The sequence below is a fragment of the Pseudomonas sp. P1_F1_2 genome (assembly GCF_056405815.1).
Genome location: NZ_JBFUBK010000008.1, coordinates 1 through 57,671, shown reverse-complemented (window position 1 = coordinate 57,671; position 57,671 = coordinate 1). Strand labels below are relative to the sequence as shown.

General features: G+C 59.7%; 49 protein-coding genes (1 of these 49 running past the window's edge). 27 read left to right on the top strand and 22 right to left on the bottom strand.

The window, feature by feature from the left end; all coding sequences use genetic code 11:
* The 7 genes from pqqF to AC1D2P_RS04010 all read left to right on the top strand — a co-directional run.
* Nucleotides 1–1,816, top strand: partial view of a pyrroloquinoline quinone biosynthesis protein PqqF gene (gene pqqF, locus AC1D2P_RS04040; protein ID WP_477757410.1) — the 3' portion only. It extends 611 nt beyond the left edge of the window; 1,816 of the gene's 2,427 nt are visible here — the last part of the coding sequence; its start codon lies beyond the left edge, outside the window; it ends in the stop codon at nucleotides 1,814–1,816.
* 155 nt (nucleotides 1,817–1,971) lie between these two features.
* Nucleotides 1,972–2,046 carry a pyrroloquinoline quinone precursor peptide PqqA gene (pqqA, locus tag AC1D2P_RS04035; RefSeq protein WP_009045898.1) on the top strand — a complete coding sequence of 25 codons (75 nt, stop codon included), beginning with the start codon at nucleotides 1,972–1,974 and terminating at the stop codon, nucleotides 2,044–2,046.
* 75 nt (nucleotides 2,047–2,121) lie between these two features.
* Complete coding sequence (pqqB, locus tag AC1D2P_RS04030; protein ID WP_046029950.1) at nucleotides 2,122–3,033, top strand: pyrroloquinoline quinone biosynthesis protein PqqB; 912 nt, start codon at nucleotides 2,122–2,124, stop codon at nucleotides 3,031–3,033.
* Between the two features lie 136 nt (nucleotides 3,034–3,169).
* A complete protein-coding gene (gene pqqC / locus AC1D2P_RS04025) occupies nucleotides 3,170–3,922 on the top strand; it encodes a pyrroloquinoline-quinone synthase PqqC (protein ID WP_109785560.1) in 753 nt (250 codons plus the stop codon).
* Nucleotides 3,919–4,194: a pyrroloquinoline quinone biosynthesis peptide chaperone PqqD gene (pqqD, locus tag AC1D2P_RS04020; protein WP_077431161.1), complete on the top strand. Its 276-nt coding sequence runs from the start codon at nucleotides 3,919–3,921 to the stop codon at nucleotides 4,192–4,194. The genes pqqC and pqqD overlap by 4 nt, the downstream gene beginning before the upstream one ends.
* Before the next feature lie 7 nt (nucleotides 4,195–4,201).
* Nucleotides 4,202–5,338, top strand: a complete 1,137-nt coding sequence (gene pqqE, locus AC1D2P_RS04015; protein WP_408981008.1) for a pyrroloquinoline quinone biosynthesis protein PqqE — start codon at nucleotides 4,202–4,204, stop codon at nucleotides 5,336–5,338.
* Entirely contained in the window at nucleotides 5,304–7,130 is a 1,827-nt protein-coding gene (locus tag AC1D2P_RS04010) for a S9 family peptidase (RefSeq protein WP_109785562.1), read from the top strand. Before pqqE ends, AC1D2P_RS04010 begins: the two co-directional genes overlap by 35 nt.
* Nucleotides 7,131–7,138: 8 nt before the next feature.
* Here the strand turns inward: AC1D2P_RS04010 and AC1D2P_RS04005 are convergent, their stop codons facing one another.
* Both AC1D2P_RS04005 and AC1D2P_RS04000 read right to left on the bottom strand, forming a co-directional pair.
* Entirely contained in the window at nucleotides 7,139–7,297 is a 159-nt protein-coding gene (locus tag AC1D2P_RS04005) for a YqaE/Pmp3 family membrane protein (protein ID WP_003228885.1), read from the bottom strand.
* Nucleotides 7,298–7,503: 206 nt separating this feature from the next.
* On the bottom strand, nucleotides 7,504–8,745 hold the full coding sequence (locus tag AC1D2P_RS04000; protein WP_477757411.1) for an aspartate aminotransferase family protein: 1,242 nt from the start codon (nucleotides 8,743–8,745) through the stop codon (nucleotides 7,504–7,506).
* A 169-nt stretch (nucleotides 8,746–8,914) separates the two neighbouring features.
* Here AC1D2P_RS04000 and AC1D2P_RS03995 point away from each other — a divergent pair, with 169 nt between their 5' ends.
* Nucleotides 8,915–9,844, top strand: a complete 930-nt coding sequence (locus AC1D2P_RS03995; RefSeq protein WP_109785564.1) for a LysR family transcriptional regulator — start codon at nucleotides 8,915–8,917, stop codon at nucleotides 9,842–9,844.
* 227 nt (nucleotides 9,845–10,071) lie between these two features.
* Here the strand turns inward: AC1D2P_RS03995 and AC1D2P_RS03990 are convergent, their stop codons facing one another.
* The 4 genes from AC1D2P_RS03990 to AC1D2P_RS03975 form a co-directional block, all read right to left on the bottom strand.
* Nucleotides 10,072–11,850 carry an acyl-CoA dehydrogenase C-terminal domain-containing protein gene (locus AC1D2P_RS03990; RefSeq protein WP_109785565.1) on the bottom strand — a complete coding sequence of 593 codons (1,779 nt, stop codon included), beginning with the start codon at nucleotides 11,848–11,850 and terminating at the stop codon, nucleotides 10,072–10,074.
* A 187-nt stretch (nucleotides 11,851–12,037) separates the two neighbouring features.
* Nucleotides 12,038–13,834, bottom strand: a complete 1,797-nt coding sequence (locus AC1D2P_RS03985; RefSeq protein ID WP_477757412.1) for an acyl-CoA dehydrogenase C-terminal domain-containing protein — start codon at nucleotides 13,832–13,834, stop codon at nucleotides 12,038–12,040.
* 90 nt (nucleotides 13,835–13,924) lie between these two features.
* A complete protein-coding gene (locus AC1D2P_RS03980) occupies nucleotides 13,925–15,214 on the bottom strand; it encodes a GGDEF domain-containing protein (RefSeq protein ID WP_109785567.1) in 1,290 nt (429 codons plus the stop codon).
* A gap of 152 nt (nucleotides 15,215–15,366) precedes the next feature.
* A complete protein-coding gene (locus AC1D2P_RS03975) occupies nucleotides 15,367–17,460 on the bottom strand; it encodes a cytochrome-c peroxidase (protein ID WP_046030063.1) in 2,094 nt (697 codons plus the stop codon).
* Nucleotides 17,461–18,649: 1,189 nt separating this feature from the next.
* On the opposite strand from AC1D2P_RS03975, the gene AC1D2P_RS03970 reads away from it, so the two are divergent.
* Entirely contained in the window at nucleotides 18,650–20,437 is a 1,788-nt protein-coding gene (locus AC1D2P_RS03970; protein WP_109785568.1) for a hypothetical protein, read from the top strand.
* A gap of 77 nt (nucleotides 20,438–20,514) precedes the next feature.
* Here AC1D2P_RS03970 and AC1D2P_RS03965 read toward each other — a convergent pair whose 3' ends face one another.
* The 7 genes from AC1D2P_RS03965 to bioB all read right to left on the bottom strand — a co-directional run bounded on the left by AC1D2P_RS03965 (nucleotide 20,515) and on the right by bioB (nucleotide 27,575).
* The gene (locus AC1D2P_RS03965; protein WP_046029935.1) at nucleotides 20,515–22,320 is read right to left on the bottom strand and encodes a phenylacyl-CoA dehydrogenase; all 1,806 of its coding nucleotides are present in this window, start codon (nucleotides 22,318–22,320) and stop codon (nucleotides 20,515–20,517) included.
* 277 nt (nucleotides 22,321–22,597) lie between these two features.
* Nucleotides 22,598–22,894 (bottom strand): hypothetical protein, encoded by a 297-nt coding sequence (locus tag AC1D2P_RS03960; RefSeq protein WP_046029934.1) that lies wholly within the window; start codon nucleotides 22,892–22,894, stop codon nucleotides 22,598–22,600.
* 106 nt (nucleotides 22,895–23,000) lie between these two features.
* Entirely contained in the window at nucleotides 23,001–23,681 is a 681-nt protein-coding gene (bioD, locus tag AC1D2P_RS03955) for a dethiobiotin synthase (RefSeq protein WP_046029933.1), read from the bottom strand.
* Nucleotides 23,678–24,490 carry a malonyl-ACP O-methyltransferase BioC gene (gene bioC, locus AC1D2P_RS03950; RefSeq protein WP_077431159.1) on the bottom strand — a complete coding sequence of 271 codons (813 nt, stop codon included), beginning with the start codon at nucleotides 24,488–24,490 and terminating at the stop codon, nucleotides 23,678–23,680. The genes bioD and bioC overlap by 4 nt, the downstream gene beginning before the upstream one ends.
* On the bottom strand, nucleotides 24,483–25,214 hold the full coding sequence (locus AC1D2P_RS03945) for an alpha/beta fold hydrolase (RefSeq protein ID WP_109785569.1): 732 nt from the start codon (nucleotides 25,212–25,214) through the stop codon (nucleotides 24,483–24,485). Before AC1D2P_RS03945 ends, bioC begins: the two co-directional genes overlap by 8 nt.
* Nucleotides 25,207–26,385, bottom strand: a complete 1,179-nt coding sequence (bioF, locus tag AC1D2P_RS03940; protein ID WP_077431158.1) for an 8-amino-7-oxononanoate synthase — start codon at nucleotides 26,383–26,385, stop codon at nucleotides 25,207–25,209. Before bioF ends, AC1D2P_RS03945 begins: the two co-directional genes overlap by 8 nt.
* Before the next feature lie 134 nt (nucleotides 26,386–26,519).
* A complete protein-coding gene (bioB, locus tag AC1D2P_RS03935) occupies nucleotides 26,520–27,575 on the bottom strand; it encodes a biotin synthase BioB (RefSeq protein WP_109785570.1) in 1,056 nt (351 codons plus the stop codon).
* A 91-nt stretch (nucleotides 27,576–27,666) separates the two neighbouring features.
* Between bioB and AC1D2P_RS03930 the strand changes: the two genes are divergently transcribed.
* The 5 genes from AC1D2P_RS03930 to rarD all read left to right on the top strand — a co-directional run bounded on the left by AC1D2P_RS03930 (nucleotide 27,667) and on the right by rarD (nucleotide 33,454).
* Nucleotides 27,667–28,407 (top strand): ComF family protein, encoded by a 741-nt coding sequence (locus AC1D2P_RS03930; protein ID WP_109785571.1) that lies wholly within the window; start codon nucleotides 27,667–27,669, stop codon nucleotides 28,405–28,407.
* 63 nt (nucleotides 28,408–28,470) lie between these two features.
* Nucleotides 28,471–29,235, top strand: a complete 765-nt coding sequence (locus AC1D2P_RS03925; protein WP_046029923.1) for a TOBE domain-containing protein — start codon at nucleotides 28,471–28,473, stop codon at nucleotides 29,233–29,235.
* 58 nt (nucleotides 29,236–29,293) lie between these two features.
* Nucleotides 29,294–31,195 carry a PhoX family protein gene (locus AC1D2P_RS03920; RefSeq protein ID WP_109785572.1) on the top strand — a complete coding sequence of 634 codons (1,902 nt, stop codon included), beginning with the start codon at nucleotides 29,294–29,296 and terminating at the stop codon, nucleotides 31,193–31,195.
* A gap of 196 nt (nucleotides 31,196–31,391) precedes the next feature.
* Nucleotides 31,392–32,366: a serine/threonine protein kinase gene (locus AC1D2P_RS03915; protein WP_109785573.1), complete on the top strand. Its 975-nt coding sequence runs from the start codon at nucleotides 31,392–31,394 to the stop codon at nucleotides 32,364–32,366.
* Nucleotides 32,367–32,566: 200 nt separating this feature from the next.
* Nucleotides 32,567–33,454 (top strand): EamA family transporter RarD, encoded by an 888-nt coding sequence (gene rarD, locus AC1D2P_RS03910; protein WP_046029920.1) that lies wholly within the window; start codon nucleotides 32,567–32,569, stop codon nucleotides 33,452–33,454.
* A gap of 228 nt (nucleotides 33,455–33,682) precedes the next feature.
* Here rarD and AC1D2P_RS03905 read toward each other — a convergent pair whose 3' ends face one another.
* Nucleotides 33,683–34,201 carry a glycine cleavage system transcriptional repressor gene (locus AC1D2P_RS03905; RefSeq protein ID WP_046029919.1) on the bottom strand — a complete coding sequence of 173 codons (519 nt, stop codon included), beginning with the start codon at nucleotides 34,199–34,201 and terminating at the stop codon, nucleotides 33,683–33,685.
* Between the two features lie 558 nt (nucleotides 34,202–34,759).
* On the opposite strand from AC1D2P_RS03905, the gene AC1D2P_RS03900 reads away from it, so the two are divergent.
* A complete protein-coding gene (locus tag AC1D2P_RS03900; RefSeq protein WP_109785574.1) occupies nucleotides 34,760–36,937 on the top strand; it encodes a malate synthase G in 2,178 nt (725 codons plus the stop codon).
* Between the two features lie 67 nt (nucleotides 36,938–37,004).
* Here AC1D2P_RS03900 and AC1D2P_RS03895 read toward each other — a convergent pair whose 3' ends face one another.
* Nucleotides 37,005–37,451: a response regulator gene (locus tag AC1D2P_RS03895; protein WP_046029917.1), complete on the bottom strand. Its 447-nt coding sequence runs from the start codon at nucleotides 37,449–37,451 to the stop codon at nucleotides 37,005–37,007.
* A gap of 253 nt (nucleotides 37,452–37,704) precedes the next feature.
* Between AC1D2P_RS03895 and AC1D2P_RS03890 the strand changes: the two genes are divergently transcribed.
* From AC1D2P_RS03890 to AC1D2P_RS03855, 8 genes are all read left to right on the top strand, one after another.
* Nucleotides 37,705–39,645, top strand: a complete 1,941-nt coding sequence (locus AC1D2P_RS03890; RefSeq protein WP_046029916.1) for a putative nucleotidyltransferase substrate binding domain-containing protein — start codon at nucleotides 37,705–37,707, stop codon at nucleotides 39,643–39,645.
* Nucleotides 39,642–40,349, top strand: coding sequence for a 3'-5' exonuclease (locus AC1D2P_RS03885; RefSeq protein WP_046029915.1), 708 nt, complete (start codon nucleotides 39,642–39,644; stop codon nucleotides 40,347–40,349). The genes AC1D2P_RS03890 and AC1D2P_RS03885 overlap by 4 nt, the downstream gene beginning before the upstream one ends.
* Nucleotides 40,350–40,620: 271 nt before the next feature.
* On the top strand, nucleotides 40,621–41,139 hold the full coding sequence (locus AC1D2P_RS03880) for an RNA polymerase sigma factor (protein ID WP_046029913.1): 519 nt from the start codon (nucleotides 40,621–40,623) through the stop codon (nucleotides 41,137–41,139).
* Entirely contained in the window at nucleotides 41,136–42,107 is a 972-nt protein-coding gene (locus AC1D2P_RS03875) for a FecR domain-containing protein (RefSeq protein ID WP_109785575.1), read from the top strand. Before AC1D2P_RS03880 ends, AC1D2P_RS03875 begins: the two co-directional genes overlap by 4 nt.
* Nucleotides 42,108–42,325: 218 nt before the next feature.
* Complete coding sequence (locus AC1D2P_RS03870; protein ID WP_109785576.1) at nucleotides 42,326–44,752, top strand: TonB-dependent siderophore receptor; 2,427 nt, start codon at nucleotides 42,326–42,328, stop codon at nucleotides 44,750–44,752.
* 73 nt (nucleotides 44,753–44,825) lie between these two features.
* Nucleotides 44,826–45,956: a PepSY-associated TM helix domain-containing protein gene (locus AC1D2P_RS03865; protein WP_046029907.1), complete on the top strand. Its 1,131-nt coding sequence runs from the start codon at nucleotides 44,826–44,828 to the stop codon at nucleotides 45,954–45,956.
* Nucleotides 45,953–46,132: a hypothetical protein gene (locus AC1D2P_RS03860; RefSeq protein WP_046029906.1), complete on the top strand. Its 180-nt coding sequence runs from the start codon at nucleotides 45,953–45,955 to the stop codon at nucleotides 46,130–46,132. The genes AC1D2P_RS03865 and AC1D2P_RS03860 overlap by 4 nt, the downstream gene beginning before the upstream one ends.
* A gap of 88 nt (nucleotides 46,133–46,220) precedes the next feature.
* Nucleotides 46,221–46,850, top strand: a complete 630-nt coding sequence (locus AC1D2P_RS03855) for a glutathione S-transferase family protein (protein ID WP_109785577.1) — start codon at nucleotides 46,221–46,223, stop codon at nucleotides 46,848–46,850.
* 222 nt (nucleotides 46,851–47,072) lie between these two features.
* Here AC1D2P_RS03855 and creD read toward each other — a convergent pair whose 3' ends face one another.
* The 4 genes from creD to rloA2 all read right to left on the bottom strand — a co-directional run bounded on the left by creD (nucleotide 47,073) and on the right by rloA2 (nucleotide 51,210).
* Nucleotides 47,073–48,440 carry a cell envelope integrity protein CreD gene (creD, locus tag AC1D2P_RS03850; RefSeq protein WP_109785578.1) on the bottom strand — a complete coding sequence of 456 codons (1,368 nt, stop codon included), beginning with the start codon at nucleotides 48,438–48,440 and terminating at the stop codon, nucleotides 47,073–47,075.
* A 93-nt stretch (nucleotides 48,441–48,533) separates the two neighbouring features.
* On the bottom strand, nucleotides 48,534–49,952 hold the full coding sequence (gene creC, locus AC1D2P_RS03845; RefSeq protein WP_046029902.1) for a two-component system sensor histidine kinase CreC: 1,419 nt from the start codon (nucleotides 49,950–49,952) through the stop codon (nucleotides 48,534–48,536).
* Complete coding sequence (creB, locus tag AC1D2P_RS03840) at nucleotides 49,952–50,632, bottom strand: two-component system response regulator CreB (protein ID WP_109785579.1); 681 nt, start codon at nucleotides 50,630–50,632, stop codon at nucleotides 49,952–49,954. Before creB ends, creC begins: the two co-directional genes overlap by 1 nt.
* Before the next feature lie 74 nt (nucleotides 50,633–50,706).
* Nucleotides 50,707–51,210, bottom strand: coding sequence for a retropepsin-like aspartic peptidase RloA2 (rloA2, locus tag AC1D2P_RS03835; protein WP_046029899.1), 504 nt, complete (start codon nucleotides 51,208–51,210; stop codon nucleotides 50,707–50,709).
* A gap of 299 nt (nucleotides 51,211–51,509) precedes the next feature.
* Here rloA2 and AC1D2P_RS03830 point away from each other — a divergent pair, with 299 nt between their 5' ends.
* On the top strand, nucleotides 51,510–52,397 hold the full coding sequence (locus tag AC1D2P_RS03830) for an acyltransferase (RefSeq protein WP_223522871.1): 888 nt from the start codon (nucleotides 51,510–51,512) through the stop codon (nucleotides 52,395–52,397).
* 1 nt (nucleotide 52,398) lies between these two features.
* On the opposite strand, the gene AC1D2P_RS03825 is transcribed toward AC1D2P_RS03830, so the two are convergent.
* A complete protein-coding gene (locus tag AC1D2P_RS03825) occupies nucleotides 52,399–52,959 on the bottom strand; it encodes a DUF2780 domain-containing protein (protein WP_046029896.1) in 561 nt (186 codons plus the stop codon).
* Between the two features lie 215 nt (nucleotides 52,960–53,174).
* Here AC1D2P_RS03825 and AC1D2P_RS03820 point away from each other — a divergent pair, with 215 nt between their 5' ends.
* From AC1D2P_RS03820 to AC1D2P_RS03810, 3 genes are read left to right on the top strand one after another with little or no spacing between them, the layout of a single operon-like run.
* A complete protein-coding gene (locus tag AC1D2P_RS03820) occupies nucleotides 53,175–53,765 on the top strand; it encodes a fasciclin domain-containing protein (protein WP_109785581.1) in 591 nt (196 codons plus the stop codon).
* A 56-nt stretch (nucleotides 53,766–53,821) separates the two neighbouring features.
* Nucleotides 53,822–54,466, top strand: a complete 645-nt coding sequence (locus AC1D2P_RS03815) for an RNA polymerase sigma factor (protein ID WP_077431148.1) — start codon at nucleotides 53,822–53,824, stop codon at nucleotides 54,464–54,466.
* Nucleotides 54,463–55,137, top strand: a complete 675-nt coding sequence (locus AC1D2P_RS03810; RefSeq protein ID WP_046029892.1) for an anti-sigma factor — start codon at nucleotides 54,463–54,465, stop codon at nucleotides 55,135–55,137. The genes AC1D2P_RS03815 and AC1D2P_RS03810 overlap by 4 nt, the downstream gene beginning before the upstream one ends.
* Nucleotides 55,138–55,279: 142 nt before the next feature.
* Here AC1D2P_RS03810 and fdhA read toward each other — a convergent pair whose 3' ends face one another.
* Together fdhA and purU are read right to left on the bottom strand one after the other, a co-directional pair.
* On the bottom strand, nucleotides 55,280–56,479 hold the full coding sequence (fdhA, locus tag AC1D2P_RS03805; RefSeq protein WP_007947729.1) for a formaldehyde dehydrogenase, glutathione-independent: 1,200 nt from the start codon (nucleotides 56,477–56,479) through the stop codon (nucleotides 55,280–55,282).
* A 204-nt stretch (nucleotides 56,480–56,683) separates the two neighbouring features.
* Nucleotides 56,684–57,541, bottom strand: a complete 858-nt coding sequence (purU, locus tag AC1D2P_RS03800) for a formyltetrahydrofolate deformylase (protein ID WP_077431146.1) — start codon at nucleotides 57,539–57,541, stop codon at nucleotides 56,684–56,686.
* Nucleotides 57,542–57,671: the final 130 nt, after the last annotated feature.

Sequence of the window (57,671 nt, the reverse complement as noted above, 5' to 3'; positions counted from 1 at the left end):
TCTCGATGAATTACGCGAGATGGCTCAGCGTTTTGGCGCCGAGATTCCCGTCGGGGACAAGGTCGCACAACAAACGCCCGGCGCGCTGATGAACGCATCGCAGAACACTTATCAACAGGCTGGCGAGCGTCGCCTGGATCTTCTGTTCGCGTTCGAAGCATTGCCCGACTCATCGCGTGAAGCGCTGGCCTTTCTGTGTCACTGGCTGAATGCCGCGAAACCTGGCGGTCTGATGTCGACGCTGCAAGAGCAGGGGCTGGCGGACAGCCTGAAAGCCGCGCCGCTGTATCAGTTCGCGGGGCAAGCGTTGCTGCACATTGAACTCGCTACGGCGCAATCGGCGAGTGTGATTCGCCAGAAGCTTCTCGACTGGCTGGGCTTTTTTGCCGCCCATCAAGACTGGACCGACTTGCGCGAAGAATACGCCGCCTTGCTGCAACGCCAGCAGCAAGTCGGCGCTGCCTTGCCATTGGCCCAACGGGACAGCGAGCAGCTCGAAACCGGGCTGTCCGAGCAGGGGGTTGCAGCGCTTAAAGACCTCCTGAAAAAAATCGGCGCTGTGGATAACTTCAGCGGCGCTTGGCAATTGCCGACGCCAAATCCGTTTTTGCGCGACGAAGCACCCACCGCCAATGCCGGGTTGATTCGCGGTCAGACCAGCAAACACCGAGGCCTGCGCACGTTTGCCCAGGACCGTTCGCGCAGTCGTCGTGAAAACTCGCCGATGCAATTCAGTCAGGCCTTGGCGGACAACAGCGATGAAGGGGCGATATTTCTGCGCTGGCGCCTCGATTTCAAACCGCTGCCCAGCCTTCAATCGAGCCTGGAAAATCGCCTGCAGCCATTACGCGAGGATGCGCGCCAGGCCGGCGTCGACTTTTCCTTCACTGCATCGGGCAATGAATGGCTGCTGAAAATGACCGGACTCCAGGAGCCGATGCCGACTGTCCTCGAACACGCGCTGAAAGTGCTGACCGAACCTGAGGTCGTTGCCCCACAAGAACAACCGGCAAGCGCTGCGCTGATACCGATTCGGCAGTTGCTGAAGGCGCTGCCCGACGAGTGTCTTGAGCGCACCGACGACTCAGACGACCTCCAGCAACTCTGGTCGAGCGCGCGCTGGGACGGCCTGGCGGTTGGCCTGTCCACCCAGACACAAGCCGCGATGGGCCTGGCCTTGAGCCGTATTCCCGGCACCGCGGACAATCAACTGACACTGCCGCCCTCGATCAGCGCCCGGCATCTGTGGACGACCGTCGATACCGGCGCCAGCGAGCACGCGTTGCTGCTCTTCTGTCCGACGCCGACTCAGGACATCGCCGATGAAGCGGCCTGGCGTTTACTCGCGCATCTGGCTCAGACACCGTTCTACCAGCGCCTGCGGGTGGAGTTGCAACTCGGCTATGCGGTGTTCAGCGCCCTGCGACAGATTCATGGGCAAACCGGGATCCTGTTCGGCGTGCAATCGCCCAGCGTTGCGCCGGTGGACTTGCTGGATCATATCCAGGCGTTTCTGAACGGCTTCACTTCGATGATTCAAAGCCTCGACGACGCCACTTTCATCGCTCAGCGCCAGGCCTTGGCCGATCAGTTTGATAGCGCCGCACTGCCCACCGTCCAGGCAACGGAACTACTCTGGCAGAGCAAATTAGCCGGCCATTCGTCGGATTATCTGAAGCAACTGGCCCAGGCCATTTTGACGATTGACCACCGTTCATTGCTGGCTGCGGCACAGCGGCTGAATCAGGCGCAGGGTGGCTGGCGCGCCCTGGCCAGCGCGCCTTGCCCGAACCCGCTTTGGCAAGCGACAAAATGATCATTACCAAGGCTGCAATTAGCTTTCTCACACATTGGCAGCCAATTACTTTGAAATTTTAAGTAACATAGCTACCTAACTATCTGAACATCTCCGACTGGAGGTGGACTATATGTATAGATCTGAACTGTCCCATCACCTGAAGGAATGCTCCCATGTCCTGGTCCAAACCTGCTTACACCGACCTGCGTATCGGCTTTGAAGTCACCATGTACTTCGCAAGCCGCTAATCTTTTTGTAGCGCAGTGCAACGCCTCGGCTCGCCGAGGCGTTTTTATTTTCAGTTTTCGAATGATGGAGCGGCCATGTTTGTCCAGATTCTAGGTTCCGCCGCGGGGGGTGGTTTTCCCCAGTGGAATTGCAATTGCGTGAACTGCGCCGGTTTTCGCAATGGCAGCCTGAACGCCAAGGCGCGAACCCAGTCGTCTATCGCAATTTCCGATGATGGCGTGAACTGGGTGTTGTGCAACGCGTCACCGGACATCCGCGCTCAGCTTCAAAGCTTCGCCCCGTTGCAACCGGGCCGCGCCCTGCGTGATACCGGCATCAGCGCCATCATCCTGATGGACAGCCAGATCGACCACACCACCGGCCTGCTCAGCCTGCGCGAAGGTTGCCCGCATCAGGTCTGGTGTACTGACATGGTCCATGAAGATTTGAGCAGCGGATTCCCGCTGTTTACCATGCTGACCCACTGGAATGGCGGACTGGACTGGAACCCGATCGAACTGGACCGCAGCTTCACCATCGCGGCCTGCCCAAACCTGCGATTCACCCCGTTGCCGCTACGCAGCGCCGCGCCGCCGTATTCGCCGCACCGCTTCGACCCGCACCCCGGCGACAACATCGGTCTGATCGTCGAAGACCTGAACACCGGCGGCAAGCTGTTCTATGCGCCGGGGCTGGGCAAGGTCGACGCGCCGCTGCTGAAGATCATGGCCAGCAGTGATTGCTTGTTGGTGGACGGCACGATGTGGGACGACGACGAAATGCAGCGTCGCGGCGTCGGCACGCGCACCGGACGGGAAATGGGCCACCTGGCGCAGAGCGGCCCCGGCGGCATGCTGGAGGTGCTGAAGCAACTGCCCAAGCAGCGCAAGGTGCTTATTCACATCAACAACACCAACCCGATTCTTGATGAAGACTCGCCGGAGCGTGCCGAGCTGGTTCGTCGGGATGTTGAAGTGGCTTATGACGGCATGAGTATTGTGTTGTAGCGGAGGGCCCCATCGCGGGCAAGCCCGCTCCCACACGGGTTCTGTGGCGTACAAAACCCCCTGTGGGAGCGGGCTTGCCCGCGAAGACGTCCGACCTGACACCAAAGATTTCACGGCTGCTCCCCGGAGAACCGCAATGACTGACACCGCAATGACCCCCGCCGAATTCGAGGCCGCCCTGCGCGCCAAAGGCGCCTATTACCATATCCATCACCCCTATCACGTGGCGATGTATGAAGGCCGGGCGACTCGCGAGCAGATCCAGGGCTGGGTTGCCAACCGCTTTTACTATCAGGTGAACATTCCCCTGAAAGACGCCGCGATCCTCGCCAACTGCCCGGATCGCGAGATCCGTCGCGAGTGGATTCAGCGCCTGCTCGACCACGATGGCGCCCCCGGCGAAGACGGTGGCATCGAAGCCTGGCTGCGTCTGGGCCAGGCTGTGGGCCTCGACCCGGATCAACTGCGCTCTCATGAACTGGTGCTGCCCGGCGTACGTTTTGCCGTCGACGCCTACGTCAACTTTGCCCGCAGGGCCAGTTGGCAGGAAGCCGCGAGCAGCTCGCTGACTGAACTGTTCGCGCCGCAGATCCATCAATCGCGCCTGGACAGTTGGCCACAGCATTACCCATGGATCGACCCGGCCGGGTACGAGTATTTCCGCACTCGCCTGGGCCAGGCCCGCCGCGATGTGGAACACGGTCTGGCGATCACCTTGCAGCACTACACCACCCGGGCCGGTCAGGAGCGCATGCTGGAAATTCTCCAGTTCAAACTGGACATCCTTTGGAGCATGCTCGATGCCATGAGCATGGCCTACGAACTGAACCGCCCGCCGTATCACAGCGTGACCGAACAACGGGTCTGGCATAAAGGAATCACCTTATGAGTTTCGATCGCAGCAAGACCCCGACCTGGCGTCCCGGCTACCGTTTCCAGTACGAACCGGCGCAAAAAGGCCATGTGCTGCTGTACCCGGAAGGCATGATCAAGCTCAATGAAAGCGCCGCGCTGATTGGCGGTTTGATCGATGGCGAGCGTGATGTTGCGGCAATCATTGCCGAGCTCGACCTGCAGTTCCCCGGCGTGCCGGAGCTCGGTGACGACATCGAGCAATTCATGGAGGTTGCCCGTGCGCAGCACTGGATCGAACTTGCCTGAGTCGTCGGTGCAAGTACCGCCCACACCCGAAATCGGCCTGCCGCTGTGGCTGCTGGCCGAACTGACCTACCGCTGCCCGTTGCAATGCCCCTACTGCTCCAACCCGCTGGACTTCGCCGAACAAGGCAAGGAGCTGAGCACCGAGCAGTGGATCAAGGTCTTTCGCGAAGCGCGGGAGATGGGTGCGGCGCAGTTGGGCTTTTCCGGTGGCGAACCGCTGGTGCGCCAGGACCTCGCCGAGCTGATCGCCGAGGCACGCAAGTTGGGCTTCTACACCAACCTGATCACCTCCGGCATCGGCCTGACCGAGCAGAAAATCAGCGATTTCAAGAAGGCCGGCCTGGACCATATCCAGATCAGTTTCCAGGCCAGCGATGAGCAAGTGAACAACTTGCTGGCCGGCTCGAAAAAAGCCTTTGCGCAGAAGCTGGAAATGGCCCGCGCGGTGAAAGCCCACGGCTACCCGATGGTGCTGAATTTCGTGACCCATCGGCACAACATCGACAAGATCGACCGGATCATCGAGCTGTGCATCGCCCTGGAGGCGGACTTCGTCGAACTCGCCACCTGCCAGTTTTACGGCTGGGCGCAGCTCAATCGCGTCGGGTTGTTGCCGACCCGGGAACAGCTGGTCCGCGCCGAGCGCATCACCAACGAATACCGCGCCAAGCTGGAAGCCGAAGGGCATCCGTGCAAGCTGATTTTCGTTACGCCGGACTATTACGAAGAACGCCCGAAAGCCTGCATGAATGGCTGGGGCAGCATCTTCCTGACCGTTACCCCGGACGGCACCGCCCTGCCCTGTCACGGCGCCCGACAGCTGCCGGTGCAATTTCCAAACGTGCGCGACCACAGCATGCAACACATCTGGTACGACTCCTTCGGCTTCAACCGCTTTCGCGGTTACAACTGGATGCCCGAGCCGTGCCGTTCCTGCGATGAAAAAGAAAAGGACTTCGGCGGCTGCCGTTGCCAGGCGTTCATGCTCACCGGTGACGCGAGCAACGCCGACCCAGTGTGCAGCAAGTCTCAACATCATGGCGTGATTCTCAAGGCCCGCGAAGAAGCCGAGCACGCGACTCAGACCATCGAACAATTGGCCTTTCGCAATGAACGAAACTCCCGCCTTATCGCAAAAAGCTGAGCCTTTCAGCGCCTCCAGGGCCGTCGCGGCCGCGATCGACTTTGCCGAACTGCAGGTCGGCCAGCACGGTCTGTTCTGGAACGAATACCGGCCCGAAGAAGCCGCTTGCCGGATCTGGCATTGGCGTGACGGCCAGGCGCATTGCCTGACGCCGTCGGGTTTTAGTGTGCGCAGTCGAGTGTACGAATATGGCGGCGGCGGGTTTTGTCTGACCGATGACGGCATCGTTTTCGTCAACGAGGCGGACCAACAGCTGTATCGGCAATCGCTGCAGGGCGAAACACCCGAAGCGTTGACCGCGAGTAAATGCCGCTATGGCGACCTGCAATTCGCCAATGGACAGGTTCTGGCCGTCGAAGAGCACCACGATCAACATCGTCTGGTCGCGATCGATGTGGCTGATGGCGCCCGTCACTTGCTGGCCGAAGGCGCGGACTTCTACGCTGCGCCGACGTTGAGTCCCGACGCTCAGCGGTTGGCGTGGATCGAGTGGAGTCGGCCGGACCAGCCTTGGACTGCAACGCGTCTGATGGTGGCCGAACGTCAGAGCGATGGTGGCTTTGCGCTGCCGCATTGCGTGGCCGGCGACGCCGCTCAGGAGTCGTTGCAACAGCCGCGATTCGATACCAGCGGCCGGCTGTTTTGTCTGACCGACCGTGGCGGATATTGGCAGCCATGGGTCGAGTCTTCAGACGGGTTGAATCCGCTGCCGAGCGCCGCGGCCGATCATGGGCCAGCGCCGTGGCAATTGGGGGGGTGCACTTGGCTCCCGCTGCGCGACAACACTTTTTTGGCGAGCTGGACCGAAGGCGGTTTTGGCCGACTGGGCCTTTGCGGTGACACCCGTGAAGATTTCACCGGTGACTACAGCCGCTTCCGCCATCTCGCACTGGATGAGCAATTCATCTACTGCATCGCCGCCTCACCGATCAGTTCGGCAGCGGTGATCGCCATCGATCGCAGCACCCGGCGTGTCAAGGTACTGGCCGGTGGTGTCACACCCATGCCGGTCGAGCAGATCAGCGTGCCACAAACCCTGCGCTACCCGAGCGGTTCGGGCGAGGCGCACGGGTTCTTCTACCCGGCCACGACCGGGGAGGCGAAACCACCGCTGGTGGTGTTCATCCACGGCGGCCCGACCTCGGCGTGCTACCCGATGCTCGATCCGCGCATCCAGTATTGGGCGCAACGCGGCTTTGCCGTGGCCGACCTCAACTATCGGGGCAGCAGCGGTTACGGCCGGGCATATCGCCAGGCGCTGCATTTGAGTTGGGGCGAGGTGGACGTCGAGGACGCCTGCGCAGTCGTCGCCCACCTCGCCGAACGCGGGTTGATCGACGGCGACAACGCGTTCATTCGCGGTGGCAGCGCTGGCGGTTACACCACCCTGTGTGCCCTGGCGTTCAAGAACGTTTTCCGCGCTGGCGCCAGTCTGTACGGCGTCAGCGATCCCGTGGCATTGGGACGGGCGACTCATAAATTCGAAGGTGATTATCTGGACTGGCTGATCGGTGATCCGGTGCAGGATGCCAAACGCTACGCCGCACGAACGCCGTTGCTGCATGCGAGCAACATCCGTGTACCGATGATTTTCTTTCAGGGTGAACTGGACGCCGTGGTTGTGCCGCAACAGACCCGGGACATGGTCGAGGCACTACAGGACAACGGCATCCTGGTGGAAGCGCATTACTACGCCGACGAGCGCCACGGCTTCCGCAAGGCTGGCAATCAGGCCCATGCCCTGGAACAGGAGTGGTTGTTTTATCGCAGGGTAATCGATCAGGGCGTTTGAGGCCTGGCTCAGCGCTTGGCGATGATGTACACCGCGTGCACAATCCCGGGAATATAACCGCACAAGGTCAGCAGAATGTTCAACCAGAACGCCCCGCCAAATCCGACCTGCAGAAACACACCCAATGGCGGCAACAGAATGGCGATGATGATTCGAATAAAGTCCATGGGGTAGCTCCTGATTTGAATGGGCTCACGCGAGCCATACACCTAATCGACCTGTGTCGTGCGTCAGGGTTCAGTGCACTGATTACCGAGCGCCGACACTTCGCCAGGTTTTGCAGACAAAAAAACGCCCCACGCGAAAGGATCAAACGTGGGGCGATGCGTTATTACCGCGAGACGGTTCTGGTGTTTGTGTGGGACGAGTCTGATCAGACCGCAATCCCTTTTCGGCACTGCAACTGTGCAGTGCGCACCCGGGAGAAGGCGCGGGTCAGGCGCAGGAGCATTTCGTCGATGTTGGCGTTGCTGACGGTGAGGGCCGGGGTGAAGCGCAAACAATCGGGTTGTGGGGCGTCAAGCAGCAAACCTTCGTACAACGCGGCTTTGACGACAGCGTCAGCCGAATCGTCGGACAACGTCAGCCCCCAGAACAGCCCTTGCCCGCGCAATTCGCCGTGGCCATAGCGATGGGACAAAAGCCGCAGTCCTTCGCGCAGATGCTGGCCGGTCTGCGCGACATGCTCGAGAAAACCTTTGTCCTGCACACTGTCGAGCACCGCCAGGCCGGCAGCGGTCATCAGGGCATTGCCATGATGGCTGCCGCTCAGGTCGCCGACGTCAACACAGCACGCCTTGCCCCGTGCCAGCAGCGCCGCCAGTGGCACACCACCACCGAGTCCTTTGCCGAGAACGATGACATCGGCCCGAACGCCGTAGGACTGTTCGGCGAGCAGAGTGCCGCAACGCCCGATGCCCGTTTGTACTTCATCGAGGATCAACAGAATGCCCAGTTCGCGACACAGCCGTTCCACACTCTTGAGGTAATGCTCAGTGGCCGGGATCACGCCCGCATCGTTCTGGATCGGTTCAAGCATGATTGCCACGGTCCGGGCGTCGACCGCCGCGTGCATGGCCGCCAGATCATTGAAGGGAACGTGGTGCACGTCCGACGCCGACATCGTTGCCAGATGACGGCCATGGCAACTGTTGCTGGCAACGATAATGCGCGAGGCACCACCGCGATAACGCTCGCCCCATTTACACGCCAAGGAGATTGCCGCGTCACAGGCTTCGCTGCCACTGTTGAGCAGGTACGCCTGATCGCTGCCAGTCGCGGTGCACACACGCCCCGCAAGGTTGAGCCGGCCGCGGTTGTGCAGCGCAAAACCGGGGTTGATCAGTGATTGAGCCTGTTGCGAAATCGCCTGAACCAATACCGAAGGACTGTGCCCCAGGCTATTGGTCCCACCACCTTGAGTGAAATCCAGGTAAGCACGATCCTCACTGTCCCATAACCAGGAACCCTGACCACGGACGAAAATCTGTTTCGGCCGCTCGACGCTGGGCATCATGTACTCGCTGGAAGGGTTGTGGTGGTGGGTGGGCTGGAAGGTGTCGACCGCCAAATCATCAAGACTGGGCGGACAACGCCGCAAACTGAACAAATTCATCCGAAAAAACCTCGCTTGAGGTTTTTTGCCTTACCTATGTAAACAGTCTCGCTGCAAACAGAATTCATGGTGCTTTGCGGCCCTGTAAGCCTTGTGAATGCGGTTAGACTAGGCGCAGGCACGGCCTTGAGCCATTTCGATTTTCCAGCATTTTCAATAAGCGTTACTTATGGATTTCAAGCAACTGCGTTATTTCGTCGCGGTCTACGAAGAAGGCCATGTCGGCCGGGCCGCCGAGCGGCTTTCAATCTCCCAGCCGGCGTTATCCCAGCAAATCCGCCACCTCGAGCAGAACCTCGATGTGAGCCTGTTTGAACGCAGCAGCAAACGCCTGCTGCCAACCCTGGCCGCCCACACGTTGTACAACCACGCATTGCCCTTGCTCGACGGCATGCAACGCGCGCGTGAAGCGTTGGGCAATTTCAAGGGACAGGCGCTGCGCACACTGGCGATTGGCGTGTTGCAGACGGTCCACACCAGCCTGGTGCCGCAAATGCTCGAACGGGTGCGCAAAGCCCAACCGCATCTGGTGGTGCAGATCTACGAACTGACCGGGCTGGAAATCGAGCGACGCCTGCTTAATGGTTCACTGGACATTGGCATCAGCTACCTGCCACCCAGGCAGCCAGGGTTGCATGGGGTGATGCTGTACGAAGATGAACTGACTCTTGTCATTCCCGCTGACCACCCGTTGCGCGAATTCAAGAAAGTCTCCATGAGCCAGGCCGCCGAGTTGCCGATGCTGCTACTGGGAGAAGAGTTTCAGGTGCGACAGATCTGGCAGACGCAACTGGCCGCCCTCGGCAGGCGCCCGCAAGTGCAGGCCGAACTGAACAACATGGCGGGGATTCTCGACAGCCTGCCACACACCCGACTGGCGACGGTGCTGCCGGGGCGTTCGCAAAAGGCACTCGGTAATAACGAGCTGCTGTGGAAACCACTGACCGAGCCACGTGTGCCGCTGAAAGTCGGATTGGTGTGTCGCGATGTACAGCGGCAACAGACCTCACTGGCCTTGTTACGCACGCTGCTGGAAGAAGTGATGAACGGTCCGGATCAGCGCTTGAATAGCTCGACGACCTTGGACGGACTGAGCTGAGCACTTTTCTGCAGGCAAAAGAAAACCCCGCCGAAGCGGGGCTTTGCAGACTGTTTCCCTGACATCCATTTCACTCCGCCGTCCTGGCAGAATCCTACGTGTCCGTGTTGTTGCTTTGCGCTTCCTGCGCGACGTCCATGTGAAGTAGATTAACTGTGGATCCAATCTACGCCTATGGGAAAACAGCAGCACGTCATGTAAGAGATTGCTTACATGACGTTACCTTGTCAGAACTGCGCAGCATCCAGCAGGAACAGGGACTCGCTACCGGCTTTCACCGACGCGCTCAACGAGTGAATACGTGGCAACAGGCGTGCGAAATAGAACCGCGCCGTACCCAGCTTGCTCGCGTAGAAGTCGTCCTGCGCTTCTTTGCCCAACGCAGCCTTGGCCATCAGTGCCCACATGTAGGCATATGCCACATAACCGAAGGTTTGCAGGTACTCGACCGACGCCGCACCGATTTCATTCGGGTTGTTTTTGGCGCGATCCAGCAACCACGCGGTCAGCTCGTCGAGGGTCGTTACCGCATCATTCAGCGGCTTGGTGAACTCGGCCAGATCAGCACTGGCGGTCGCGGTGAAATGACGGATTTCGTCAGCAAACAGGTTGTAGAACGCGCCGCCGGTGCCGACGATTTTGCGTCCGACCAGGTCCAGTGCCTGAATGCCGTTGGTGCCTTCGTAGATCTGCGTGATACGAACGTCACGCACCAGTTGCTCCTGGCCCCACTCGCGGATGTAACCGTGGCCGCCAAAAACCTGTTGGCCGTGAACGGTGGTTTCCAGACCCAGGTCGGTCAGGAATGCCTTGGCCACTGGCGTCAGCAACGCCACCAAGTCTTCAGCGCGTTTGCGGGTAGTCGCGTCTTCGCTGAACTTGGCGGTGTCGAGTTGCATGGCAACGTAAGTCGAGAACGCACGGCCACCTTCGTTCGAGGCTTTCATGGTCAGCAACATGCGACGTACGTCCGGGTGGACGATGATCGGGTCAGCCACTTTGTCTTTGTTTTGCGCGCCGGTCGGCGAACGGCTTTGCAGGCGGTCGCGAGCGTATTCAACGGCGTTCTGATAAGAACGCTCGCCGGTGGCCAGGCCCTGAATGCCCACGCCCAGACGCTCGTAGTTCATCATGGTGAACATCGCCGCCAGGCCTTTGTTCGGCTCGCCGACCAGGTAACCCACGGCTTCGTCGAAGTTCATCACGCAGGTCGCGGACGCCTGGATGCCCATTTTGTGTTCGATCGAACCGCAGTTTGCCGGGTTGCGCGCACCCAGGCTGCCATCGGCATTGACCATAAACTTCGGCACCAGGAACAGCGAAATACCTTTCGGCCCCGCCGGCGCGTCCGGCAGCTTGGCCAGCACCAGGTGGATGATGTTCTCGGTCAGGTCGTGCTCACCGCCGGTGATGAAGATCTTGGTGCCGCTGACTTTGTAGGAACCGTCGGCCTGAGGCTCGGCCTTGGTGCGGATGATCCCCAGGTCAGTACCGGCATGCGGCTCGGTCAGGCACATGGAACCGGCCCAGACACCGGAGTACATGTTTGGCAGGTACGCAGCTTTCAGCTCGTCGCTGGCGTGGGCGTTGATCGACAGGCAGGCACCGGCCGTCAGCATCGGGTACAGACCGAACGACAGGCTGGCGGAGTTGACCATTTCTTCGACCTGAGCCGACACGGCTTTGGGCATGCCCATGCCGCCGTAGGCAGGATCGCCACCGACACCGACCCAGCCGCCTTCAGCATAAGTCTGATAAGCCTGCGGGAAACCTGCCGGCGTGGTGACCGCACCGTCCGCCCAATGGCAACCTTCTTCGTCAGCCGCACGGCTCAGCGGCGCGATGCTTTTGCTGGTGACCTTGCCGGCTTCTTCGAGAATGGCTTCGACGGTTTCCGCATCGACGGTCTCGGCCAGCGCAGGCAGCTCGGCCCAGAGTTTGGCGACCTCGAAAACTTCATTGAGAACGAAGCGCATATCGCGCAGGGGCGCTTTGTAGTCAGCCATGGCAAACCTCGCAAGATCTAAACAGGTGATTCGTAGGAGTGGTGCTTTCGTTGGGTCCGAGTGTAACCCAACAACTTTTGCGACACATAGGGTCAGCCCATGACCCTTTTGTAATGTTTAGTCACTGACTGTCGGGTCATTAAAAAGCCCGCAATGATGCGGGCTCCAATGTGGCGGATTTAAAAGACTAAAGTGCGAACAGCGCTGCCGGCAGCTTCATCAGGCAATCACTCCCAGCCTCTATCGCCGCGCGATGAGCCGCCGTACGCGGCAACAAGCGCTTGAAGTAAAACTCGCTGGTCGCCAGCTTGCCCTGACAATAATCGGCATCACCGCTACCCGCATCGAGTTGCGCCTGAGCCACCAGTGCCATGCGCAGCCAGAGATAGCCAAGGATGATGTAACCGCTGTACATCAAATAATCCACTGATGCCGCGCCCACTTCGTCCGCATTCTTCATCGCTGCCATGCCGACCTTGGTGGTCAGTTCGCCCCACTGCTGATTCAGCTCGTTGAGCTGCGCCACATAGCTGGCGAGCTGCGGATGCCCAGCGTTCGCCGCGCAGAATGTGTGCACGATTTTGGTGAAGCCACGCAGCAGCTTGCCCTGACTGCCGAGCACTTTGCGCCCGAGCAAGTCCAACGCCTGAATGCCATTGGTCCCCTCGTAGATCGGCGCAATCCGGCAATCGCGAACCAATTGCTCCATGCCCCATTCACGAATGAAGCCGTGCCCGCCAAACACTTGCATGCCGTGGTTGGTCACCTCCAGCCCGGTATCAGTCATGAAGGCTTTGCAGATTGGCGTCAAAAAGGCCAACAGGTCTTCGGCGTCCTGGCGTGCGGTTTCATCCGGGCTCAAGTGCGCCACGTCCAGCAATTGCGCGGTGAAGTAAGTCAACGCGCGGTTGCCTTCGTTGAAGGCTTTCATGGTCAGCAACATCCGGCGCACGTCAGGATGCACGATGATCGGATCGGCGGCTTTTTCTGGCGCTTTCGGGCCGGTCAGCGAGCGCATTTGCAAGCGATCGTTAGCGTACTTGATGGCGCCCTGAAAGCTCGCCTCCCCCAGACACAACCCCTGCATCCCGGTGCCGAGGCGTGCGTGGTTCATCATGGTGAACATGCAGTTCAGGCCCTTGTTCGGCTCCCCGATCAAGAAGCCTTTGGCGCCATCGAAGTTCAGCACACAAGTGGCCGATGCCTTGATGCCCATTTTGTGTTCGATAGAGCCGCAGGAAACAGCGTTGCGTTCGCCCGCCTCTCCGTCGCCACCGGGCAGGAATTTAGGCACGATAAACAGCGAAATGCCTCGGGTGCCTGTCGGCGCATCCGGCAGTTTCGCCAGCACCAGATGAATGATGTTGTCACTCATGTCGTGCTCGCCGGCCGAGATGAAAATCTTGCTTCCGGAGATTGCATAGCTGCCATCGGTTGACGGCACGGCCCGCGTCTTGATGATGCCCAGGCCGGTGCCGCAATGGGCTTCGGTCAGGCACATGGTGCCTGTCCACTGGCCAGCGGTAAGTTTGCTCAGGTAGGTCTGCTTCTGTTCTTCGGTGCCGTGGGCGTGGATCGCGGACATCGCACCATGGGTCAATCCCGGGTACATGCCCCACGAGGTGTTGCTGGAACCGACCATTTCGCTGATGACCAGGCCCAGGGAACTTGGCAAGCCTTGCCCGCCGTAAGCCGGATCAGCCGCCAGACCATGCCAGCCCCCTTCAACGTATTGTGCGAAAGCTTGCTTGAAGCCTGTAGGCGTCGTTACCACGCCATTGTCGAAATGGCAGCCCTCTTCGTCGCCGCTGCGATTCAATGGCGCAAGCACGTTCTCGCAGAATTTCGCACCTTCTTCGAGGATCGCGTTGACCATGTCCGGACTGGCCTCAGTGGCACCCAGCGCGGCGTAATTGGCGTGAAAGTCGAAGACGTGGTCAATCAGAAAGCGCATGTCGCGCAGGGGAGCTTTGTACTCAGGCATGGTCGTTTCTCCGTCAGCAGATGCTTCAAACCTACTGCCGCCCACCACGCCGAACAATCACAGTCCAGACGCTGAATGCGCCATCATCACTCAACCCGCAGCGGCGTCCATTCGCACGGCGCCACGACGCGTCTGACCGAATGCCACCACACAGTTTCGCCCGGCGCCCTTGGCGCTGTAGAGCGCTTCGTCCGCGGACTTGAGGACCTTTTCGGGGGTGCGCTGATCCACGCGTTCGGCGACGCCGATGCTGACGGTGACCGACACACTGGACGCGCCGGGGCCCGAGCGGCGCTGACGTCCCTGCTGATCGTCCTGAGGGCGGTTGTCCTGATTGCGCAGCTGAATACTGTAGGTGGCGATGGATTCACGAATGACTTCCAGGTGCGGCATGCACTCTTCGAGCGTCTTGCCTGCAAACACCAGCGCAAATTCCTCACCGCCGTAGCGATACGCCCTACCGCCTCCGCCAATTTTCGACAGTTTGCTGGCCACCAGGCGCAGCACCTGGTCACCCACATCATGACCATGGGTATCGTTGAATTTCTTGAAGTGATCGACGTCGCTCATCGCCAGCACGTAATTACGCCCCAGCCGCTGCATCCGCTCGTTCAAGGCACGACGACCCGGCAGGCCGGTGAGTTCGTCACGGAAGGCCATTTGATAGGCTTCGTGGGCGACCGCCGCCGCAATCATCAACATCACCTGGCTGCACATGATGTTGAGGGTAAACGGCAGAATGAAGGTTTTCGGCAGTGCCCAGAACAAACCGAGCAAACCGACCAGTTGAGCCGCATGCAAAGGTCTTGGGTTACGCCAGTATTGCCAGCTCAGCAGCAAGAACGAGGCGATGAACACCGGATAGGACAGCTGGATCAGGCTCATCCAGGCGCCATGCAGCGCCGGCCAGCGGATTTCGGACAGCCATATCAGCAAGGCTTGTGGGTAACTTTGCTCCAGCCCCAACGCCACACTGCCGACGGCCAGCAACACAGCAAAGCGCGCCACCATGTCCTGAAACAAGTGTGTGCGTTCCTGCCAGGCGGCGAATACGCCAAACATCAGCGGCAGCAACAGGCAACACAGGTGGAAAACCACTGCTGCGTCATCACGGACTTTGCCGTTGTCGCGGTAGTAGTCGGTTTGGGTGTCGAGCAGAAAGTAGGCGATGTACACCGTGACCATCAGAAACAGCTCACGCTGACGTCGATAAACCGCGCAGTACGCACCGCCGAGCAACAGCACCAGAGTCGGTAGCACGTTGAACAGCGAGGTGAAGAAAACGTTCAATTCCTTGATATAGGCAGCCGCAAGTCCCGCAAGCAAGAGCAGTATCGACGGTAGGAAATGGCTGAAACGCACAGCGGAAGAACGCGGCAAGGGTAAAGCTCCGACCGTCACGACAAATAGATGGCATTGTGCCCACCAACTGTAACGGCAGAAACCCCGATTTGCTGAGTGAAATACTGCGGTATTTACAAAAAAGCGTCACTGGCGAGCATCAGCCGCCAGTGACGTAAAGGGAAATATGATTACAGGTCGTTGTTGAACGGTTGCAGCGGCCCCTCCAGACTTGGGCGACCTTCAGCACCGACCGGTTTGAGCTGGATTTCGGCATCCTGCGCTTGTCGGGTAGTGATCTTCGGACTCGCCGGCTTTTGCCCGACGGAGTTTTCATCACCCTTTTCGCCCTGTGCCAGCACCAGCGACGGATGATCAAACGGCGCCCGTTCCCATGCGACCCGAGGATCGGTCAGTCCGACTTCCATGAATTTGACCAGCGCATCCACTTCATCCGGGGTGAGGTTCAGCCGAGTCATGTCCGGGTCGAGGTTTGAGCCGTTGTGCTGATTGACCGCTGGGTGGTCGAAGCCACTGGTGTTGCTGGCATCCTCACCACGCCGGTCGCCGCCACGGTTGTAGAACTCCATGACCTGACGCAGCGTCGCGCGACTGCCGTTGTGGAAATACGGTCCGGTCAACGCGATGTTACGCAGAGTCGGCGTCTTGAAGGCGCCATCGACCGCGTCGCGAAAACCGACATTCGGCTTGAGCGTCGCATCACAAGGGATCGCCGGGCTCAAAAGCGCTTCGAAGGTGCACACATCGACCTCCAGCGGGTCAGGGATCTGGCCGCCCTGGAGTACGGTGTTGTACTCGCGAGTGAAGGACAATGGATTGCCCCAGGCATCCGAGCCACCGAGCGCCAGGTCTTCCGACGTTGGACGCACCCCGGTGTTGTAGAAGCCGTTGTCATACAGCGTGGTCAGGTTGTCGGCCATCACCATGCGCTCGATCCGTTCCCGAGGATGGAACAGCAACCGGCTGCCGGCGTTGGTCAACTCCGCACCACCATGGCAACTGATGCACTTGCCCTTGCCCAGGAACAGATTCATGCCCTGGACCTGCTGGTCGTTCATGGCCGTATGATCGCCCTGCAAATAGGCATCCAACGGCGCCTGGTCCGAGATCAGCGTGGACTCATACATCTGAATCGCCAGCCCGAAGAACAGCGGGAAGTTCGCCTCCATCTGGGTGTATGGCGCACCACCCAGCGAGACCTGCTGCGTGGCATTCCACAGGCGCGGCTGGAACGCGTTCTTGATCAGCTCACGGTAGGTCGGCCGGCGGGCGCTGGACACTGGCCCCAGTACCGAATCGGTAGAGGAAATCCGCTGTTGCTTGAGCATCAAGGTGTCGAGCATGCGTCGGCCAATGTCGGCGAACGTACGACCGCCGCAGGACATTTCCACCGGACTGCCGGGAGGCCCTACCGCTTGCGAAGCGGCGGAAGCATCCTTGAGCGCCAGTCTGACTTTGGTCGCCACGCCACTGCGATCGCTGGTCACGAAAATCCCGGCGTCAGGATCGCGATTGCCAAATGGAGAGAAGCCGTTGAAGACGTTATTGGCGCGGCCATCCCAAAAGTTACGCACGTTGAACGCGGCATTGATCACCGTGGGTGCGTTGCGCCCGGTGCTGCGGCGAACATTGATGCCACCTACCTGGAAGATGCCGTCCGGTTGCTGAATGCACTTGTCGAAACGTGCCTGATGGGGTTTGACGAAGTTGGCGTCGAATACGCCCTGGGACCCGATCACATCGTCAGTCGAATAGACAATCGCCGAATTGCGATCCATCGGATCAGCCAATACATGGGTCGGAAAGTCGTCTTTCTTCAGCAGGTAATTCGGGCCGCCCTTGCCTCCTGATTTGGTGGTGTAGCTCGGCACGTCGCCTGGAATGTCCGAGGCGGTGAACGGCTTGTTGAAGATCGACGAAACGTTCGCGTTAGTATTCGCCTGACCGGGGTTGATCTGGTTGGTGGTGCGGTGATCAACACCCGCGTGGAAGTGGCAGGAGGCACAAGCCGTCGAACCGTCACTGCCGATCTCCATGTCCCAGAACAGCGCTTTGCCCAAGAGAACCGCCGCAGAGCGATTGAGCACGTAGTCAGTCATGAGGTCGACTTTGCGCCCGCCTTCGGTTCCCGACGGGTCGGGCGGGAGCAGTCCACGCAGCGATTGCAGAGTGGGCACGTCCAGTACGGGCGGATCGACCGCTACCGGGTCAGCGGCCCAGGCACTCGCGACCGGTAGACCGATGGTCAAAAGAGCCCCCGCCATCGCACAGGCTAAACGGGTGATTCGAAAGAGGTCCAAGTACTTAAACATCATGACATTCTCGATTCAGTGCGGAGTAGCCAAGCTCCGGGATTATCCTGTTGCGAGATGAACTCATCGCCATAAATCTTGCTGCTTGCACGATTAGTTACACCACTCGAAATGGCTCGGGCAAGGCGACGCTTAACTGGCAAAGTGCTCTCTTGGCTCAGGTTTGATTAAGACATTGCTCTGTCGCACCGACGGGTGCGCTTAACCCAACTCTAGCTGTAACAAAAAAATTCAGTAACAAAAAAATCAATATTTTTATTTAAATCAATACAAATAGAAATGCCTTGCAAACACACCCGACACCACATACCAACAACGACTACAGACATACCTCAAACATGGTGAACTTCCCCCATTACTGGGTGCAATCCCCCAATACATGCCAACACCGGCTTACACAAACAATCACAAGCCAATGAATATAAAGGAAAATATTCTCCATGATTATTACTTACCAGCCTGGCATAGCAATTGCTCACCACACTTCCATGGAACTAAATTCATTTACGCCCCGCTTACAAACTAGGTCATCAGGGGGGGATAAACATTCATAAAATATAAACTCCGCGCGTGTACAAGTTACACTGCGCGAGCTATGGCTTTTATTTAATATCAAAACAAAAACTTCACGACTAATACTTAAATATTTTTTTCTTGCAATATCATTCCGCCCGGAGTAGATATAGACAACATTTCTCATTCAGTACTTAGGACCGAACTCCCCCAGCGAACACTTAAACTTCACCTCACACACTCCCGAACTTGGGTATATATCCCCCCCTATGTTGGTGGGTATTAATTCGGTAGTGTTGTGCGCAATACCATCCTTGGCCGCGCAGCCCGCATTCCGAGTGCGCTGGCGACTGTTTGTGTCTAATTGTTTCAAAACAGGCACGACAACTGCTTTGTACGCCTCAGGCTCAAGGAAATGTCTCTCGCGTGCGTCCGTAACCGGCCGACGCAACGCAGGTGAAAACATCCGAACGGCAAGTGTCGACCGTACACAGGCACTTATTCCGCTGGATCGAGCCCAAATTCGACACTCACGGCTTTGCGTTTTTCTTGCGCAGGATTCAGCGCATCAGCAGATCTACGATCTCGATTGGCCGGCAATTGGTCTTGCAAGATACTGGAGTGAGCCATGAGCTTATCTTTGTACGAAAAAACGCTCGCCATACCGCCGCTGCCTCACAAACGATTCAACGGCATCTTCAGTCGCCAAGTTCTGCTCGCCAGTGCCGTCGCTGTCGCACTGGCCATTAGTGGTGGCGGAGATGCATTTGCCAAAAACGGAGCTGGCGGTGGCGGTGGTGGCGGCGGTGGTGGCGGGACTGCCAAGCCCCCGGGTTTGCCCTCGCCGTTCACGACACCCACACTGCCCGATCCGATTTTTACAAACCCGACTGCGATTAATGGGTTTGACGTTACCGGTTTTATCCAAAACATGACCCTGGACACCACCAATTCGAATTGCCCCAGTACCAGCGACCCGGGCCGCTTCGGAGGGACTGTCCAGTTGAACGGCGTCACGATTGTTGTCCCTTGCAACACCGTTATGCAGATGCCGGCCAACACCCTGACCTGGGCCGACTTCGTCAGGGGTGGAACCCTGGCGCTCGGAAAATCAGCGGCGGCTTATCCCTCGTTCGAGATCCATGTGGTAGGCAATAACGTCTCCAACAAGCAGATTGCCGGGCTGATCTTTGTCTCCCAGCAATCAGTCAACGCGGGTAACGGTTTCATCACCCGGATCGACTACACCAACGGCAACCTCGAAGTTGACAGCGGGAACCCGACGCAACCCACGATTATTCAGATCAACGACCCGAACGGACGTTTTGGCCGTGCCCAAAGCCCCGACCCACGCTTCTCCGTCGATGATGCCAACCCGACCATCCATGCCGCCACCGGCTACCCGATGTGCGTGCCGCGCACGATTTCCGGGGACGATGCGCTCTGCCCACAGAAAAACCGGCCAAAAGTGGTCACCCCGACCACGACCAACAACTGCCGCAATTTCAGCCAGGCCGGTGTTGCGCCTCCGGCCAGTGGGGAACTCTCAGGGCCAGCGGTGGGGCAGGTCTATTGCAGCCAGTACGTCATGAAGAGATTCAGCGATGCTACACGCACGGCGACGGACCCCGATCCGACTCAACAGGCCCCCTTCGAAGTCGGCGACTTCATCAGCTGGTCCGGTACTTTGTTCAAGTCAGCCACAACGGGAGCCCCGGACTTCGTCTCTGCACACACGATCGAGGCGAATGTCGGGATCTACACTCAGCCTGGTTCGCAGCCCAGCTACATGGCTATCGGGGAGTTTGGCATCGGTACGGCCGACCCGGCTGCAACAGCCATCAGCGGAGTAGCCCAGGAGACGCAGGACCGGATTTTCCTTGAAGCCTCGACCACCGACATCAAGACCCCGGTCGACATCTATCTGATAGATGTCAATCCATCGACAGGTGTGCAAACCAATCGCTGGGTTACACCCTATGAGATGACGGGTGAATGCAACCCTGCGCTGGGCCTTGCGGCCAGTTGCCTGGGAGCCTCGGGTGGTATTACCACACAGAACACGGGTCCTCAGCCACAACGCGCCAGATTACGTGCGACCAAATCGCCCGCAGGGCTACTTAGCCAGCCGACACGTACCTTGCGCGTCGTTGCGCGGTCACTTTGCGTTCCACAGCAGAGCTTGTCCCAGACCGCCGTGGACAGTTGCATCCAGAATGCGGGCAGGCTGACCGTCGCCAATGGACTGATTGCCGGACAGTATGTGGCGCCGGTGTTTGAGTTCATCTTTCCGGAAGGCGTCAAGCCTGGCGATCCTGTGGTGCCTAACGACTTCTGGCATCTGCCGTTCATACGTAACGGCGAAGGCGTGAGCACCCCGACTGGCGTCGGCCCCCTGGATCCGACGCCATGGTGATCAAGGCCTGACCTCAGCGCAAAAAAAAACCGCCGCCCCTTTCGGGGCGGCGGTTTTTTAAGGACTGCGTTTAGGCCTTAGTAGCCCAGATCGAAGTTCTCTTCTTTCATGTCCATCAGGTTGTTAGCGCCCGACAGCATGGTGACAACGTGAGTGCGGGTACGCGGCAGGATGCGCTGGAAGTAGAAGCGCGCAGTCTGCAGCTTGGCGGTGTAGAAAGCCTCTTCGGAAGTACCGGCAGCCAGTTTCTCGGCAGCCAGACGCGCCATGTCAGCCCAGAAGTAGGCCAGGCAGGCGTAACCGGAGTACATCAGGTAGTCCACGGAGGCCGCGCCGACTTCTTCGCGATCCTTCATGGCCGCCATACCGACCTTCATGGTCAGCTCGCCCCATTCTTTGTTCAATGCAGCCAGTGGTGCGACGAACTCTTGAACCGCTTCGTTGCCTTCGTTGGTCTGGCAGAACTTGTGGACGATTTTGGTGAAGCCTTTTAGGGCCTCGCCTTGCGTCATCAACACTTTGCGGCCCAGCAGGTCGAGTGCCTGAATACCGGTGGTGCCTTCGTACAGCATCGAAATGCGGCTGTCGCGAACGTTCTGCTCCATGCCCCACTCGGCGATGAAGCCGTGGCCGCCGTAGATTTGCACGCCATGGTTAGCGGATTCGAAACCGACTTCGGTCATGAACGCTTTGGCGATTGGGGTCATGAAGGCCAGCAGTGCGTCGGCTTTCTTCTTCTCTTCTTCATCCACGCCGTACTTGACGATGTCGACTTGCTTGGCGGTGAAGTAAACCATCGCGCGGTTGCCTTCGGCGAATGCCTTCATGGTCAACAGCATGCGACGTACATCTGGGTGAACGATGATCGGGTCGGCAGCCTTGTCCGGCGCTTTCGGGCCAGTCAGCGAACGCATTTGCAGACGATCGCGAGCGTATTTCAAGCCACCCTGGAAGCCGATTTCGGCGTGGGCCAGACCTTGCAGCGCGGTGCCCAGGCGTGCGGTGTTCATGAAGGTGAACATGCAGTTCAGGCCTTTGTTCGCCGGGCCGATCAGGAAACCGGTGGCCGCGTCGAAGTTCATCACGCAAGTGGCGTTACCGTGGATGCCCATCTTGTGTTCCAGGGAACCACAGCTTACTGCGTTGCGTGCGCCGATCGAACCGTCTGCGTTCGGCATGAACTTTGGAACGATGAACAGCGAGATACCTTTGGTGCCAGCCGGTGCATCCGGCAGGCGAGCCAGTACGATGTGGACGATGTTGTCGGCCATGTCGTGTTCACCGGCCGAGATGAAGATCTTGGTGCCGGAGACTTTGTAGGAACCGTCGGCCTGAGGTTCGGCCTTGGTGCGCAACATGCCCAGGTCGGTGCCGCAATGCGGTTCGGTCAGGCACATAGTGCCGGTCCACTCACCGGAAACCAGTTTGGTCAGGTACGCGTCTTGTTGCTCAGGCGTGCCGTGTTCGGAAATGGTGTTCATCGCGCCGTGCGACAGGCCTGGGTACATGCCCCACGACCAGTTGGCTTCGCCAACCATTTCGCTCACAGCCAGACCCAGAGACTCTGGCAGGCCTTGGCCACCGTGCTCTACGTCGTGGGCCAGGCTAGGCCAGCCGCCTTCGACGAATTGTTTGTAGGCTTCTTTGAAGCCAGTCGGCGTTTTAACGCCGGACTCGCTCCAGGTGCAGCCTTCGGTGTCGCCCACGCGGTTCAGCGGCGCCAGTACCTGCTCACAAAACTTGGCGCCTTCTTCGAGAATGGCGTCAACCATGTCCGGAGTTGCGTCTGCGCAAGCCGGAAGGCTCTGATAGTGCGCTTCGTAGCCGAGCAATTCGTCACGAACGAAGCGAATATCACGCAAGGGGGCCTTGTAGTCAGGCATAGCGATAAACCTCTGCTGATGTAACCGGGAATGAACGACCGTGTTGATTTGTTGTGACGGTCAAACAGTTGTTTGAAACATACGTTTACGCCTAATTCTTGTCAAGCGTCGATCTTTGGCCGTTCGTCATCACCTCACCGATCTGCCGGACACGCAGCAGCGTACGAGCGCTGAATAAACACCGCGGCGTGTAGAAAAGATTAGTTGAGCGAGAAGGACTTACGCAGAAAAACGCCGCGAAAAATCGCGGCGTCGATGAAGCGGATTCAGCGGGGAATCAAGCGAATGTATCGATCAACGTGCCGAGCATTTCGTCCGAAGCCTTGGCGACTTTGGCGCCCGCTTCAACCTGAAATTTGCCTTGGGCCAGATCGATTACGTTGCTGGCCAGGTCAGATTGCTGGCTGCGATCAACCGAACGCAGACGATCAACCTGAGCCTCGGAGGACTGGCTGGTAACCGAACGCTCAATGGTGTTGCTGGCGATCTGCCCGGAAGCTTGATCGACGCGGTTCTGCCCTGTCTGAATAGTGCTCAGACCAGCATAAAAAGCGGTGTTACCTGAGATTTCCATGGGAGAACTCGTCCTGCAAGGGATCAATGGTGGCCATTGAACCAGACCTGATGGCAAAAGGCCCGACAAAAACACTAATGGCACAGTGCCTTGTCATAGGTAAAACCTAGTCCAGCAGATCCAGTTGCAAATGTTCCGCCACGGATTCAGCCGTGATCGACTTGAGCCTCGGTACTCGCCCCAGGCAGGGCGCGGGAATCCGCTCGGCGAGCGTGGCGAGGTTTTCCTCCAACCGTGAGGTTTTCGGATCGATGATATTGGCCACCCAACCCGCCAGCTGCAACCCATCCTGAGCAATCGCCTCGGCCGTCAACAGCGCATGGTTGATGCAACCCAGCCGCACACCGACCACCAGAATGACCGGCAAACCCAGCGCCATCGCCAGGTCAGACAGATTGTCCTGATCCGCCAACGGCACGCGCCAGCCGCCCGCCCCTTCGATCAGGGTGAAATCCGCCTGCATATCGAGAATCTCGCGCATGGGCGTCAACAGCGACTGCACGGTCAATGCCACGCCGGCCTCCCGTGCGGCCAGGTGTGGAGCGATGGCCGGCTCGAACGCGAGTGGATTGACCTGGGCATACGTCAACGGCAACGAACACTCGGCCAACAACGCCAACGCATCGGCATTACGCAACCCCTTGGGCGTCACGTCGCAGCCAGAGGCAACCGGCTTGCCCGCTGCCGTGCTCAGGCCCGCGGATCGCGCGGCATGCAACAAACCCGCAGCAACGGTGGTCTTGCCAACGTCAGTGTCAGTGCCGGTGATGAAATAGGCTGCGCTCATAAAGGTTTCTCCAACACGGCGTAGACCACCTGGTAAGTCGCCGGCAAACCTTCGGCCTGGCGAAATTGCTCATACGCCTCGATCAAACCGAGGATCCGCGCACGGCCAGTCAAACCACCCGGCCGCCCTGGGTTCAAGTTGTGCGCACCCAATGCCTTCAGTTCATGGGTCAGGCTGCGCACATCCGGGTAATGCAATACATGAGGACGCGTTTGCAGGCTGACAGTCTTCAAGCCACTGGCAGCACACAACTGCTGATAAACACCCAACTCGCGGAAGCGATTGACGTGGACCATGCCATCGACCTGACGCCAGCTGTCACGCAGTTCAAACAACGTCCCTACACAAAGACTAGCAAACGCGAAAATACCCCCTGGTTTCAGCACCCGGTGCGCCTCGCGAAGCACCGACTCAAAATCAGCGCACCACTGCACGGCAAGGCTGGAGAAGATCAAATCGCAGGTCGAATCCTGGAGCGGCAAGCGCTCGGCATCGCCCGCGATGAAATGGGTCGCCCCACCCAATGGCCGCGCGTGATTGAGCATGCCTTCGGCAATGTCGAGGGCGACACCCTGACCGGCCGGAAAACGCTCGCTCAACGCACGACTGAAATAACCGGTGCCGCAGCCCAGGTCCAGCCAGCGACCCGGGACAAAATCACCCGGCAAGCGACTCAACAACTGGCTGCCAACATCGCGTTGCAATTCGGCCACGCTGTCATAGCTCGCTGCCGCGCGAGAAAAGGACGCTGCCACCTGGCGCTTGTCAGGCAAACCGCCGGGCAGATTGGGAAGGGATAAATCAGTCATCACCGGACTCGTGCAAAAAGGCCTGAATCGCCCCCGCCACACCGTGGGGGTCTTCCAGAAGAAACGCATGACTGGCCTGTTCAATCAGACCAATTTCGACATCCGGCAGCAGCGTCAGCAAATCCCCTGCGGCTTCGGCCGGAACCAGGCCGTCGAGGCCGGCGAACAAATGAAATTGTGGACCGCGATATGCCTGCAAAGCCTGGCGAGTATCCAGTTGTGCAAGGACTTCCAGACCGGCCGCCAAAACCGAAGCAGTGGAATGCGGCGCACCACCGAGCAGTAACCGGGAAAGACCGCGAGGGTCTTGCGCGCCTTGCGCACACAGCAACGAAAACCGTTTCAACGTCAGGCGTGGATCTGCCTGGCAGCCGGCCAGAAACGCCTCGAACGTCTCGGCGGGCATCGCGCTCGGCCATTGCTCATGGGCAACAAACGAAGGATTGCTCGCCAGCGTCAGTAAACCGCAGCAGCGATCGCCTCGACGCGCCGCCAGCTCCGCCGCGAGCATGCCACCCAAGGACCAGCCTGCGAGCCAGGCGTCTTGCGGCACGGTCGAATCCAGCTCATCGAGCCACTCGTCAAGATCACTCGATTCCAGTTCCGGCAACGGCTCGATCTCGACCCGCAGATGCTCATCCAGCCCACGCAAGGCTGCCGCCAAGGGTTCCAGCGGCGAAATCCCGAGGCCCCATCCGGGCAGCAGAATCAGTCGGTCACGCATGGCTTGGCTCCGATTTCAAAAGTGCAAAACAATCGGCCAGTCCATTCAACAAGCGCTGCACCTGTGCCTCGCTATGAGCGGCGGTCAGGGTCACCCGCAAGCGGGCGCTGCCAGCCGGCACGGTCGGCGGACGGATCGCGGTCACCATCAGACCGCGCTCGCGCAACATCTGCGACAGCCGTACCGCACGCCCGGCATCGCCGATCATGATCGGCTGGATCGGCGTGAAACTGTCCATCAGTTCCAGGCCAATCTGCTCGGCACCCTGGCGGAACTGACGAATCAGCACCTTCAGATGCTCACGCCGCCAGTGTTCGGTGCGCAGCAGTTCGAGGCTTTTCAGCGTCGCGCAGGCCAGCGCCGGTGGCTGGCTGGTGGTGTAAATGTAGGGTCTGGCGAACTGGATCAGGCTTTCGATCAACTCGTCACTGCCAGCAACAAAGGCCCCGGCCGTGCCGAATGCCTTGCCCAGTGTGCCCACCAGAACCGGTACCTCTTCCTGACTCAGGCCAAAATGCTCGACGATCCCACCGCCATTGGCGCCTAGCGGCCCGAACCCGTGCGCGTCATCGACCATCAGCCAGGCGCCTTTGGCCTTGGCTTCGAGCGCCAGCGCCGGCAGATTGGCGATGTCGCCGTCCATGCTGAATACACCGTCGGTGACCACCAGCGTATTACCGGTGGCCTTCTCCAGCCGCTTGGCCAGACTGACCGCGTCGTTGTGCAGATAGCGGTTGAAGCGCGCGCCGGACAGCAAACCGGCATCCAGCAACGAGGCGTGATTGAGTCGATCCTCCAGCACCGTATCACCCGCCCCGACCAAGGCCGTGACTGCACCGAGATTGGCCATGTAACCGGTGGTGAACAACAACGCACGCGGACGGCCGGTCAGGTCAGCCAAGGCCTCCTCCAGCGCGTGATGCGGCGTGCTGTGGCCGATCACCAAGTGCGACGCCCCGCCACCGACGCCCCAACGAGCCGCACCGGCGCGCCAGGCTTCGATCACTTGCGGGTGATTGGCCAAGCCCAAGTAGTCGTTGTTACAGAACGCGAGCAACGGTTGACCATCGACCACCACTTCCGGGCCTTGAGGGCTTTCGAGTAGCGGGCGCTGGCGGTAGAGGTTTTCGGCACGACGGGCAGCAAGGCGTGCGGCGAGATCGAAAGACATGCAGGCCTCGCGAGTAGGAATGGGGTACAGCCCCCGTAGGAGCAAAGCTTGCTCGCGATAAGAGCGCCGCAGTCATTCAGGCCGACCGAGGCGTTTTCATCGCGGGCAAGCCTTGCTCCTACAAGGCAAAGGACTTAAACAGCTGCGTTATAGAACATCTCGCTGCTCTTCTGCTCAACCAGCGCTTGCTCGATGGCGGCTTGATGCACCTCGTCGGCGTGTTCTTCGCGCGCTTCCGGCAGAATCCCCAGGCGCGAGAACAGTTGCATGTCCTTGTCGGCTTGCGGGTTGGCAGTGGTCAGCAGTTTTTCGCCATAGAAAATCGAGTTGGCGCCAGCGAAGAACGCCAGGGCCTGCATCTGCTCGTTCATCGCTTCGCGGCCAGCGGACAAACGCACGTGGGATTGCGGCATCAGGATGCGGGCGACGGCGAGCATGCGGATGAAATCGAACGGGTCGACGTCTTCCGCATTTTCCAGCGGCGTCCCGGCGACTTTCACCAGCATGTTGATCGGCACCGATTCCGGATGCTCTGGCAGGTTGGCCAACTGGATCAGCAGATTGGCGCGGTCATCAAGGGACTCGCCCATGCCAAGGATGCCGCCCGAGCAGATCTTCATCCCCGAATCACGCACGTAGGCCAGGGTTTGCAGGCGCTCGCCGTAGGTGCGGGTGGTGATGATGCTGCCGTAGAACTCCGGCGAGGTGTCGAGGTTGTGGTTGTAGTAGTCGAGGCCGGCCTTGGCCAGCGCTTCGGTCTGGTCCTGATCCAGGCGACCCAGGGTCATGCAGGTTTCCAGGCCCAGGGCTTTCACACCTTCGACCATCTTCAGCACGTAAGGCATGTCTTTGGCCGACGGATGCTTCCACGCGGCGCCCATGCAGAAACGGGTCGACCCGATGGCCTTGGCGCGAGCGGCCTCTTCGAGGACCTTCTGTACTTCCATCAACTTTTCTTTTTCCAGGCCGGTGTTGTAGTGACCGGACTGCGGGCAATATTTGCAATCTTCAGGGCAGGCGCCGGTCTTGATCGACAGCAGCGTGGAAACCTGGACGCGGTTGGCGTCGAAATGCGCACGGTGCACCGTCTGCGCCTGGAACAACAGGTCATTGAATGGCTGAACGAAGAGTGCTTTGACTTCGGCCAAAGACCAGTCATGACGCAGGGTTGCAGTGGTGCTGGCGCTCATGGGCGTTTCCTTTGTTTTATGCTTGGCAAGCGACTGGGGACGGAATACCCACAGACGCGACACGGATGTTCGGCATATTTAAGGAAGACTCATGCGCTGTCAACCACGTTACGAAGGGGCGGTTTACATCTGGTTAAAAAACAATCAGCACTGTTTGCTCTGCGCTGAACCGGCCGATGAACACATCCCGATTTGCATGGCCTGCGAAACGGAACTGCCCTGGCTTGGCGATCACTGCCAAACCTGTGCCCTGCCCTTGACCGGCGCCGGGCTGACCTGCGGCCAGTGCCAGGAACACCCGCCCGCCTTCGAGCGAGTGGCCACACCCTGGACTTACAGCTTTCCGCTGGACACGTTGATCACACGCTTCAAGCACTCGGCAAAGTGGCCATTCGGCCGCCTGCTCGGCGAACTTCTCGCGCAGTTCCTGCAACATCGCTTCGATGAAGACCTGAATCGACCTGACGCGCTCGTCCCCGTACCGCTGGCCGCTAAACGCTTGCGTCAACGGGGCTTCAATCAAGCCGCGATGCTCGCCCGCTGGCTCGGCGCCAACCTCGACATCCCTTGCGACGAAACGCTGCTGTTGCGGATTCAAGACACCAGCGCGCAGCAGGATTTGAATGCCGATGCCCGCAAAAAGAACCTTCGCCATGCCTTCGCCCTGACACCCGGCGCGCACATCAAGGGCCGTCATCTGGCCTTGGTGGACGACGTGCTGACCACCGGTGCGACGGCGCAAGCCCTCGCCCGGTTGTTAATGGAGGCTGGCGCCGCACGGGTTGATGTCTACTGCCTGGCCCGAACACCCAAACCTGGCGACGTGGCCTGACTTGACTCCCGCGCCCCAAGCGGCCAACGTCTTTCCAATCGTCACAGCCCAAAGCGCCTTGCCATGTCCTTGCCAACCTTGTTGTCCCAGCACATTGTCCGTCGTCCGCAGCGCATTGCGTTGCTGCAACACATCGCCGAACAAGGCTCGATCACCCGTGCCGCGAAAAGTGCGGGCCTGAGCTATAAGGCCGCATGGGATGCGATCGACGAACTGAACAACCTGGCGCAGAAGCCGCTGGTGGAGCGCAGTGTCGGTGGCAAAGGCGGCGGGGGCGCCAAACTCTCCAGCGAAGGCCTGCGTGTGTTGCGCCTTTACCAAAAGCTGCAAGCCCTGCAGGCCCAAGTGCTGGAGGCGGCCGAAGACGCCAGCGATCTGGACTTGCTCGGCCGCCTGATGCTCAGGACCAGCGCGCGTAATCAACTGCATGGCAAGGTTGTGGAGATCGAAGCTCAGGGGCGCAATGACCTGATCCGTCTTGAATTGGCCGAAGGCTTGAACATTGATGCGCAGATTACCCACGATAGCACCCTGCGCCTGGAGTTGGAAATCGGCACCGAGGTGGTCGCATTGATCAAGGCCGGTTGGCTGGACCTGCTGGGCATCGACCAGCAGGAAACACCCGGCAACAACTGCTTGAACGGCATTATCGAAGAAATTCTCGACGCCGAAGACGGCCCCAGCGAAGTGCGCATCGGCCTGCCTAATGGCCATACGCTGTGCGCGCTGGCCGAACCGCTGCACTTGAGAACCCTGGGGCTTGCCATCGACAAACCGGTACGGGTGCAATGTTCGCCGTCCAATATCCTGTTGGGCACTCCGCTCTGAAACAAAAACGTCACGGAGGCTCATTAAGGTGACTGCAAAAACCCGCAGGGAGCCTGATGTGAGCCTATTAGAAGAAAACCAATCCACCGACCTCGAAAAAATGGTCGGCCTCAGCCGTCGTGGTTTCATCAGCGCCGGAGCCCTCTGCGGTGCGGCGATGTTCCTCGGTGGAAACCTGCTGAGCCGTAGCGTGCTGGCCACGAGCGTCAGCGCAGGCACCAGCAAACTGTTGGGCTTTGACAGCATCCCCGCCGCCACCAGCGACGCCATCACCCTTCCCGCGGGTTACAAATCCTCGGTGCTGATCAGTTGGGGCCAGCCCCTGCACAAAAACGGCCCGGCCTTCGACCCCAGTGGCAATGGCACGGCCGAACAGCAGGAACTCCAGTTCGGCGACAACAATGACGGCATGAGCCTGTTCGAGTTTCCCGGTGAGAAAGACCGGGCGCTGATGGCAATCAACAACGAATACACCAACTATCGCTACCTCTACGCGCACGGCGGCATGCCACAATCGGCCGAAGAAGTGCGCAAGGCGCTGGCCTGCGAAGGCGTGTCGGTGATCGAAGTGCAGCGCAAGAACGGCCAATGGCAATTCGTCCAGGGCTCGCGCTACAACCGACGCATTCACGGCAACGCACCGATCACCCTGAGTGGCCCGGCCGCCGGCCATGAACTGCTGAAAACCAGCGCCGACCCACAGGGCAAAAATGTCCTCGGCACCTTTCAGAACTGCGCCAACGGCAAGACGCCGTGGGGCACGTACCTGACCTGTGAAGAGAACTTCACCGACTGCTTCGGCAGCAGCAATGCCGAGCAAAAATTCGACGCCGCGCAGAAACGCTACGGCGCGGTGGCGACCAGCAAAGAGATCAACTGGCACCCGCACGACGCGCGTTTCGACCTGGCGAAAAACCCGAACGAACTCAATCGTCACGGCTGGGTGGTGGAGATTGACCCGTTCGATCCGCAATCGACGCCGGTCAAGCGCACGGCCTTGGGCCGCTTCAAGCATGAGAACGCCGCGCTGGCTGAAACCCATGACGGCCGCGCCGTGGTGTACATGGGCGACGACGAACGCGGCGAGTTCATCTACAAGTTCGTCAGCCGCGACAAGATCAACCACAAAAACCCCAAGGCCAACCGCGACCTGCTGGATCACGGCACGCTGTACGTCGCGCGCTTCGACGCCGGCGACGGCAATGCCGATCACCCGAAGGGCCAGGGCGAATGGGTCGAGCTGACCCACGGCAAAAACGGTATCGACGCCAGCAGCGGCTTCGCCGACCAGGCCGAGGTGCTGATCCACACACGCCTCGCCGCCAGCGTGGTGAAAGCCACGCGCATGGACCGCCCGGAATGGATCGTCGTCAGCCCCAAGGATGGCCAGGTCTATTGCACCCTGACCAACAACGCCAAACGCGGCGAGGACGGCCAACCAGTGGGTGGACCGAACCCGCGTGAGAAGAACGTGTACGGGCAGATCCTGCGCTGGCGCACCGACCGCGACGATCATGCCGCCAATAGCTTCGCCTGGGACCTGTTTGTGGTCGCCGGCAATCCGGGTGTTCATGCCGGCACGCCGAAGGGCGGATCGTCGAACATCACGCCGCAGAACATGTTCAATAGCCCGGATGGCCTGGGGTTCGACAAAGCTGGACGCTTGTGGATTCTCACCGACGGCGATTCGAGCAATGCCGGTGATTTTGCGGGCATGGGCAACAACCAGATGCTGTGTGCCGACCCGGTGACCGGGGAGATTCGCCGCTTCATGGTCGGGCCGATTGGCTGCGAAGTCACCGGGATCAGCTTCTCACCGGATCAAAAGACCTTGTTTGTCGGCATTCAGCATCCGGGGGAAAATGGCGGTTCGACATTCCCGGAGCATTTGCCCAATGGCAAACCGCGGTCTTCGGTGATGGCGATTTCCCGGGAAGATGGCGGGATCGTCGGCGCCTGATTATCGATCACGCAGATGATCGTTCCCACGCTCTGCGTGGGAATGCCTCACCGGACGCTCCGCGTCCGCTTCTGAGGACGCGGAGCGTCCCTGGCTGCATTCCCACGCAGAGCGTGGGAACGATCCCCCTAAAGAAGCCCCGTCTGCGCTACCATGCTTGGCCGGACGCGGCAGCCTGCTGCGCGCAGGAGTCAGCATGGCCCACCCGTTTGCAACCCTCACCCCAGACCTCGTGCTCGATGCCGTCGAAAGTATTGGCTTTCTCAGTGACGCGCGCATTCTGGCGCTCAACAGTTACGAGAACCGTGTCTATCAGGTCGGCATCGAAGATGGCGAGCCGCTGATCGCCAAGTTCTACCGTCCGCAGCGCTGGACCAACGAAGCGATTCTCGAAGAGCACCAGTTCACCTTCGAACTCGCCGAATGCGACGTACCGGTAGTCGCCCCGATGATTCACAACGGCGCCAGCCTGCACGAGCACAACGGCTTTCGTTTCACCCTGTTCCCCCGCCGTGGTGGCCGCGCGCCGGAGCCGGGAAATCTCGATCAACTCTATCGCCTGGGTCAATTGCTCGGTCGCCTGCACGCCGTCGGCAAAACCAAACCGTTCGACCACCGTGAAGCGCTGGGTGTGAAGAACTTCGGCCACGACTCGCTGACCACCTTGCTCGAAGGCAATTTCATCCCCAAGAGTTTGCTGCCGGCCTACGAATCGGTGGCCCGCGACCTGCTCAAGCGTGTGGAAGATGCCTACAGCAACACGCCGCACCAGAACATTCGCATGCACGGTGATTGCCACCCCGGCAACATGATGTGCCGCGACGAAATGTTCCACATCGTCGACCTCGATGACTGCCGCATGGGCCCGGCGGTGCAAGACATCTGGATGATGCTGGCCGGTGACCGCCAGGAATGCCTCGGGCAGCTGTCGGAACTGATGGACGGCTACAACGAGTTTCACGACTTTGATCCTCGGGAACTGGCGTTGATCGAGCCACTGCGCGCCTTGCGCCTGATGCACTACAGCGCCTGGCTCGCCCGTCGCTGGGACGACCCGGCGTTCCCGCACAGCTTTCCGTGGTTTGGCAGCGAGCGGTATTGGGGCGACCAGGTGCTGGCATTGCGCGAGCAACTCGCAGCCCTGAACGAAGAACCCCTTAAACTTTTCTGACCCACCTAGAAACCCTGTGCGAGCTTGCTCGCGATAGCAATCCATCAGTCACTGATGTGCTGATTGAATCGCCGCCATCGCGAGCAAGCTCGCTCCCACAGGGTTGAGTGTTCACAATTGCCCAACCTATTCAGGCAGGACATTCGTAGACAAATCTCCTTACAATCCCTCTTCGTTAGCTGCCTAAGCAAGGATTCTGCATGCAAGCTGCCAACCCGCGTCGCGGGTACATTCTGGGCCTGAGTGCCTACATCATTTGGGGACTTTTCCCGCTCTACTTCAAAGCCATTGCCAACGTGCCCGCCGTGGAAATCATCATCCATCGCGTGCTGTGGTCCGCGCTGTTCGGTGCCTTGTTGCTGATGGTCTGGAAACATCCCGGCTGGTGGCGCGAACTGCGAGACAACCCCAAACGCCTGGCGATCCTCGCCCTCAGTGGCACGCTGATTGCGGCCAACTGGCTGACCTACGTGTGGTCGGTGAACAACGGGCGGATGCTCGAGGCCAGCCTCGGTTACTACATCAACCCGCTGGTGAACGTGTTGCTGGGGATGTTGATCCTCGGCGAACGGCTACGGCGCATGCAGTGGCTGGCCGTGGGTTTGGCGGCGGTTGGCGTGGCGCAGCAGGTGTGGCAAGTCGGCAGCCTGCCCTGGGTGTCGCTGGTGTTGGCGCTGACGTTCGGGTTCTACGGATTGATCCGTAAGCAGGCGCCGGTCAAGGCATTGCCCGGTCTGGTGGTGGAAACCTGGATGCTGGTGCCGATTGCTGTTGCGTGGCTGCTGTTCAACCCGACGGCGGCCAGCGCCCAACCCGAGTTCTGGACCACCTCTGAAGCCTGGTGGCTGGTCGCCGCCGGCCCGGTCACGCTGGTGCCGCTGGTGTGTTTCAACGCCGCCGCACGGCATTTGCCTTACACGACGTTAGGATTTCTCCAATACCTGGCGCCGACACTGGTGCTGTTGCAAGCCGTTCTGCTGTTTGGCGAACACTTGTCATCCAGCACGCTGGTCGCGTTCATCTTTATCTGGGCAGGTCTTGCGGTTTATAGCGTCGATGCGTGGATAAGTTTGCGCCGCCGCAGCTGATCAAAAAACACACAAACCTCTGCAGGCCACGGCCCTATTGGCCTGCATCGATCCTTCCCAAGGTTATCCACAGCGTGATCCCCGCCGTTTGTGTGCAACTCGTTGAAACTGATGGTTTTTTGATCAGATACTGAAGAAGCCCGGCCGGCGTGGGCTAGCGGGCTGTCTCTACAGGTTATCCACAGGTGGGTGCACGTTTAACTTGGATAACCTTCCCGGATAACCCGGTCAGGGCTCACTGCGCAGCACCAGTTCAACCATCAAATCGTCCGCCAGGGTTTCCAGGCGCGACTGCAACACGTCCAGCGACAATGTCAGCGGCACCGCGAGAATCGCTTCAGCGTGAAACAACGGCTCGCTGCTCATCGGTGCCGGCCTCACTTCGGTCACTAGCCGTTCCAGGTTCACCCCCTGCTCGCTCAACAGACGCGTGATGTCGCGAACGATGCCCGGACGATCATTGCCCACCAATTCCATCGCAATGGGTTTCCAGGTGCAGGACTGCTCGATGCCACTTTCGGCAATCAGTACACGAATGCCTTGGGCAGACAACGCTTGCAAGGCATCCACCAGTTCATCGTAGGCCTCGGCCGGCACGCCCACCCGAAGAATTCCGGCGAACTGTCCTGCCATGCGCGACATGCGGCTTTCCAGCCAATTGCCCCCGTGTTCGGCAATGCACTGGGCGATGCGCTCGACCTGCCCAGGCTTGTCCGGAGCGAATACTGTGAGTACGAGGTGGTCCATGGCGCAGCCCTCTTGTCATGACTTTTGTTATGGAAAACCAAGTATAGGCAAGGGTTGGCCAGATCCAGAATCAATGGTGTATCGACTGACCTTATCGCGGGCAAGCCCGCTCCCACAGCGTCATGCGCAGTCCCTGTGGGAGCGGGCTTGCCCGCGATTGAAGGCACCGCTGAATGAACTGAAAACCACAAATCGTGTACAACTTTTTATATTTAACTGGAACAATCTTATGGTTTTTTGAGAACATCCAGTACCACACCGTGACTGCAATGCGTCATGGGGTCGCAGAACGACGTAATTAGTCTAATTTTCACAAGCGCAATTCATCATGTAGTATGCCGCAGCGCGCACTACATAACGTTGGATCGATGTCTGCCACAGGCACACTCGCAACCCTGAAAGCCCCGTCAGCAAGGCCTCAAAGCCGTTGATTGGACCGAACCCAGCCGTCCGCAAGGGCATGTACTGGCGCAAGGGTTTGTGGTTTAAATGGCCAGAGGCTTCATTGTTAAATTGAAGAGCTGAAAAGCGAAATAGCTGAGCAGAGTGAGGCAAGCAATGACTGAACACGTTCAAGTCGGTGGCCTGCAGGTCGCCAAAGTCCTGTTCGACTTCGTGAACAACGAAGCCATTCCCGGTACCGGCCTCACCGCCGATAAGTTCTGGGCCGGTGCCGACAAGGTCATTCATGACCTGGCGCCGAAGAACAAAGCCCTACTCGCCAAACGCGATGATTTCCAGGCTCGTATCGATGGCTGGCACCGATCCCGTGCCGGTCAGGCGCACGATGCCGTGGCTTATAAAGCCTTCCTGCAAGACATCGGTTATCTGCTGCCAGAAGCGGCCGATTTCCAGGCAACGACGCAAAACGTCGATGACGAAATCGCCCGCATGGCCGGCCCGCAGCTCGTGGTCCCGGTCATGAATGCCCGTTTCGCGCTCAACGCCTCGAACGCCCGCTGGGGTTCGCTGTACGACGCGCTCTACGGCACCGACGCCATCAGCGAAGCTGACGGCGCGGAAAAAGGCAAAGGCTACAACAAGGTTCGTGGCGACAAGGTCATTGCCTTCGCCCGCGCCTTCCTCGACGACGCCGCGCCATTGGCTGCCGGTTCCCATGTCGATTCCACCGGCTACAAGATCGTTGACGGCAAACTGTTGGTCGCCCTCAAAGGTGGCAGCAACACCGGCCTGCGTAATGATGCCCAACTGATCGGTTTCCACGGCGATGCTGCCGCGCCGACCGCGATTCTGCTGAAAAACAACGGTCTGCACTTCGAAATCCAGGTCGATGCCAGCACCCCGGTCGGCCAGACCGACGCAGCCGGCGTCAAAGACATCCTGATGGAAGCCGCACTGACCACGATCATGGACTGCGAAGACTCCGTCGCCGCCGTCGATGCCGATGACAAAGTGGTGATCTACCGCAACTGGCTCGGCCTGATGAAGGGCGACCTGTCGGAAGAAGTCGCCAAGGGCGGTCAGACTTTTACCCGCACCATGAACGCCGACCGCACCTACACCGGTGTCGATGGCAAGGAACTGAGCCTGCACGGTCGTTCGCTGTTGTTCGTGCGTAACGTGGGTCACTTGATGACCATCGACGCCATCGTCGATAAAGACGGCAACGAAGTGCCGGAAGGCATTCTCGACGGTCTGGTGACCAGCCTCGCGGCGATTCACAGCCTCAACGGCAACAGCTCGCGCAAGAACAGCCGGACTGGCTCGGTCTATATCGTGAAGCCAAAAATGCACGGCCCGGAAGAAGCCGCGTTCACCAACGAGCTGTTCGGTCGTATCGAAGAAGTCCTCGGTCTGGCGCGCAACACGTTGAAAGTCGGGATCATGGACGAGGAACGCCGTACCACGGTCAACCTCAAGGCCTGCATCAAGGCGGCGAGCGAGCGTGTAGTGTTCATCAACACCGGTTTCCTCGACCGCACGGGCGATGAAATCCACACCTCCATGGAAGCCGGGCCGATGGTTCGCAAGGCTGACATGAAGGCCGAGAAGTGGATCGGCGCCTACGAAAACTGGAACGTCGATATCGGTTTGAGTACTGGCCTGCAAGGGCGCGCGCAAATCGGCAAAGGCATGTGGGCGATGCCCGACCTGATGGCGGCGATGCTCGAACAGAAAATCGCTCACCCGCTGGCCGGCGCCAACACCGCCTGGGTTCCATCGCCGACCGCTGCGGCACTGCACGCGTTGCACTACCACAAGGTCGACGTGTTCGCCCGTCAGGCCGAACTGGCCAAACGTGCGCGCGCTTCGGTGGACGACATCCTGACCATCCCGCTGGCCGTCAATCCACAGTGGACTGCAGAACAGATCAAGAACGAACTGGACAACAATTCCCAGGGTATTCTCGGTTATGTAGTGCGCTGGATCGACCAGGGTGTCGGTTGCTCGAAAGTGCCGGATATCAACGACGTCGGCCTGATGGAAGACCGTGCGACGCTGCGTATTTCCAGCCAGCACATCGCCAACTGGCTGCGCCACGGTATCGTGACCCAAGAGCAAGTGATGGAAAGCCTCAAGCGCATGGCGCCAGTGGTTGACCGTCAGAACGCCAATGACGCGCTGTACCGTCCACTGGCACCGAACTTCGACAGCAACATCGCCTTCCAGGCGGCGGTCGAACTCGTGGTCGAAGGCACCCAGCAGCCGAACGGCTACACCGAGCCGGTTCTGCACCGTCGGCGTCGCGAGTTCAAGTCAGCCAATGGCCTGTAAGTAAGCGGCACCGGACAAAAAAAGGCCCTGATCGAGAGATCAGGGCCTTTTTGTTTGAGATCGAAGGTTACACATCCATCCCCAACTCATGCTTGACCAACTCCAGCAGCTTGGCGGAGTCAATGGGTTTGAGCAGGAAGTCGACCACGCTCAAATGCATTGCCGCAATGGCATCCTTCACATCGGCATCGCCAGAAACAATGATGAACGGCATCGCCGCCCGTACAGACTCGCGCACCTGGCGAATCAGTTCCAAACCATCAACCTGGCCCATGCGCAGGTCAGTAATCACCAGGCCGATCAATGGTTTCTGCTCCAGCATCTTGAGTGCCGTTTCACCACTGGCCGCGGTCAGGCAGCGAATGCCATCCAGCGCCAGAATTTCCGAGAGCAACTCGCGCGCGTCCTTGTCGTCATCGACGATCAGCACCCGCTGCGGCGGCAAATCAGGTTCCAGCATGACGGCACTCAGCGCCTCGCGCTCAGCGTCACTCAAAATATCGTGGTCGGACATGGTTTTCTCTAGATGTTCATTTCAATTCCCTAGCACAGTGGTGAGACATCGCTAAGCAGGCCTTCAATGTGCACTTCGTCGGGTATTTTTCCAATAGGGGAAAGGATAGGTCCTTCCTCGAATTGTGTAGGGGACTTCCGAAAAATCTTCGCCGGCAGGGTTTACCTAGACTTACGTCCAATGGGCACTCTGCGCGCAGGGGCCGACCATGGCAGGGTCATCCGACAACAACAATTCAAAAAAGACTGCGGTAATGGTTATGAGTAAAGCGGACGCCTTCACACAGGCAGGGAAAACCGCGGTGTTGCAGAACATCCAGGGCACGTTGCAATTCCTTCAGCGTTTCCCGCCCTTCAATCAGATGGAACACGCTCACCTGGCGTACCTGGTTGAGCAATGCCAACTGCGCTTTTATGCCCCCGGCGACAGCATCATCAAGCCTGCCGATGGCCCGGTTGAACATTTCTACATCGTCAAACAAGGCCGCGTCGTCGGTGAGCGCCCGCATACCGCCAAGGGTGGCACCGAAACCACCTTCGAAATCACCACCGGCGAGTGCTTTCCCCTCGCCGCGCTGCTGGGTGAGCGTGCGACCCGCACCGAACACCTTGCCGCCGAAGACACCTTCTGCCTGCAGCTGAACAAGCTGGCGTTCATCAAACTGTTCGCGCTTTCCAGCACTTTTCGCGACTTCGCCCTGCGTGGCGTCAGCAGTTTGCTGGATCAGGTCAACCAGCAGGTCCAGCAAAAAGCCGTGGAAACGCTCGGCACTCAGTACTCGCTGAATACGCGCCTGGGCGAATTGGCCATGCGCCACCCGGTGACCTGCGGCCCGGCGACGCCGCTGCGTGAAGCGGTGACGCTGATGCACGAGCAACAAGTCGGCAGCATCGTGGTGGTCGACGAGCATAAAGCCCCCCTGGGGATTTTCACCCTGCGCGACCTGCGCCATGTCGTGGCCCAAGGCACCAACGACTTCAATGAAGCCATCGAGCAGCATATGACCCAGGCGCCGTTTTTCCTGACGCCGGACCACAGCGCTTTCGATGCGGCCATCGCCATGACCGAGCGGCACATTGCCCACGTCTGCCTGGTGAAAGATCATCGCCTGTGCGGCGTGGTTTCGGAACGCGATCTGTTTTCCCTGCAACGGGTGGACCTGGTGCACCTGGCACGGACCATCCGCAGTGCCCAGCGCGTGGAAAACCTGGTGCTGCTGCGCGGTGAGATCGGTCAATTGGTCGAACGCATGCTGGCTCATGGCGCCTCTTCGACGCAAATCACCCACATCATCACGTTGCTCAACGATCACACCGTGTGCCGGGTGATCGAACTGACCCTGGCCGAAAAAGGCGACCCCGGTGTGCCGTTCAGCTGGTTGTGCTTCGGCAGCGAAGGCCGTCGCGAGCAGACGCTGCACACCGATCAGGACAACGGCATTTTATTCGAGGCTCGGGACGCTGCGCACGCGGCAGAGATTCGCGGCAAGCTGTTGCCCATTGCCCATCAGATCAACCAGAGCCTGGCGCTCTGCGGTTTCACGCTGTGCAAGGGCAACATCATGGCGGGCAACCCGGAGCTGTGTTTGTCGCGAGCCGAATGGGCGCGGCGCTTTGCAGCTTTTATTCGCGAGGCGACGCCGGAAAACCTGCTGGGTTCGAGCATCTATTTCGACTTGCGCGTGGTCTGGGGCGACGAGCAAGGGTGCGAGCAATTACGCCGCGCAATTCTCGATCAAGTCGGCGATAACCGACTGTTTCAGAGGATGATGGCCGAGAATGCCTTGCGCAATCGTCCGCCGGTGGGGCGTTTCCGTGAGTTCGTCCTGGCGCGCAAGAACGGTGAAAAAGCCACGCTGGACCTGAAGGTGCAGGGCCTGACGCCTTTCGTCGACGGCGCACGGTTGTTGGCATTGGCTCACGGGATCGAGACCAACAATACCCTGGAGCGCTTTCGCCAGCTGGTGGCCAAAGAAGTCATCCAGCCACTGGACGGTGCGGCCTATGAAGAGGCGTATCACTTCATTCAGCAAACCCGCATGCAGCAACATCAGCTGCAAACGCGGGAGAACTTGCCCTACTCCAACCGGGTTGACCCGGACAGCCTCAATCATCTGGACCGCCGAATCCTGCGTGAGTCCCTGCGCCAGGCGCAACGCCTGCAAAGCAGCCTGATCCTGCGGTATCAGCTATGAGCCTGTTTTCATGGTTGCGCCCGGCCACTCCGCTCCTGACGGGCGAATGGCAACAACGTCTCAAACAGTTGCCGGCAGCGCCCGAGTTGGGCGAATGCAGCTTGCGCGAGCAACGCTGGGTGGTCCTCGACCTGGAAACCACCGGGCTGAACCTGAACAAGGACCGGGTGTTGTCCATCGGTGCCGTGGTGATCGAGGACGGCGCCATCGACTTCAGCCAGCAATTCGAACGCACGCTGCAATGCGCCAACCTGAAGCTTGCGCCCAGCGTGCTGATTCATGGGCTGGGGCCTAGCGCCATTGCGGCCGGCAGTGACCCGGCGCAGGCCTTGCTCGAATTCATGGAGTTCGTCGGTGACAGCCCGGTGCTGGCGTTTCATGCGCCCTTCGATCAGCACATGCTAGGCCGCGCGCTCAAAGACCACTTGGGCTACAAGCTGACCCATCCGTTTCTGGATGTGGCCGACATCGCCCCGCTGCTTTGCCCCCAGGCTCACATTCGAGACGCCGGGCTGGATGAGTGGATCGACTGGTTCAAGCTGGAAGTCTTCGAGCGGCATAACGCCAGTGCCGATGCGCTGGCTACCGCTGAGTTGGCGCTGATCCTGTTCAGTCGGGCACGGCAGCAGCAAATCCATAGCCCGTTGAACCTGCAACAGCGGTTGAGTCAGTGGAAACGGCGGCAGCAGGCGCCTTCCTTCTAACGGCCATCACACTCCTCTGTAGCAGCTGCCGAAGGCTGCGTCCGACTGCGCAGCGGTCGTCACATCAATGCCCAGTACATCCGATCAAGCTTGCCGGCAGAATGGCGGCTGCTGCGCAACCGGACGCAGCCTTCGGCAGCTGCTACAGAAGGCTGTGCCGAATAGATATGGTCATCACCCACCCGACCAGCGCCAATTGCTTACCTTCCCCGCCTCTGCCACAATCGCGAACTATTCTCGTTAGTTAACACTTCCCAATCGGTGATGCTGCGTGTCTTCAATTCAAAGCCCCCAAAGTGAGCTCGTTGGTGCGTTGTATCGCGACCATCGCGGTTGGCTATTGGCGTGGCTGCGACGCAACGTGGCGTGCCCGCAACGTGCCGAAGACCTGAGCCAGGACACCTTTGTGCGGTTGCTGGGCCGCGATGAGCTCAAAGAGCCCCGCGAGCCGCGAGCGTTTCTGGTGGCGATTGCCAAAGGCCTGTTGTTCGACTATTTCCGCCGCGCTGCACTGGAGCAGGCCTACCTGGCCGAACTGATGCTGATCCCCGAAGGCGAACAACCGTCGGTCGAAGAGCAGCAGATGATTCTAGAAGACCTTAAAGCCATCGACCGCCTGTTGGGTCAGCTGTCGAGCAAGGCCCGGGCAGCGTTTCTCTATAACCGCCTCGACGGCCTCGGTCATGCCGAAATCGCCGAGCGATTGGGCGTCTCGGTGCCGCGTGTCCGGCAATACCTGGCCCAGGGGATTCGTCAGTGCTACATCGCGTTGTACGGTGAGCCAGTATGAGCTTGGTCAGTTCCAAACCCGTTTCGGCCCAGGTGCTGGATGCAGCGATTGCCTGGCAATTATCGCTGGACTCCGGTAACCCGGTGGAGCGCGAAGCGTTCAGCCAGTGGCACGCCGCCCACGAAGAACATGCCCGGGCCTGGCGCCAGCTAGGCATGCTCGACCAACGCTTCAGCGTCGCCAACGGCCCGGCCCGTACGGCGCTGCTGCAATCGCGTGAAAGCATTCGTCGTCGCGTTCGAAAACTGGGTAGCGGCTTGGCCAGCGTTGTCGCAGTGATCGGGTTGGCGCTGTTTGCCGGTGATCGCTATCTGTCCCTCGACTACTGGCTGGCCGACCAGCGCACCGCAACCGGCGAGCAACGCACCCTGCGCCTGGCCGACGGCACACTGATCAACCTCAACACCCACAGCGCCGTGGACATCCGTTTCGATGAAAAGCAGCGGCGGATCATCCTTCAGGAAGGCGAAATCCTCGTCGAGACCGGTCATAGCGATGCCCGGCCGTTTATCGTCGAAACCCGCGAAGGCAGCATGCGGGCACTCGGGACGCTGTTCCTGGTCAAGCGCGAGGAACAAGGCACGCGTCTGAGCGTGTTGAAGTCCGCGGTGGCGGCGCATCCGCAATCGAATCCCGAGGAACAGATTCTGCGCGAAGGTCAGCAAGTGCTGATGCGCAGCGATGGCCTGGGGCCAATTGTCGCCGTCAACCCCGGCGCCGATGCCTGGACTCGCGGCATGCTGGTGGTCGACAACGCCCGCCTGGAAGATCTGGTGCGCGAACTCGGTCGTTATCGACGCGGGCATTTAGGCGTTGCACCCGAAATTGCCGACCTGCGGATCACCGGCAGCTTCCCGCTGCACGATACCGACAAAGCCCTGAGCGCCCTGCTCCCGACCTTGCCGGTGCAAATCGAACAGCACACGTCCTGGTGGGTGACGGTGGCGAAGGTTGACGCCAAACCCTGACGCCCAGGTCACCCTGCGTGATCGTTCCCACGCTCCCGCGTGGGAACGCAGCCCGTGATGCTCTGCGTCACATCCGGAGCGTCCATTGAGGCATTCCCAAGCAGAGCATGGGAACGATCAATTGCTGAATCGAAATTATTTTCATCCAGCCCTATCACTTTTCGATTCTCGTGCGGCACCTAAGCAATTGAGAAATATTTCCATTCAGGAGCCGCTGTATGTCCCGTTTGCTAGACACCCTGTTGCGCCCCAGCTTGCTGGCCGTCGCCATAGCCCTTTGCAGCCCTTTGGCCAGCTCCCAGCTGATCGCCGCTGAACAGGCCTCCAGCGTTCGCGCCTACAACCTGCCGGCCGCGCCATTGGCCAGCACCCTGAATCAGATCGCCAGTCAGGCCGGTCTGGCGCTGTCGTTGAACCCATCGCTGGCGGCAGGCAAGACCTCGGCACCGGTGAAGGGCCAGTTCGACGCTCCCGCTGCCTTGCGTGAAGCCTTGCGCGGCACCGGCCTGCAACTGGAACAAAGCAGCGCCGGCACCTACAGCCTGGTCGCCACGCCCGAGGGCACATTGGCTTTGCCGGAAACTGCCGTCATCGGCACGCAAAACACCGAAAGCGCCTGGGGCCCGGTAGACGGCTACCTGGCGACTCGCACCGCCGCCGGCACCAAAACCGACACCTCGCTGCTCGAAGCACCGCGCTCGATTTCGGTCGTCACCCGCGAGCAGATGGACGATCGCAATGTGCAGAATCTCGATGACGCCGTGCGCTACCTGCCCGGCATCACCGCCAGCAGCTACGGCAGCGACACCCGTGCCGACTGGCTGCGCGTTCGTGGTTTTGAACCGACCCAATTCCTCGATGGCCTGCCACTGCCTAAAGGCACGTACGCCACCCCGAAACAGGAAACCTGGAACCTCGATCGCCTGGCCTTGCTGCGCGGCCCGGCTTCCTCGGTGTATGGCCAGACCCCACCGGGTGGCCTGCTGGACATGGTCAGCCGCCGCCCCACCGCTGAAGACAGCCACGAAATCCAGTTGCAGTACGGCAACTACAACCAGCGCCAGATCAACTTTGCCAGCACCGGCAAGATCGATGACGAAGGCGAGTTTCTCTACAGCCTCAGTGGTGTGGTGCGCGACAGCGATACGCAGATCGACGACGTCGAGAACAAGCGCTACAACATTGCGCCGAGCCTGACCTGGAATATCAACGACGACACCCGGTTCACCTTGCTGACCCAGTTCACCCGCGACGATACCGGCATCACCAGCCAGTTCCTGCCGGTGCAAGGCACTAAAATCGACATGCCGTTCGGCGACATTTCCCATCACAAGAACCTCGGCGATCCGGATTGGGAATATTACGACCGCACCTACTACGCGCTGGGCTATGCGTTCGAACATCGTCTGAACGACGTCTGGCAATTCAGGCAGAACCTGCGTTACACCAAGACGGATCTGTCGTTCCAGGCCGTCACCGTTGGCTCGTATCCGTTCACCCAGGTTGATGACGCTGGCAATGTGGGTCGCACCACCACCAGTGTCGATGAAGACATCAGCCAGTTCGCCGTGGATAACAACTTCCAGGCCGACTTCGCCACCGGCGACGTGCGTCACACCGTACTGCTGGGCCTCGATCACCAGCGCAGCAACACCAACTACCTCTCGATCTTCGGCAGCGCGCCGCCGATCAACGTCAACAACCCGATCCATGGCCTGCCGATCCAGCGTCCGGACCGCTCCACCGCGTTCTACGATTACGATCAGAAGACCTACCAGACCGGCGTGTACGTGCAGGATCAAATGGCCCTCGACCAATGGCGCCTGACCCTCGGCGGACGTGAGGACTGGGTCCACACCGGCACCAAGTTCTTCAACAAGGGCGACGCCACCAACACCGAGCGCGACAAGAATTTCAGCGGCAACGCGGCGATCAGCTATGTGTTCGACTCGGGCTTCGTGCCCTACCTGTCGTACGCCGAATCCTTCCAGCCAACGACTGGTGCTGCGGCCTCGTCCACCGAATCGTTCAAACCCACCGAAGGCAAACAGTGGGAACTGGGCATCAAGTACCAACCACCGGGCAGCAACACCTTGTTGACCGCTGCGATCTACGACCTGACCCAGAAAAACGTCTCGGTCACCACCACGGTTGCCGGTACGCCGATCACCAGCCAGACCGGTGAAGTCAAAGTCAAAGGCCTGGAGCTGGAAGCGGTTTCCGACGTGACCGAAAACCTCAAGTTGATTGCCGCGTACACCCTGGCCAAATCTGAAGTTCAAGATGGCGACTTCAAGGGCAATCGCCTGCAACTGATGCCTAACCAACAGGCGTCGCTGTGGACTGATTACACCTGGCACAACGGCGTGCTGGACGGTTTCGGCGTGGGTGGCGGTGTTCGCTACACCGGCAACACCTACGGCGACCAGGCCAACACCGAACTGGGCAAGGCTGACGCCTACACCGTGTTCGATGCCGCGGTTCATTACGACCTCGGCCGCCTGGACAACACCCTCAAAGGCGCGTCCCTGCAACTGAACGCCACCAACCTGTTCAACAAGGACTACATCTCCACGTGCGACAGTTTCTACTGCTACTACGGCGACCAGCGCAGCGTCGTCGCCAGTGCAACTTACAAGTGGTAATCGTCTGACCTGACATGCCCCACGGCCAGGCCGTCCTCTTCAGGACGGCTTTGGTATTTCTGGAGGTCTGGAAATGAAAAGTAAAACAATTCGTCGCTGGTCGGCTGTCCACACCTGGACCAGCCTGATCTGCACGGTCTTCCTGCTGATGCTCGCGCTGACCGGCTTGCCGTTGATCTTCCACCACGAGATCGACCACTTGCTGGGCGATGCCCCTGAGCTGAAAGAAATGCCGGCGGACACCCCGCACCTGAATCTGCAGCAGTTGGTTCATGCCGCCGAAAAACATCGCCCCGGCGAGGTGTTGCAGTATTTCGGTTTCGAGGACGATGAACCCAACGCCGTGCTGACCATCATGGCAGCCACCGCGGGCACCGAGCCGAACTCGTCGCACACCTTCATGCTCGACGCCCGCACGGGTGAAGCCCTGGAGACGCCATCGGCCAACGGCGGCTTCATGATGGTGATGCTGCGCCTGCACGTGGACATGTTTGCCGGCCTGCCGGGCAAGTTGCTGCTGGCGTTCATGGGCCTGATGTTTGTGGTCGCCATCATCTCCGGAACGGTGCTCTATTTGCCGTTCATGCGTCGCTTGACGTTCGCCACCGTGCGCCAGGACAAATCCACTCGTCTGCGCTGGCTTGATCTGCACAATTTGATCGGTGTGGTCACGCTGACCTGGGCGTTGGTCGTCGGTGTGACGGGCGTTATCAGCGCCTGTGCCGACCTGCTGATTGCCGCCTGGCGCAACGACAGCCTCAACGCGATGGTCGCCCCGTACCGCGACGCTCCACCGCTGACGCACCTCGCGCCGGCGACTCGCCTGCTCGACATTGCCGAGGAAGTTGCACCGGGCATGGCGCCAGACTTCATCGCCTTCCCCGGCACGCGGTTTTCCAGCGAACACCATTACGCGGTGTTCATGAAAGGCAGCACGCACCTGACGTCGCACCTGCTGACACCGGTGCTGATCGACGCGACCACCCTGCAAGTCACCGCCGTGGCGGAACGGCCGTGGTACATGGACGCCATGGGCATGTCACAACCCCTGCATTTCGGCGATTACGGCGGCATGCCGATGAAGATCCTCTGGGCGACCCTCGATGTGCTGACCATCATCGTGCTCGGCAGCGGGGTTTACCTGTGGGTGGTGCGGCGCAAAGCGGTAAAACCCGCTCTCGAACGCGAGCAGGTGAACGCATGAAGCCCAGGCAATCAAACTTCTGGAAAGTCTTCGGCACGCCGACGGTCATCGCCCTGCTCAGCGCGGCCGGGCTGTTCGCCGCGTTGCTGGGCGATGGCGTGTGGGACGCCTTGAGCTGGCTCGGCCTGGGCGTTCCCGCTTTTCTCGCGCTGCGTGGCCTGTTGCAACGCCGCTGAGCTTTTATGGGAGCGATTCCACTCCCATCTTGAGCTAGCGCAACAACGCGCTATGCTGCCCAGCACTGACCCAGACCGAGACGTTGCCATGTCCGCCCCCAGCATGACCCTGTACCACAACGCTTTATCGCCCTTCGTTCGTAAAGTCATGGTGCTGCTGCACGAAACCGGTCAGACCGGTCGCGTGGCACTGCAAGATTGCGTGCTCACGCCCGTCAACCCGGACCTGACGCTCAACGAAGACAACCCACTGGGCAAAATCCCGGCCCTGCGCCTGGCCGACGGCAACATCATCCATGACAGCCGGGTGATCCTCGATTACCTCGATCACCAACACGTCGGCAACCCGCTGATCCCGCGCGAAGGTTCGGCTCGCTGGCGGCGCCTGACCCTGGCCTCTCTGGCCGACGGGATCATGGACGCCTCGGTGATGGTGCGTTATGAGCGGGTCCTGCGCGCCCCGGAGAAACACTGGGACGAGTGGCTGGATGCCCAGCGCGACAAGATTCGTCGCGCATTGGCGCTGCTGGAAAAAGACGCGATTGCCGAGCTGACCTGCCATTTCGATGTCGCGGCGATCAGCGTTGCCTGTGCGCTGGGCTACATCGACTTGCGCCATCCGGATCTGGAATGGCGCGAGACGAACCCGCAATTGGCGGCGTGGTATTTCGAAGTGAGCCAGCGGCCTTCGATGATCGCGACGATGCCCAAGGTTTAGCTTTTCGCTGACTGTTCCGGCCTCATCGCGAGCAGGTCGAATCGTCGCACCGTCGCTCCTACAGTTTGATCTTTGCTCCCTGAAGATCCCCTGTAGGAGTGAGCCGGCTCCGGGCGGCGTTCCGACGATGGCACCACACCTGATCTAATGGAAACAGCTCAAAAATCAGCGTCGCCAACACCGCCCCTTCCCGCTGATCCTCCCGTAACCCGATCGACCGGCTCATTGCACCGCCCCCAAGTCAAACTCCAGTGGCTTGGCCGTCTTCTGACCGATCCCGTACCAGTCCAGCTTGCGGGTCAGCACCATGAACACGCCCAGCAACCCGAACAGCAACAACGAGCCCATCAGCAGCGCATAGTCCTCGGCACTCAACAATACATAGAGCACGCCGTACAACGCCGCCAACCCCGCCGAAAAACTCAAGCCATGGCGCACGCTGCGCAGCACATGGCAAACATAGAACCCGATCAACAACACACAACAGGCGGACGACAACAGATACGCCAGCGCAAAACCGATGTGCTCGGACAGCGACAGCAGCAACAGGTAGAAGAAGGCCAATGCCACGCCGACCAATGCATATTGCACCGGGTGCACCGCCAGGCTTTTCAACACTTCGAACAGGAAGAAACCGGCGAACGTCAGCACGATGAACAGCAAGGCATATTTGATCGCACGATCACTCTTGAGGTACTGATCCACCGGGTCGATGAAACTCACGCCGAAGCTGCGCCCGTTGTACGCCTCGCAACCACCGCCCGACACGCAACTGTTCAGCGCTTCCTGCAAGTTGGTGGAGAAGAACGAGGTCTGCCAGTTGGCGGTGAAACCTTGATCGTTCACCTCACGCTGGGCCGGCAGAAAATTGCCGATAAAACTTGGATGGGGCCAGTTGGCAGTCAAAGACACCTGGCTGGTTTTCCCGACCGGAAGGACCTGTAACTGGCCGGTGCCCTGCAAACGCAGGTCGAATCCGAAGGCCAGTTCAGTGGCTTGTTTTGCGTCCAGCGCCGGCAGCGTCACGTGCACACCTTCCCCCAGCCAGCCCACCTGGCTGCCCGGTACGAAGTCCAGAGGCTGGCCGTTCAGGTCCAGCTTCAAGGCGTTTTCGATGCCGCGAATGTCGCTGATGCCCACCGCCAAAAACGGCTGGTCGAACTGGTAATCAGCAAAGTCTTCCTTGATGCCCAATTGCGCCGGAATCGAAAAATGCCCGCTGATGTGGTTGTCCGCATGGAACAGGCGCGCCTCGTAAATACCCCGCAAGCGCAGTTCAGTCTGAATCTGGCCATCAAGCTCGAAACGCTCCGGGAGGAAATACAGGCGGCCGCGCTCCAGGCCGACCTCCTGATAGCGTTGGTTGGTTTTCTGGTTGAGCTTCCAGGTGCGCACCACTTTGCGATAGGGCACCACCATCAACGGCCCGCTCAGTTGTTGGCTGGTGGAACTGCGGGCGATGTCTTCGAGCACACCGTCGCGCAGTTGCTGGCGGTCCTGGATCACGCCGTTGATCATCAAGAGCGGGATCAGTAACAACAGAATCAGAAGGGCAATCGCCCCCAGTTTTAGGGTCAGGCTTCGGTTCATGGGACTCTCCCTGTTTGGATGGGGAGAGTCTGGGATGGCTGTGTGGGGGATTTATGAGGGGAATGTGGAGATTATGTGGAGACTGGGTCGGCCCTAAGCCATGCGCAACGTCACTTCAACCCCACCGTCGACATTGCCGATGCTCAATGTCCCGCCATGCAACTTGACCACTTCTTCGACAAAATTGAGACCGAGCCCGGTGCTCTTGCGCCCGCTGTCCGGGCGCGGCAATGAGTAGAACCGCTCGCTCAACCTCGGCAACGCATAGTCGGGAATCGCCTCGGCCTGGTTGAACAGTTTGAACTCGATCTGCTCTCCAACCGGCTCGGCACTGAATCGCAGCAGCCCCTTGGCCGGGGTGAAATCCAGTGCGTTCTCCAGCAAATTGGCCAATGCCTGGCGCAACAAAAACGGCTCGCCTGTCAAAGCAAGACCAGCCGGAATCCGTTGCTCCACCCGCAACTGCTTGCCTTCGATCCGCGCCGCCTGGGCCTTCAACAATTCATCCACCAACCCGGCCAGCGACACCTCTACACGCTCTTCCAGCCCCTGACGCTGCTCGACCTGAGCCAGGTTCAACAGCCGTTCAATCAACTGCTGCATCCGCACACTTTCACTGTCGATATTGCTGACGAACCGCTGCTGCTGGGCCAATGGCATTTCACCTTGCAGCAATTCCGCCGCACCGCGAATCGCCGCCAACGGGCTCTTCAACTCATGAGTCAGGGTGTGCACATAACGCTCGACATAGGCTTTGCCTTCGAGCTGCGTGCGCATCTGTTCCACCGCTGTCGCCAGTTGCTCCAGTTCACCGCCGCGATAGTGTGGAACCTCGACCCGTCGGCCTTCACTCACCGCTTGTGCATAAGCCGTCAACCGTCGCAACGCTGCGCTCAACCACCACGACAACAACGCACCAAAAACCAGGCCGAGACCGATCAGCCCGGCGCCATAGGCCAGCAATCGTCGCTCGGTACGATCGACATAAGGCTGCAACGAACTGTTGGGCTTGGCCACGGTGACTACGCCGATGATCTGACCGTTGTCGCGAATCGGCGCACCGACATGCATCACCGAGGAGGTTGCATCGTTCGGATCACTGCGCGTGGAGCGTGCGCCGTACTCGCCGCGCAGGGTCAGGTAGACATCGTTCCAGCGTGAGTAATCCTGCCCCACCGCCATGCCGCTGGAGTCCAGCACCACAATGCCCTTGGCATCGGTGACGTAGATGCGATGGTTGACCTGATTTTTCGGCAAGCCCCAGATGCTCGCCTTCGGCTGCCGCTCGCCGTACGCCTTGAGCAGCTGCGGCCAGCGATTCTGGTTGAGGGTGCCGGCCTTGAAGTCATCGCGCAGGATTTCGGCCATCAGGTTGGCGGTGTCGACCAGGGTTTCTTCGGTGGACTGGCGCACACCGGGGCGGATTTCCTCCATCACGGTGTTGAGCACGAAATAACCGGTCAGGCCGATGAACAGCACGTAGACCAGGAAAATCCGGATTCCCAGCGGCATCAGCTGTGCCCCGGGCTGTAGCTGTAGCCGAGGCCGCGATGGGTCTGGATCGGCTCGGCGTCCGCCCGCACCAGACGCAATTTGGCGCGCACGCTCTTGATGTGGCTGTCGATACTGCGCTCGTAACCGGCATCGGCGGCGATGCCCAGTGCATCCAGCAATTGCTCGCGGCTGAACACCCGCTCGGGTTGTTCCAGCAGGCATTGCAGCAGGCGGAATTCGTGGCGGGTCAGGGTCAGCGCTTGGCCACGGTAATTGATTTGCACCCGTTCGCTGTCGATGCGGAACAGCGCCGATGGGACCTCGGCCACCGCTCTTGGGGCCATGCGTTTTAGAATCGCCCGGACCCGAGCGGCCACTTCCCGTGGGCTGAACGGTTTAACCACGTAATCGTCGGCACCGATTTCCAGACCTACCACACGATCGATTTCGGCATCGCGGGCACTGAGAAAAATCACCGGCACATCGCTGAAACGGCGCAATTGCTTGCAGGTCTCAAAGCCGCTGATGTCCGGCAAACCGATGTCGAGAATGATCAAATCGGCCGGCGTGGCGCGCTGATGGTCCAGCGCTGCCGCGCCAAGGTTCAGCCAGGTCGTGGTGAAGCCCTCACCCTGCAACGCGAAAATCAGGGTGTCGGCAATCGCCGCTTCGTCTTCGACAATCAAGATATGAGGCATGGCGTCCTGGCCCGGCAAAGAAGTGGGCGAACGGTGCCCCAAGGCTCACGACACGTCAATCGGACCAACTGAAATCAGCAGTCGGGTTTGTCGGCGGTAAAACGGCGTGCCGGGTTCACCGCCGCGCCGAACTCACGCAAGGCTTTGGCGCCGATCAACAAAGGGTAGTTGAAGCTGCTGCGGTCAGTCAGGTTGACCTCCACGGTGCGCTTGACGTTGCCCAGGCACAGTTCCAGATCGACCACCGGGCGCTTGGAGGGCTCGACCACGTCAGTGTCGTCCTCTTCCTCGGAGCGCGTCTTGATTTTGCTGATCCGCGCGACCTTGTGTTCGTAGACCTTGTTGCTCGCATCCTTGGTGGCGAGGCGGAAACGCACCCATTCTTCCCCATCACGGGTAAAGGTTTCGATGTCCCGGGCCGACAGCGACGCGGTCAGGGCACCGGTGTCCATCTTGGCCTTGAGCACCTCGCCACCGATTTCCGGCAGCGCGATGTATTCGTAACGCCCGTACAGGGTCGGCTCGGCGGCCAGGACTGGCAGGGCCACAAGGGAAAGCAGTGCAAGAAGGGATTTCACGTAATGGGCTTCCTTGAGGAGTGGGCAGCGGCATTTTAGACCGTCAGCGAGCAATTCGTTCGTTCCTGAGATCGCATCGCGAGCAAGCTCGGCTCCTACAGTGGATTGGGGGTACGCAACGAAACCTTGTGGGAGCCGAGCTTGCTCGCGATGGGGCCGGATCAATCAGCACAACAGCTTGGCAGATCCAATTTCGCTCAAGCATATCGGGCCAATCGTGAAACATTCGTCACCGCTGATTTGGCCTGTCGCCCGAAGCTGCTTATCATGGCGCGCCCAAAGGATTCCAAGAGTTACTTATGCGCCGCCTGCTCACCGGCTGTTTCGTTACCCTGCTGCTGTTGCTCAACACCTTGGTCCTGATCGGACCGATGATGGTGTTTGCCCTGCTCAAACTGGTCCTGTCCGGACGCTTTCGCGATTACGCCTCCTGGGTGGTGATGTGGATTGCCGAAACCTGGGCCGAAATCGACAAGCTGATCTTTCGCCTGTGCATCCCCACGCAATGGGACATTCGGGGCGGCAATGACCTGCGCATCGACACCTCTTACCTGGTGATCAGCAATCATCAATCCTGGGTCGATATCCCGGCATTGATCCAGACACTGAATCGCCGCACGCCGTTCTTCAAATTCTTCCTCAAGAAAGAGCTGATCTGGGTGCCGTTCCTGGGGTTGGCGTGGTGGGCGCTGGATTATCCGTTCATGAAGCGCTACACCAAGGCCTTCCTGGCCAAGCATCCGGAACTGGCCGGCAAGGATCTGGAGATCACCAAAGCGGCATGCGAGTTGTACAAGCGTCAGCCGGTGACAGTGGTCAATTACCTGGAAGGCACTCGCTATACCGCAGCAAAAAGTGTTCAGCAGCCATCACCCTTCACTCACCTGCTGCGGCCCAAGGCCGGCGGGGTGGCGTTTGTGCTGGCAGCGATGGGTGAACAGCTGGACGCCATCCTCGATGTAACGGTGGTGTACCCGCAACCGACGATTCCGGGGTTCTGGGATTTGATCAGTGGCGGCGTACCGAGGGTCATCATCGACATCAAGACCCGCGAACTCGACCCGGCGTTGTGGCAGGGTGATTACGAAAACGATCCGCTGTTTCGCGAAAAAATCCAGAACTGGGTCAACCAGCTCTGGATCGAAAAGGACCAGCGCATCGACGCCTTGCGCGCCGAACGCCGCTGAATCAGGTACCGGTGCCTGCGCCCCAGATCCCGCCCAGGTTTGTCAGCAGCGACCCGCCGACGCCCTGCTGACCAAAAAATTGCAGAAGCACGGGGGCAAACAGGCCGATCATGCCAGTGTCCATGCCCAACGCGCTGAAGGCACTGTTCAGGTCGTTGGTGTTATTCACGTTGCCCAAGACGTTGCCCAGACCTGCCGCTTGACCGGACGAGCCAAGCAAGCCGCTGAGGACACCCAGTTCACCGCCACCGGACAGTAAGTCGATTCCGGGCACGCTTTTGGACAACTCCGAGTAGTCGGTCGAACTCAATTGATTCTTCGCCAGACCGAGCATCGCCCCGGCACCGCCAATGGCTTGTTCTGGCGTCACGTTTAACTGGCTGAGGGCACTCAGCAGACCGGCCGTCTGCGCGGTCGTCGCAGTCGGCGCGGACGCGGCGGCGTCATCGGCCTGCGTGCCGGAGAGGGCATTGGCCGCATCGAACAGGCTGAACTGAGCAAAGACCGGACTGGCCGCCAGACACATCAGCGAAGCCAGTGCAAAACCGCGTGAAATCTTCATCCAGACATCCTCATGTGCCATGAAAACCACCCGGCAATGGGCGGCGAAAAACTGTGGTTTGGACTGGCATCCCGGGGGATTGTTCCAAGCCTTGGCGATCCCCTGACGAACAGTCGAAAAAGAATGCACCGGCGCTGCATCCAGTCTGGCCCCGCCCGCGTATATCAAGCACGGACAGACAATCCTGGCCGATTCCCTTCACGAGGATCATCACCATGAAACACACATCGATCAAAACGCCGTTGATTGCCAGCCTGCTGACCCTGGCCCTTGGTGGCGGACTCGTCCTGAACACCGTGCAAGCGGCAGACACGAGCCACGCTGTTATCGTCGGCGGCCAAAGCATGATGCAGAGCAAGGACATCATCGATAACGCGGTGAACTCCGCCGACCACACCACCCTGGTCGCCGCCGTGAAAGCCGCAGGCTTAGTGGAGACCCTCAAAGGCAAAGGTCCGTTTACCGTGTTCGCCCCGGTCAACTCGGCGTTCACGGCCCTGCCCGCAGGGACAGTCGATACGTTGCTCAAACCTGAAAACCAAGCCGCGTTGAGCAAACTCCTGACCTACCACGTGGTCGCCGGCACGCTCGACATGAAGACTCTGGCCGAGAAGATCAAGGCTGGGGGCGGCAAGACCGAGCTCACCACCGTTGCCGGCGGCAAGCTCTGGGCGACGATGAACGGCCCGCACAACATCACCATCAAGGATGAAAAAGGTGACGTCGCCGACATCACCACCTACGACGTATACCAGTCCAACGGCGTGATTCAGGTCATCGACAAAGTGCTGATGCCGAAAGGCTGAGCCATACCGCCGACCCCGTCCATCGGGGTCGGCGGGTCTTTTCGAGGTGTCCGGCCGTGAATGGAACAACCGCACGCAGTGAACTAACCTCTGCCTGCAACCGGCCCCGCACGCAGCCCACCACCGCACCCTCGACTGTCTGGAGAACTGCTATTTCCACCGCCGACGCCGATCAGCTCAGGCAGTTGTTGGCCCAGTGTTCACTGGGTGACCGCCGCGCTTTCGAGACGCTTTACCGCAGCGTCGGCCCACGCCTGCATGGCGTAGCGCTGCGTTTCATGGGGCGGCCGGATCTAGCTGAAGAAGTGCTGCAGGAAAGCTTTGTGCGCATCTGGAACAACGCCTCGCGCTACGAGGCGCATCTGTCGGCACCGCTGACCTGGATGATCAACATCACCCGTCATCAGGCGATCGATCAGTTGCGCAAACACCGCGACCGGCCGTTGAGTGACCTTGAAGAACAGGCGCTGGTGGATGAAAGCCCATCGGCCCACGAACAACTCAGCAGTGCCCGTGAGGCCAACGCCTTGAACCGCTGCCTGGAAAGCCTCGACGGCATGCAGCGTCAATCGATCACCGTGGCTTACTTTCAGGGGTTGTCCTGCTCTGAGCTCGCCGAACACCTGGCCGCGCCGTTGGGCTCGGTGAAATCCTGGATCCGCCGCGGTATGGAGCGACTGCGCAGGTGCCTTGAATCATGAACTATCAAACCCCGACCCTGCGCCGCGCCCTCGCCGCCGATTACGCCATTGGCTTGATGCCCTCTGCCGCTCGTCGGCGTTTCGAACAGCTGTTGCTGGAAGACGCGGCGCTTCGTGCGGAATTAGCGCAGTGGCAGGAAAGCCTGGCCAGTTTGACCGAAGCGCTGCCCGAGCAGCCGGTGCCAGATCGGGTGTGGCAGGGAATTACGGCGCGGATTGAGCCGCAAGTGCTGCACATGCCGGAAAAACGTCAGTTCTGGAGCTGGTTACGAGTGACGGCGGCGGTTTGCTCGCTGGTGATCGCCGTGACGTTGGGTGTGATTTATAACCGCGACAGTGCGCGTTACAGCGCCACGCTGCTGACTGCCGACGCGCAGCCTGCGCTGAAGGTTGAAGCGCATGAGGATTATTTGAACGTTGAGCCGCTGACGCTGGCAGCGGTTGATCCGGGGCGAAGTCTGGAGTTGTGGGCGATTCCAGCGGATGGCAAGCCGATTTCCCTTGGGGTAATTCCGGCGGGCGGTAAAGGCAAGGTTGAACTGAGCGACGTGCAGAAGGCGCTGATTGGCAAACCGATTGCGTTGGCGGTCAGTCTTGAGCCGAAGGGTGGTTCGCCGACGGGGCAACCAACGGGACCCGTTCTATATCAAGGAGCGTTGGCGGCCCTTTAATGATCGTTCCCACGCTCCGCGTGGGAATGCAGCCCGGGACGCAGAGCGTCACAGGAGGCGTTACCACGCAGAGCGTGGGAACGATCATCTCAGCCATAAAAAACGGCGACCCGAAGGTCGCCGTTTTGTTTTGCGTGGGGGCTTACGCCGCGCTGAACAGTTTGTGCGGATCGATCACAAATTTCTTCGGCACGCCCGCATCGAACTCGCCATAACCACGTGGCGCGTCGTCCAGGCTGATGACTTCAACACCGACGATATCGGCAATGTGGATACGGTCCCACATGATCGCCTGCATCAGTTGGCGGTTGTACTTCATCACCGGCGTCTGGCCAGTGTGGAAGCTGTGGGATTTGGCCCAGCCCAGACCGAAGCGGATGCTCAGGCTGCCCATTTTTGCGGCGGCATCGACAGCGCCCGGATCTTCCGTCACGTACAGGCCCGGAATACCGATCTTGCCAGCAACACGCACGACGCCCATCAACGAGTTGAGCACGGTGGCCGGAGCCTCGTGTTTCACGCCGTCATGGCCATGACCGCGGGCTTCGAAGCCGACGGCGTCGACGGCGCAATCCACTTCCGGTTCGCCCAGCAATGCAGCGATTTGTTCGTGCAGCGGGGTGTCCAGGGACAGGTCGGCGATTTCAAAACCTTGAGCCTTGGCATGCGCCAGGCGAACGGTGTTGACGTCACCGATGATTACCACCGCAGCACCCAGCAGGCGAGCAGAAGCCGCCGCGGCCAGGCCGACCGGGCCGGCACCGGCGATGTACACGGTGCTGCCTGGGCCGACACCGGCCGTCACGGCGCCGTGGTAACCGGTCGGCAGGATGTCTGAGAGGCAAGTCAGGTCGCGGATTTTTTCCATCGCGCGATCGCGATCCGGGAGTTTCAGCAGGTTGAAGTCGGCATACGGCACCATCGCGTATTCAGCCTGGCCGCCGGTCCAGTCGCCCATGTCGACATAACCGTAAGCACCGCCCGGACGCGCCGGGTTAACGCTGAGGCAGACACCGGTGTGCATTTCCTTGCAGGAACGGCAGCGCCCGCAAGCCACGTTGAACGGCACCGAGACCAGGTCGCCGATTTGCAGGTTTTCGACGTCGCTGCCCTTCTCGATCACTTCACCGGTGATCTCGTGGCCCAGTACCAGGCCGGTTTGAGCGGTAGTACGGCCACGCACCATGTGCTGGTCGGAACCACAGATGTTGGTGGACACCACACGCAGGATGACAGCGTGGTTAATCTTCCTGCCGCGCGGGTCCTGCATTTTTGGATAGTCGATTTTCTGTATTTCGACTTTGCCATTGCCGAGATACACCACACCACGATTGCCAGACATGCTTTCACCTCGCTGTTGTTTTTATGTAGCGGTCGCGTCGCCATGGGTCGGCGGCGCGTTGATTGCTCGGGTTATTGCTGTTTGTCTTACGTTGTCTGTTTTGGCCTCATCGCGGGCAAGCCCGCTCCCACAGTGGATCTGGGTGGGCCCAAGGTTTGTGAACGACCCAAACCCTGTGGGAGCGGGCTTGCCCGCGATGGCGATCTAAAGAACGACGGTGCGATTGGCGTTCAAAAACACCCGCCGCTCAATGTGATAACCCACGGCCCGGGCCAGGGTCAGCCCTTCGATATCCCGCCCCTTGGCGATCAGATCTTCCGGGTAATGACTGTGATCAACAGCCTCCACGCCCTGGGCAATGATCGGCCCTTCGTCCAGGTCGTTGTTGATGTAATGCGCCGTCGCGCCGACCAGTTTCACGCCCTTGTTGTAGGCCTGGTGATAAGGCTTGGCGCCTTTAAATCCGGGCAGCAGGGAGTGATGAATGTTGATCGCCTTGCCATCGAGCTTGCGGCACAGCTCCGGGGACAACACCTGCATGTAGCGGGCGAGAATCACCAGTTCGGCGCCGGACTCTTCGATCACCTGCCAGACCTGACGCTCCTGTGACGGCTTGTCGTTCGGGTCCAGCGGGAAGTGGTGGTACGGAATCTGGTGCCAGTCGGCCAGCGGCTTGAGGTCCGGGTGATTGGAGACCACGGCGACCACGTCCATCGACAACTGGCCAATGCGTTGGCGATAGAGCAAATCGTTGAGGCAGTGATCGGCCTTGGAGACCATGATCACCACTTTCGGTCGATGGTGCGGCGGTATCAGCTCGAAGAGCATGCCGAAGGCGTCACCGCGCTCGACAAGACCTGCGCGAAACGACTGTTCATCGAAGCCGTCGGGCTGGCGAAACTCCACACGAATGAAAAAACGGCCCGAGAGCCGGTCATCAAAGGAATGGTGTTCGGTGACGTAGCAGCCCTGCTCGAACAGAAAGCGGGTCACCGCGTCCACGGTGCCGAGCATGCTTGGGCAGTCGGCGGTCAGAATCCATGTGTCTGGGGCGCGGCTCATAGTGCGGTGACTCCTTTTTGTGGGCAACCTGGCCCGTGTAGCAGCTGCCGAAGGCTGCGTTCGGCGACGAAGCCGACGTACACCCTGAAACCCGGATCCGGCTGAAAAAATACCGCCGCACGTTTCACGA

Coding starts and splice junctions, on each gene's coding strand:
- creD (WP_109785578.1), bottom strand. CDS start 48,440: ATGAACCGAAGCCTGACCCTAAAACTGGGGGCGATTGCCCTTCTGATT.
- AC1D2P_RS03870 (WP_109785576.1), top strand. CDS start 42,326: ATGTCCCGTTTGCTAGACACCCTGTTGCGCCCCAGCTTGCTGGCCGTC.
- rarD (WP_046029920.1), top strand. CDS start 32,567: ATGCAAGCTGCCAACCCGCGTCGCGGGTACATTCTGGGCCTGAGTGCC.
- AC1D2P_RS03900 (WP_109785574.1), top strand. CDS start 34,760: ATGACTGAACACGTTCAAGTCGGTGGCCTGCAGGTCGCCAAAGTCCTG.
- AC1D2P_RS03875 (WP_109785575.1), top strand. CDS start 41,136: ATGAGCTTGGTCAGTTCCAAACCCGTTTCGGCCCAGGTGCTGGATGCA.
- AC1D2P_RS03810 (WP_046029892.1), top strand. CDS start 54,463: ATGAACTATCAAACCCCGACCCTGCGCCGCGCCCTCGCCGCCGATTAC.
- AC1D2P_RS03905 (WP_046029919.1), bottom strand. CDS start 34,201: ATGGACCACCTCGTACTCACAGTATTCGCTCCGGACAAGCCTGGGCAG.
- AC1D2P_RS03990 (WP_109785565.1), bottom strand. CDS start 11,850: ATGGCTGACTACAAAGCGCCCCTGCGCGATATGCGCTTCGTTCTCAAT.
- AC1D2P_RS03995 (WP_109785564.1), top strand. CDS start 8,915: ATGGATTTCAAGCAACTGCGTTATTTCGTCGCGGTCTACGAAGAAGGC.
- AC1D2P_RS03830 (WP_223522871.1), top strand. CDS start 51,510: ATGCGCCGCCTGCTCACCGGCTGTTTCGTTACCCTGCTGCTGTTGCTC.
- AC1D2P_RS03895 (WP_046029917.1), bottom strand. CDS start 37,451: ATGTCCGACCACGATATTTTGAGTGACGCTGAGCGCGAGGCGCTGAGT.
- AC1D2P_RS03945 (WP_109785569.1), bottom strand. CDS start 25,214: ATGCGTGACCGACTGATTCTGCTGCCCGGATGGGGCCTCGGGATTTCG.
- AC1D2P_RS03985 (WP_477757412.1), bottom strand. CDS start 13,834: ATGCCTGAGTACAAAGCTCCCCTGCGCGACATGCGCTTTCTGATTGAC.
- AC1D2P_RS03885 (WP_046029915.1), top strand. CDS start 39,642: ATGAGCCTGTTTTCATGGTTGCGCCCGGCCACTCCGCTCCTGACGGGC.
- creC (WP_046029902.1), bottom strand. CDS start 49,952: ATGCCGCTGGGAATCCGGATTTTCCTGGTCTACGTGCTGTTCATCGGC.
- creB (WP_109785579.1), bottom strand. CDS start 50,632: ATGCCTCATATCTTGATTGTCGAAGACGAAGCGGCGATTGCCGACACC.
- AC1D2P_RS03930 (WP_109785571.1), top strand. CDS start 27,667: ATGCGCTGTCAACCACGTTACGAAGGGGCGGTTTACATCTGGTTAAAA.
- AC1D2P_RS04010 (WP_109785562.1), top strand. CDS start 5,304: ATGAACGAAACTCCCGCCTTATCGCAAAAAGCTGAGCCTTTCAGCGCC.
- AC1D2P_RS03915 (WP_109785573.1), top strand. CDS start 31,392: ATGGCCCACCCGTTTGCAACCCTCACCCCAGACCTCGTGCTCGATGCC.
- AC1D2P_RS03965 (WP_046029935.1), bottom strand. CDS start 22,320: ATGCCTGACTACAAGGCCCCCTTGCGTGATATTCGCTTCGTTCGTGAC.
- bioD (WP_046029933.1), bottom strand. CDS start 23,681: ATGAGCGCAGCCTATTTCATCACCGGCACTGACACTGACGTTGGCAAG.
- AC1D2P_RS04005 (WP_003228885.1), bottom strand. CDS start 7,297: ATGGACTTTATTCGAATCATCATCGCCATTCTGTTGCCGCCATTGGGT.
- AC1D2P_RS03925 (WP_046029923.1), top strand. CDS start 28,471: ATGTCCTTGCCAACCTTGTTGTCCCAGCACATTGTCCGTCGTCCGCAG.
- bioF (WP_077431158.1), bottom strand. CDS start 26,385: ATGTCTTTCGATCTCGCCGCACGCCTTGCTGCCCGTCGTGCCGAAAAC.
- AC1D2P_RS03820 (WP_109785581.1), top strand. CDS start 53,175: ATGAAACACACATCGATCAAAACGCCGTTGATTGCCAGCCTGCTGACC.
- AC1D2P_RS03975 (WP_046030063.1), bottom strand. CDS start 17,460: ATGGCGGGGGCTCTTTTGACCATCGGTCTACCGGTCGCGAGTGCCTGG.
- bioC (WP_077431159.1), bottom strand. CDS start 24,490: ATGACTGATTTATCCCTTCCCAATCTGCCCGGCGGTTTGCCTGACAAG.
- AC1D2P_RS03825 (WP_046029896.1), bottom strand. CDS start 52,959: ATGAAGATTTCACGCGGTTTTGCACTGGCTTCGCTGATGTGTCTGGCG.
- pqqD (WP_077431161.1), top strand. CDS start 3,919: ATGAGTTTCGATCGCAGCAAGACCCCGACCTGGCGTCCCGGCTACCGT.
- fdhA (WP_007947729.1), bottom strand. CDS start 56,479: ATGTCTGGCAATCGTGGTGTGGTGTATCTCGGCAATGGCAAAGTCGAA.
- AC1D2P_RS03855 (WP_109785577.1), top strand. CDS start 46,221: ATGTCCGCCCCCAGCATGACCCTGTACCACAACGCTTTATCGCCCTTC.
- bioB (WP_109785570.1), bottom strand. CDS start 27,575: ATGAGCGCCAGCACCACTGCAACCCTGCGTCATGACTGGTCTTTGGCC.
- pqqC (WP_109785560.1), top strand. CDS start 3,170: ATGACTGACACCGCAATGACCCCCGCCGAATTCGAGGCCGCCCTGCGC.
- purU (WP_077431146.1), bottom strand. CDS start 57,541: ATGAGCCGCGCCCCAGACACATGGATTCTGACCGCCGACTGCCCAAGC.
- pqqB (WP_046029950.1), top strand. CDS start 2,122: ATGTTTGTCCAGATTCTAGGTTCCGCCGCGGGGGGTGGTTTTCCCCAG.
- AC1D2P_RS03865 (WP_046029907.1), top strand. CDS start 44,826: ATGAAAAGTAAAACAATTCGTCGCTGGTCGGCTGTCCACACCTGGACC.
- AC1D2P_RS03890 (WP_046029916.1), top strand. CDS start 37,705: ATGGTTATGAGTAAAGCGGACGCCTTCACACAGGCAGGGAAAACCGCG.
- AC1D2P_RS03960 (WP_046029934.1), bottom strand. CDS start 22,894: ATGGAAATCTCAGGTAACACCGCTTTTTATGCTGGTCTGAGCACTATT.
- AC1D2P_RS03860 (WP_046029906.1), top strand. CDS start 45,953: ATGAAGCCCAGGCAATCAAACTTCTGGAAAGTCTTCGGCACGCCGACG.
- AC1D2P_RS04000 (WP_477757411.1), bottom strand. CDS start 8,745: ATGAATTTGTTCAGTTTGCGGCGTTGTCCGCCCAGTCTTGATGATTTG.
- AC1D2P_RS03970 (WP_109785568.1), top strand. CDS start 18,650: ATGAGCTTATCTTTGTACGAAAAAACGCTCGCCATACCGCCGCTGCCT.